Annotated in this window: 55 protein-coding genes and 1 pseudogene (1 of these 56 cut by a window edge); 40 read left to right on the top strand and 16 right to left on the bottom strand. The window is 64.9% G+C overall.

Translation table 11 applies throughout. From position 1 onward, the window contains the following. Positions 1 to 28 precede the first annotated feature (28 nt). From ACP15H_RS11055 to ACP15H_RS11025, 7 genes are all read left to right on the top strand, one after another. Positions 29 to 1,090, top strand: a complete 1,062-nt coding sequence (locus ACP15H_RS11055) for a LysM peptidoglycan-binding domain-containing protein (protein WP_425066233.1) — start codon at positions 29 to 31, stop codon at positions 1,088 to 1,090. Then, positions 1,053 to 1,811, top strand: a complete 759-nt coding sequence (locus ACP15H_RS11050) for a phosphatidylserine decarboxylase (RefSeq protein ID WP_425069887.1) — start codon at positions 1,053 to 1,055, stop codon at positions 1,809 to 1,811. Before ACP15H_RS11055 ends, ACP15H_RS11050 begins: the two co-directional genes overlap by 38 nt. A gap of 10 nt (positions 1,812 to 1,821) precedes the next feature. Then, positions 1,822 to 2,658 carry a CDP-diacylglycerol--serine O-phosphatidyltransferase gene (gene pssA / locus ACP15H_RS11045; RefSeq protein ID WP_425066232.1) on the top strand — a complete coding sequence of 279 codons (837 nt, stop codon included), beginning with the start codon at positions 1,822 to 1,824 and terminating at the stop codon, positions 2,656 to 2,658. Positions 2,659 to 2,664: 6 nt separating this feature from the next. After that, positions 2,665 to 3,276: a CDP-alcohol phosphatidyltransferase family protein gene (locus ACP15H_RS11040; RefSeq protein ID WP_425066231.1), complete on the top strand. Its 612-nt coding sequence runs from the start codon at positions 2,665 to 2,667 to the stop codon at positions 3,274 to 3,276. A gap of 194 nt (positions 3,277 to 3,470) precedes the next feature. Continuing rightward, complete coding sequence (locus tag ACP15H_RS11035; RefSeq protein WP_425066230.1) at positions 3,471 to 3,629, top strand: Flp family type IVb pilin; 159 nt, start codon at positions 3,471 to 3,473, stop codon at positions 3,627 to 3,629. 16 nt (positions 3,630 to 3,645) lie between these two features. After that, complete coding sequence (locus ACP15H_RS11030) at positions 3,646 to 4,155, top strand: A24 family peptidase (RefSeq protein ID WP_425066229.1); 510 nt, start codon at positions 3,646 to 3,648, stop codon at positions 4,153 to 4,155. 25 nt (positions 4,156 to 4,180) lie between these two features. Beyond that, on the top strand, positions 4,181 to 4,765 hold the full coding sequence (locus tag ACP15H_RS11025) for a hypothetical protein (RefSeq protein ID WP_425066228.1): 585 nt from the start codon (positions 4,181 to 4,183) through the stop codon (positions 4,763 to 4,765). A gap of 4 nt (positions 4,766 to 4,769) precedes the next feature. On the opposite strand, the gene ACP15H_RS11020 is transcribed toward ACP15H_RS11025, so the two are convergent. The 4 genes from ACP15H_RS11020 to ACP15H_RS11005 form a co-directional block, all read right to left on the bottom strand. Continuing rightward, positions 4,770 to 5,534, bottom strand: coding sequence for a glucose 1-dehydrogenase (locus tag ACP15H_RS11020; RefSeq protein ID WP_425066227.1), 765 nt, complete (start codon positions 5,532 to 5,534; stop codon positions 4,770 to 4,772). A gap of 281 nt (positions 5,535 to 5,815) precedes the next feature. After that, on the bottom strand, positions 5,816 to 6,040 hold the full coding sequence (locus ACP15H_RS11015) for a NepR family anti-sigma factor (protein ID WP_425066226.1): 225 nt from the start codon (positions 6,038 to 6,040) through the stop codon (positions 5,816 to 5,818). A 70-nt stretch (positions 6,041 to 6,110) separates the two neighbouring features. Further along, a complete protein-coding gene (locus ACP15H_RS11010; protein ID WP_425066225.1) occupies positions 6,111 to 6,737 on the bottom strand; it encodes a sigma-70 family RNA polymerase sigma factor in 627 nt (208 codons plus the stop codon). A gap of 115 nt (positions 6,738 to 6,852) precedes the next feature. Continuing rightward, the gene (locus tag ACP15H_RS11005) at positions 6,853 to 7,317 is read right to left on the bottom strand and encodes a sigma-70 family RNA polymerase sigma factor (RefSeq protein WP_425066224.1); all 465 of its coding nucleotides are present in this window, start codon (positions 7,315 to 7,317) and stop codon (positions 6,853 to 6,855) included. 425 nt (positions 7,318 to 7,742) lie between these two features. Between ACP15H_RS11005 and ACP15H_RS11000 the strand changes: the two genes are divergently transcribed. The 8 genes from ACP15H_RS11000 (at position 7,743) to ACP15H_RS10965 (ending at position 16,141) form a co-directional block, all read left to right on the top strand. Continuing rightward, positions 7,743 to 8,543 carry a response regulator gene (locus ACP15H_RS11000; RefSeq protein ID WP_425066223.1) on the top strand — a complete coding sequence of 267 codons (801 nt, stop codon included), beginning with the start codon at positions 7,743 to 7,745 and terminating at the stop codon, positions 8,541 to 8,543. Positions 8,544 to 8,557: 14 nt separating this feature from the next. Continuing rightward, on the top strand, positions 8,558 to 10,285 hold the full coding sequence (locus ACP15H_RS10995) for a sensor histidine kinase (RefSeq protein WP_425066222.1): 1,728 nt from the start codon (positions 8,558 to 8,560) through the stop codon (positions 10,283 to 10,285). Then, positions 10,278 to 12,833 (top strand): response regulator, encoded by a 2,556-nt coding sequence (locus ACP15H_RS10990; protein WP_425066221.1) that lies wholly within the window; start codon positions 10,278 to 10,280, stop codon positions 12,831 to 12,833. Before ACP15H_RS10995 ends, ACP15H_RS10990 begins: the two co-directional genes overlap by 8 nt. Positions 12,834 to 12,934: 101 nt before the next feature. Continuing rightward, the gene (locus ACP15H_RS10985) at positions 12,935 to 13,084 is read left to right on the top strand and encodes a hypothetical protein (protein ID WP_425066220.1); all 150 of its coding nucleotides are present in this window, start codon (positions 12,935 to 12,937) and stop codon (positions 13,082 to 13,084) included. A gap of 82 nt (positions 13,085 to 13,166) precedes the next feature. Then, a complete protein-coding gene (locus tag ACP15H_RS10980; RefSeq protein WP_425066219.1) occupies positions 13,167 to 13,487 on the top strand; it encodes a CsbD family protein in 321 nt (106 codons plus the stop codon). A 9-nt stretch (positions 13,488 to 13,496) separates the two neighbouring features. Next, complete coding sequence (locus ACP15H_RS10975) at positions 13,497 to 14,102, top strand: hypothetical protein (protein WP_425066218.1); 606 nt, start codon at positions 13,497 to 13,499, stop codon at positions 14,100 to 14,102. Positions 14,103 to 14,219: 117 nt separating this feature from the next. Further along, positions 14,220 to 15,791 (top strand): ABC transporter substrate-binding protein, encoded by a 1,572-nt coding sequence (locus ACP15H_RS10970; protein ID WP_425066217.1) that lies wholly within the window; start codon positions 14,220 to 14,222, stop codon positions 15,789 to 15,791. Positions 15,792 to 15,871: 80 nt separating this feature from the next. After that, a complete protein-coding gene (locus ACP15H_RS10965; protein ID WP_425066216.1) occupies positions 15,872 to 16,141 on the top strand; it encodes a GNAT family N-acetyltransferase in 270 nt (89 codons plus the stop codon). Here ACP15H_RS10965 and ACP15H_RS10960 read toward each other — a convergent pair whose 3' ends face one another. Then, the gene (locus ACP15H_RS10960; RefSeq protein WP_425066215.1) at positions 16,142 to 16,525 is read right to left on the bottom strand and encodes a DUF2177 family protein; all 384 of its coding nucleotides are present in this window, start codon (positions 16,523 to 16,525) and stop codon (positions 16,142 to 16,144) included. It lies immediately after the preceding gene. A gap of 24 nt (positions 16,526 to 16,549) precedes the next feature. Continuing rightward, complete coding sequence (locus ACP15H_RS10955; protein ID WP_425069991.1) at positions 16,550 to 16,855, bottom strand: hypothetical protein; 306 nt, start codon at positions 16,853 to 16,855, stop codon at positions 16,550 to 16,552. Between ACP15H_RS10955 and ACP15H_RS10950 the strand changes: the two genes are divergently transcribed. After that, positions 16,806 to 16,973, top strand: a complete 168-nt coding sequence (locus ACP15H_RS10950) for a DUF1328 domain-containing protein (protein ID WP_425066214.1) — start codon at positions 16,806 to 16,808, stop codon at positions 16,971 to 16,973. The two genes, ACP15H_RS10955 and ACP15H_RS10950, sit on opposite strands and share 50 nt — an antisense overlap. Here ACP15H_RS10950 and ACP15H_RS10945 read toward each other — a convergent pair. Then, entirely contained in the window at positions 16,970 to 17,872 is a 903-nt protein-coding gene (locus ACP15H_RS10945; RefSeq protein WP_425066213.1) for a hypothetical protein, read from the bottom strand. The two genes, ACP15H_RS10950 and ACP15H_RS10945, sit on opposite strands and share 4 nt — an antisense overlap. A 100-nt stretch (positions 17,873 to 17,972) precedes the next feature. On the opposite strand from ACP15H_RS10945, the gene egtB reads away from it, so the two are divergent. Both egtB and egtD read left to right on the top strand, forming a co-directional pair. Then, positions 17,973 to 19,169, top strand: a complete 1,197-nt coding sequence (egtB, locus tag ACP15H_RS10940; protein ID WP_425066212.1) for an ergothioneine biosynthesis protein EgtB — start codon at positions 17,973 to 17,975, stop codon at positions 19,167 to 19,169. Further along, the gene (gene egtD / locus ACP15H_RS10935; protein ID WP_425066211.1) at positions 19,166 to 20,152 is read left to right on the top strand and encodes an L-histidine N(alpha)-methyltransferase; all 987 of its coding nucleotides are present in this window, start codon (positions 19,166 to 19,168) and stop codon (positions 20,150 to 20,152) included. The genes egtB and egtD overlap by 4 nt, the downstream gene beginning before the upstream one ends. Positions 20,153 to 20,298: 146 nt before the next feature. Here the strand turns inward: egtD and ACP15H_RS10930 are convergent, their stop codons facing one another. From ACP15H_RS10930 to ACP15H_RS10920, 3 genes are read right to left on the bottom strand one after another with little or no spacing between them, the layout of a single operon-like run. Then, entirely contained in the window at positions 20,299 to 20,535 is a 237-nt protein-coding gene (locus ACP15H_RS10930; RefSeq protein ID WP_425066210.1) for a hypothetical protein, read from the bottom strand. 9 nt (positions 20,536 to 20,544) lie between these two features. After that, on the bottom strand, positions 20,545 to 21,672 hold the full coding sequence (locus tag ACP15H_RS10925) for an amidohydrolase/deacetylase family metallohydrolase (RefSeq protein WP_425066209.1): 1,128 nt from the start codon (positions 21,670 to 21,672) through the stop codon (positions 20,545 to 20,547). 25 nt (positions 21,673 to 21,697) lie between these two features. Continuing rightward, a complete protein-coding gene (locus ACP15H_RS10920; protein WP_425066208.1) occupies positions 21,698 to 22,912 on the bottom strand; it encodes a winged helix-turn-helix domain-containing protein in 1,215 nt (404 codons plus the stop codon). A 90-nt stretch (positions 22,913 to 23,002) separates the two neighbouring features. On the opposite strand from ACP15H_RS10920, the pseudogene ACP15H_RS10915 reads away from it, so the two are divergent. Beyond that, positions 23,003 to 23,397, top strand: a pseudogene (locus ACP15H_RS10915) (VOC family protein). 18 nt (positions 23,398 to 23,415) lie between these two features. On the opposite strand, the gene ACP15H_RS10910 reads toward ACP15H_RS10915, so the two are convergent. After that, on the bottom strand, positions 23,416 to 23,676 hold the full coding sequence (locus ACP15H_RS10910) for a hypothetical protein (protein WP_425066207.1): 261 nt from the start codon (positions 23,674 to 23,676) through the stop codon (positions 23,416 to 23,418). Positions 23,677 to 23,701: 25 nt separating this feature from the next. Then, positions 23,702 to 25,075, bottom strand: a complete 1,374-nt coding sequence (locus ACP15H_RS10905; protein ID WP_425066206.1) for an amidase — start codon at positions 25,073 to 25,075, stop codon at positions 23,702 to 23,704. A gap of 48 nt (positions 25,076 to 25,123) precedes the next feature. Here ACP15H_RS10905 and ACP15H_RS10900 point away from each other — a divergent pair, with 48 nt between their 5' ends. Further along, positions 25,124 to 25,774 (top strand): DUF2161 domain-containing phosphodiesterase, encoded by a 651-nt coding sequence (locus ACP15H_RS10900; RefSeq protein ID WP_425066205.1) that lies wholly within the window; start codon positions 25,124 to 25,126, stop codon positions 25,772 to 25,774. Continuing rightward, on the top strand, positions 25,775 to 26,572 hold the full coding sequence (locus tag ACP15H_RS10895) for a phosphodiesterase (RefSeq protein WP_425066204.1): 798 nt from the start codon (positions 25,775 to 25,777) through the stop codon (positions 26,570 to 26,572). It abuts the gene before it with no gap. Positions 26,573 to 26,625: 53 nt separating this feature from the next. Here ACP15H_RS10895 and ACP15H_RS10890 read toward each other — a convergent pair whose 3' ends face one another. After that, positions 26,626 to 28,248, bottom strand: a complete 1,623-nt coding sequence (locus ACP15H_RS10890; RefSeq protein ID WP_425066203.1) for an inorganic phosphate transporter — start codon at positions 28,246 to 28,248, stop codon at positions 26,626 to 26,628. Positions 28,249 to 28,387: 139 nt separating this feature from the next. Between ACP15H_RS10890 and ACP15H_RS10885 the strand changes: the two genes are divergently transcribed. The 19 genes from ACP15H_RS10885 (at position 28,388) to ACP15H_RS10795 (ending at position 52,931) form a co-directional block, all read left to right on the top strand. Continuing rightward, complete coding sequence (locus ACP15H_RS10885) at positions 28,388 to 29,392, top strand: transglutaminase family protein (RefSeq protein ID WP_425066202.1); 1,005 nt, start codon at positions 28,388 to 28,390, stop codon at positions 29,390 to 29,392. Positions 29,393 to 29,483: 91 nt separating this feature from the next. After that, complete coding sequence (locus ACP15H_RS10880) at positions 29,484 to 30,170, top strand: hypothetical protein (RefSeq protein ID WP_425066201.1); 687 nt, start codon at positions 29,484 to 29,486, stop codon at positions 30,168 to 30,170. Continuing rightward, a complete protein-coding gene (locus tag ACP15H_RS10875) occupies positions 30,167 to 31,666 on the top strand; it encodes an O-antigen ligase family protein (RefSeq protein ID WP_425066200.1) in 1,500 nt (499 codons plus the stop codon). The genes ACP15H_RS10880 and ACP15H_RS10875 overlap by 4 nt, the downstream gene beginning before the upstream one ends. 187 nt (positions 31,667 to 31,853) lie before the next feature. Next, positions 31,854 to 33,098, top strand: coding sequence for a sugar transferase (locus ACP15H_RS10870; protein WP_425066199.1), 1,245 nt, complete (start codon positions 31,854 to 31,856; stop codon positions 33,096 to 33,098). Positions 33,099 to 33,113: 15 nt separating this feature from the next. Further along, complete coding sequence (gene asnB, locus ACP15H_RS10865; RefSeq protein ID WP_425066198.1) at positions 33,114 to 34,949, top strand: asparagine synthase (glutamine-hydrolyzing); 1,836 nt, start codon at positions 33,114 to 33,116, stop codon at positions 34,947 to 34,949. Positions 34,950 to 34,957: 8 nt separating this feature from the next. Next, positions 34,958 to 36,058: a glycosyltransferase family 4 protein gene (locus ACP15H_RS10860; protein WP_425066197.1), complete on the top strand. Its 1,101-nt coding sequence runs from the start codon at positions 34,958 to 34,960 to the stop codon at positions 36,056 to 36,058. Further along, complete coding sequence (locus tag ACP15H_RS10855) at positions 36,055 to 36,897, top strand: ABC transporter permease (RefSeq protein WP_425066196.1); 843 nt, start codon at positions 36,055 to 36,057, stop codon at positions 36,895 to 36,897. Before ACP15H_RS10860 ends, ACP15H_RS10855 begins: the two co-directional genes overlap by 4 nt. A gap of 2 nt (positions 36,898 to 36,899) precedes the next feature. Continuing rightward, the gene (locus ACP15H_RS10850; RefSeq protein ID WP_425066195.1) at positions 36,900 to 38,186 is read left to right on the top strand and encodes an ABC transporter ATP-binding protein; all 1,287 of its coding nucleotides are present in this window, start codon (positions 36,900 to 36,902) and stop codon (positions 38,184 to 38,186) included. Positions 38,187 to 38,197: 11 nt separating this feature from the next. Beyond that, positions 38,198 to 39,448, top strand: a complete 1,251-nt coding sequence (locus ACP15H_RS10845; RefSeq protein ID WP_425066194.1) for a glycosyltransferase family protein — start codon at positions 38,198 to 38,200, stop codon at positions 39,446 to 39,448. Next, positions 39,448 to 40,497: a glycosyltransferase gene (locus ACP15H_RS10840; protein ID WP_425066193.1), complete on the top strand. Its 1,050-nt coding sequence runs from the start codon at positions 39,448 to 39,450 to the stop codon at positions 40,495 to 40,497. The genes ACP15H_RS10845 and ACP15H_RS10840 overlap by 1 nt, the downstream gene beginning before the upstream one ends. Then, a complete protein-coding gene (locus ACP15H_RS10835) occupies positions 40,494 to 41,786 on the top strand; it encodes a hypothetical protein (protein ID WP_425066192.1) in 1,293 nt (430 codons plus the stop codon). The genes ACP15H_RS10840 and ACP15H_RS10835 overlap by 4 nt, the downstream gene beginning before the upstream one ends. Continuing rightward, on the top strand, positions 41,783 to 42,952 hold the full coding sequence (locus tag ACP15H_RS10830; RefSeq protein WP_425066191.1) for a glycosyltransferase family 4 protein: 1,170 nt from the start codon (positions 41,783 to 41,785) through the stop codon (positions 42,950 to 42,952). The genes ACP15H_RS10835 and ACP15H_RS10830 overlap by 4 nt, the downstream gene beginning before the upstream one ends. Positions 42,953 to 42,956: 4 nt before the next feature. Then, positions 42,957 to 43,400, top strand: a complete 444-nt coding sequence (locus ACP15H_RS10825; protein ID WP_425066190.1) for a glycosyltransferase — start codon at positions 42,957 to 42,959, stop codon at positions 43,398 to 43,400. A 34-nt stretch (positions 43,401 to 43,434) separates the two neighbouring features. After that, positions 43,435 to 44,844: a glycosyltransferase gene (locus ACP15H_RS10820; protein WP_425066189.1), complete on the top strand. Its 1,410-nt coding sequence runs from the start codon at positions 43,435 to 43,437 to the stop codon at positions 44,842 to 44,844. A 101-nt stretch (positions 44,845 to 44,945) separates the two neighbouring features. Further along, positions 44,946 to 46,130, top strand: coding sequence for a glycosyltransferase (locus ACP15H_RS10815; protein WP_425066188.1), 1,185 nt, complete (start codon positions 44,946 to 44,948; stop codon positions 46,128 to 46,130). After that, complete coding sequence (locus ACP15H_RS10810; protein WP_425066187.1) at positions 46,130 to 47,272, top strand: glycosyltransferase; 1,143 nt, start codon at positions 46,130 to 46,132, stop codon at positions 47,270 to 47,272. The genes ACP15H_RS10815 and ACP15H_RS10810 overlap by 1 nt, the downstream gene beginning before the upstream one ends. Before the next feature lie 1,153 nt (positions 47,273 to 48,425). Then, on the top strand, positions 48,426 to 49,769 hold the full coding sequence (locus ACP15H_RS10805; RefSeq protein ID WP_425066186.1) for an outer membrane beta-barrel protein: 1,344 nt from the start codon (positions 48,426 to 48,428) through the stop codon (positions 49,767 to 49,769). Then, entirely contained in the window at positions 49,756 to 50,379 is a 624-nt protein-coding gene (locus ACP15H_RS10800) for a polysaccharide biosynthesis/export family protein (RefSeq protein WP_425066185.1), read from the top strand. Before ACP15H_RS10805 ends, ACP15H_RS10800 begins: the two co-directional genes overlap by 14 nt. Positions 50,380 to 50,543: 164 nt before the next feature. Continuing rightward, the gene (locus ACP15H_RS10795) at positions 50,544 to 52,931 is read left to right on the top strand and encodes a GumC family protein (protein ID WP_425066184.1); all 2,388 of its coding nucleotides are present in this window, start codon (positions 50,544 to 50,546) and stop codon (positions 52,929 to 52,931) included. 40 nt (positions 52,932 to 52,971) lie between these two features. Here the strand turns inward: ACP15H_RS10795 and ACP15H_RS10790 are convergent, their stop codons facing one another. From ACP15H_RS10790 to ACP15H_RS10780, 3 genes are all read right to left on the bottom strand, one after another. Continuing rightward, positions 52,972 to 54,255 carry a nucleotide sugar dehydrogenase gene (locus tag ACP15H_RS10790; RefSeq protein ID WP_425066183.1) on the bottom strand — a complete coding sequence of 428 codons (1,284 nt, stop codon included), beginning with the start codon at positions 54,253 to 54,255 and terminating at the stop codon, positions 52,972 to 52,974. A gap of 338 nt (positions 54,256 to 54,593) precedes the next feature. Beyond that, positions 54,594 to 55,949 carry an aminotransferase class I/II-fold pyridoxal phosphate-dependent enzyme gene (locus ACP15H_RS10785; RefSeq protein ID WP_425066182.1) on the bottom strand — a complete coding sequence of 452 codons (1,356 nt, stop codon included), beginning with the start codon at positions 55,947 to 55,949 and terminating at the stop codon, positions 54,594 to 54,596. After that, positions 55,946 to 56,188 carry the end of an SDR family NAD(P)-dependent oxidoreductase gene (locus tag ACP15H_RS10780; protein ID WP_425066181.1) on the bottom strand. Its footprint extends 7,197 nt past the window's final position, so only the last 243 of its 7,440 coding nucleotides appear in the window; its start codon lies beyond the right edge, outside the window; the stop codon is at positions 55,946 to 55,948. The genes ACP15H_RS10785 and ACP15H_RS10780 overlap by 4 nt, the downstream gene beginning before the upstream one ends.

The raw sequence follows: 56,188 nt of genomic DNA, 5'->3' as shown, positions 1-56,188 counted from the left end.
GGATGGTGGTCGCACCGTTGGGAGGGCGATGTCACGAACTGTTTTCGGGCTGGTCGCTGTGGGGGCCGTGGTCATTGCCATCGCCCTCGGGGTGGCATGGCGCGGCAAGCTGAGCGAGCAGGCCGTCATGGATCGGTCGGCGAAGGCCGCCAGCGGCGAAACCGGGCCTGCGCCGGCTGCCGCCGCCGTGGCCCCACCGGGCGCCGCAGCCGCTCCGGCAGCCGTCCCGGCGTCTGCGCCGACAACGTCGGCCGCCGCCGCGTTGCCGTCGTTCGACGTCGCACGAATCGGGCCCGACGGCCGGGCCGTGATCGCCGGTCGCGCGGCCCCGGGCGCCAAGATCGTGCTTCTCGACGGGGGCAAGGAAATCGCCAAGGCCGAGTCGGATGCGCGTGGCGAATGGGTCATCATCGTTCAGGACCCGCCCCTCACGTCCGGCCAGCACGAATTGCGCGTCGTCCAGCATATCGAGGGCAAGGCACCGGTCACGTCGGGTCAGGCCGTGATCGCCATCGTGCCGCAGCCGCCGGCGGCAGGCGCGACGGCCCAGCCGCGCGAAGAGACGCTGGTCATGATCTCGCCGCCCGCTGGCGTTCCGACCCTGGTCCAGCCGCCCTCGGCCGCCGGCGTGCCGAAGTCGGCGGACCTGTCGCTCTCGACGCTGGTTTACGACGACCGCGGCCAGGTGACCCTGTCGGGCCTGGCCTCTCCGGGAACGGCCGTGCGGGCCTACGTGAACGAGAAAATGGTGGCGGAAGGGGTGGCCGGAGCGGACGGCCACTGGCGACTGATGCCGGCGGATCCGATCGAGCAGGGCAAGCACCGGCTACGTCTCGACCGGATCTCCAAGGACGGCAAGCCGGTCGCTCGGCTCGAGCTTCCGTTCGAGCGCGTGGTCGTGGCGCCGGTTTCGAGCACAGACGGGCGCCGCCTCTACATCGTGCGGGGCGACAATCTCTGGAACATCGCGCGGGCGCATTACGGGGCCGGCTGGCGGCACACCGTCATTTTCGACGCAAACAAGGAACAGATTGTCGATCCCAATCTGATATATCCGGGACAAGTCATCACTCTGCCCAAGGTCAACTGACCTTCGGTCAACCAAGAGCGCGCAAATCATGCTGGCAAATTTCCTGGTGCCCATCCTCTCCGACGGATGGCGCTTCATCGCCCTTTTTGCCGGCGCGACCTTTCTGGCTGCCTTGACCGGTCTGGCGTGGCTGTTCTGGCCCCTGTTCGTCCTGACCCTGTGGTCGATCTATTTCTTCCGAGATCCTTCGCGCGGCGTGCCGCAGGATGACGGGTTGTTGATCGCGCCGGCCGACGGGCTCGTGCAGATGGTGGTGCCGGCCGTGCCGCCGGCCGAATTGGGGCTGGGCGACAAGCCGCTGACGCGGGTGTCGATCTTCCTCAGCGTCTTCGACGTCCATATCAACCGCAGCCCCTGCGCTGCGACCGTCGATGTCGTTGCCTATCGTCCCGGCAAGTTCCTCAGCGCCAATGCCGACAAGGCGAGCGAGGACAACGAGCGTACGGCGCTGGCGCTGCGCCGCGCCGACGGCCGCGTCATCGGTTGCGTTCAGATCGCCGGGTATGTGGCGCGCCGCATCGTCTGCTACGTGAAACCCGGGCAGACGGTCGCGGCAGGGGAACGTTTTGGCCATATCCGCTTTGGTAGTCGTACTGACCTCTACCTGCCGGAAGGGGCGCGTCTGCTGGTTTCTCCGGGCCAGCGCATGATCGGTGGCGAAACGGTGATGGCCGAACTCGATCCCGTCGTCACTGAGCCGCGCATCGCCGTCGAATTCTAGGGAGTCCGACATGGACAGCGACCTGCGTTCGCAACGCAGTGGATTACGCGGGTTCTCGATTCATCGCCTGATCCCGAACGTTCTGACGCTGGCGGCCCTCTGCTCGGGCCTGACCGGCATCCGCTTCGCCCTCCAGGGAGAGATGCGGCTGGCGGTGATCGCCATCATCGTCGCGGCGATCTTCGACGCCCTCGATGGTCGCGTCGCGCGGCGACTGGGCGTCACCAGCCGTTTCGGCGCCGAACTCGATTCGCTGTCCGACTTCCTGTGCTTCGGCGTGGCGCCGGCGCTCGTGCTCTACCTCGCCTCGTTGACGCATGCCGGCGCCCTTGGCTGGGTCGTCACCCTCATGTTTCCCATCTGCTCGGCGCTTCGGCTGGCGCGCTTCAATACCGCGCTGGTCTCCGATACGCCGCCACCCGTCTGGACGGGTTCCTTCTTCACCGGCGTGCCGGCTCCGGCGGGCGCGCTGCTCGCGCTGATGCCCCTCATGGTGAGCTTCGAGATCGAGGCGGCCTGGCCGCGGCACGCCGTCCTCGTCGGCCTTGGACTGGTCGTCGTCGGCGGCCTGATGGTGAGCCGCCTGCCAACCTTCTCGTTCAAGAAGGGGCGGGTGCCCCGCCACCTCGTGCTGCCGATGCTGCTGGGCGCGGGCCTGTTCATGGGCGTGCTGGCCAGCGCACCGTGGATTGCCCTGTCCCTGCTCGGACTGGCCTATATCTGCCTCATTCCCTTCAGCGTCCTGGCCTATCGGCGTCAGGCGGCACAGGATCGACAGGCTGCGGAGATCGCGGGCGTCGTTCCACTGCGCTCCGTCGATACGGGGTCTTCGCCGCCGCGCGACTGACGCGCGATGCTCGACCCCGTCCTGCGCCGCTGGATCGATCCGCCGCTCGATCGGGCAGGGGCCTGGCTTGCGGCGTGGGGCATTTCCGCAAACGCCATCACCCTGACCGGGCTGGGAGTCGGACTGCTTGCCGTACCGTTGCTGGCCTTCGGGCAGTACGGCATGGCGTTGCTGGTCATCCTTCTCAATCGCCTTCTCGATGGTCTGGATGGCGCGGTTGCGCGCCACACCCGGCCCTCCGCCTTCGGGGGCTACCTCGACATTGTCTGCGACATGATCTTCTACGCCGCGGTCCCCCTGGGATTTGCCCTCGCGCAGTCCGACAATGCCGTCTGGGCCGCTCTTCTCCTGGCATCGTTCGTCGGCACCTGCGCGTCCTTTCTGGGGCGGGCCATCCTCGCCGCCGGCCGCCGCGAACGAGATCCAGGAAAGAGGGGGCGGAAATCCTTCTTCCATGCCGCCGGCATCATCGAGGGAACCGAGACGATCCTTGCCTTCGTCTTCTTCTGTCTGCTGCCGCAGCTCTTCCCCTGGCTGGCCGCGGGGGTGGCGACACTATGCTTCTGGACTGCCGCGGCGCGGGTGCTCGAAGCTCATTCGGCAGAGTCAGAATCCTGATTTTCGCGCCGGAAGGGGCATGAACTCCCCGCTCGCGTGGCCGTGGAGGGCCGCAAATATTCCCTTTAAAAATCATAGTCTTAGAAATGATGACACAGAAATGTCGACTTTCCATTGACCTGAGATATTGCGTTAAGTAACGTTCCTAAGTTGATTCGGCGTGGGGCCGGCAGGTGTAGGCTGGAGATCAGGGAATGCTTACGATTTTCCGTCGCTTGATGAAGAACAATCAGGGCGCCACAGCGGTCGAGTACACGCTGATCACCTCGTTGATCGCGGTCGCCGCCATTGCCTCCATCCGCTCTGTGACCGACAAGGTCAGCCACGTGCTCGGAACGGCGGCTCTCAACTGACCGAGAGCCACTGGCCTTGCCGGACCTGGCAACGTTTCTCCAGGCGGGCTGCCTGATCGCCCTGGCCGGGTTGCTCATCACAGCAGCCTGGCAGGATTTTCGTACCCTCCACATTGCCAACGGGCTGTCGATCGCCATCGCAGCCCTTTTCGGCGTGTGGGCGGCGGCGGGGCTTGTCGAAGAGGCTTATTCCTTCACGACTCTCGGCCTTTCGATCGCTTGTGCAGGGGCTTTGTTTCTTGTGGGCGCGGCGGCCTTTGCAGCTGGAATCCTGGGCGGCGGCGATGTCAAACTTCTGGCGGCCGTCGGCCTGTTTGCGGGACCGGCGCAGGTCGTGGACCTGCTTCTCGTAACGTCGATCACAGGCGGCTTGCTGGGCGTGGCGGCTCTCGCAGGTGCGCCACTGGGGCCTGTTTCGGGTCGGGGAGCGGCCACGTTGCGCGGACGCTTGCGGGGGAGGCTGCCTTATGGCCCGGCGATCGCCGTGGGCGGTCTTTGGGTTGCAACGAGGCTGGCCATCGGCTGAGATCGCCATCCCGAAAGGAGATCAGATGTTCCGGCCGCCCTCCAAGATGGTTCTCACTGCGCTGACTGCCGCGATGGTGGCTTCTGTCGCCGGTGCCCAGACTCCGGCACCGGTGCAGCGTAGCAGCGTCGACATACCGACGACGTCCGGCTTGCCGGAATTCCGTGACCCCAAGACGGGCCAGATCTGGACTCCGGAGAATGTCGGGCAGGGGCCGATCGGCAAGCCATCACCGGCCGATCTCGCCTTCGATCCGCTGGCCCAGGCGGAGCGGATCAAAGGGGTCGTGATACAGCGGCCCAAGTTCGCCCCGTTGAGCTGGTCGGCGCCCACGGCTGGCCCGGGCGTGCCATTGCTCACGATGGGCGATGCCAACCTCAGCGCGGTTCCCGCCAGGCGCTGGCAGGTCGTCATGTATGTCAGCAACAACAGTGCGGGCACCCTCGCCCCGATGATCGACTGTCGGTTTTCCAACGCCGGCAAGCTCGTCGAGGAGACTCGCGCCCTTCTGCCCGGTATCGGGGCCGGCGTGCGAGGCGGGCTGACGGTCTACGGGCCCAAGACCGACCTGTTCGTCGATCGGGCGGCCTGCCGGGTCGTTTCGCCCTGATCCTCTAGCCCTGGACCGAGTAGCCGCCGTCAACCGTGATGGCGGCGCCGGTGACGTAGTTCGACGCGGAGGAAGCCAGGAAGACTGCGATTCCTGCGAAGTCGTCCGGCGTGCCCCATCGTCCGGCCGGTGTACGCTTCAACACCGAGTCATGCAGAGTCGGCACGTCGCTGCGTGCGCGCTGAGTCAGGGCGGTATCGATCCAGCCCGGCAGGATCGCATTCACCTGGATATTGTCCTTGGCCCACGCGGTCGCCATCGCCTTCGTCATCTGGACGATTCCACCCTTGCTGGCGGCATAGGCCGTGGTGAAGGAGGCGCCGAAGATCGACATCATCGAGCCGATATTGATCATCTTGCCGGCGCCGGTCTTCATCATCTCGGGGTAGGCGGCGTGGCTGCAGAGGAAGGCGCTCGTCAGGTTGCTGTCGAGGACCTGATGCCACTCGGCGAGCGTGTATTCCTGGGGCTGCTTTCGGATGTTGATGCCGGCGTTGTTCACGAGGATGTCGAGCCTGCCATAGGCCTTCACCGTATCGGCAATGAGCGCGCGACAGGAATCCTCTTCGAGGACGTCGACGGTTGCGGCGCTGGCTTGCGCGCCGGTTGACTGAAGTTCCCGAACGGCCGCCTCGTTCTTGATTGTATCCCGTCCGCCCACGACCACGGTGGCGCCGGCGCGCGCCATACCGAGCGCCATGCCCAGTCCGATACCCCCATTGCCACCTGTGACGATGGCCACACGGCCGGAAAGATCGAACAGGTCCATCGCTACCCCTCCCGTTGCATGCCGTCCTCTATAGCGAAGAGGTGGAACCCCAAACAGGGGGGCCCGTTGATCAGACATCAGGCGAGAAGCGCGTGGAATTTGGGAAAAGTTAGCGGGTTCGCAGCGGGTCGGCCGGGCTGACCGACTGGTTGCGAAAAGGGTGGCGGCGGTCGCAAGGCCGCCGCCATTTCTCTCTCAAGGATTCGTTCCCTGATTTATTCCGCTTTAGGACGGTCCACTCTCTGGACGGTCCGCAAGTGGCAGGCGACCCGAAGATCGCGCTATTTTTCTGAAGGCTCGTCTGAGCTGCCGTTCTTCTGCTCGGCTGCGTCCTTCTCGATCAGGTTCAAGAGATCGTCAGGCAAAGGCTCGCTTGCGATCTCATCGTACATGGCATGCAGCTGCTTGTGCAGCCACATATCGAATGGCCGTTCATTGCCACGCGGCCTGGCGCGCGCCGCTGATGCAGCGCGTCCACCCTCAGGCTTGTCGTTGTTATTGGCCATCACACGCTCCCCGGAGGCGGAAGTCCACTCCGCGGGATCCCGTCCGACCCATTCACTTCTCCCCGTGGGACTACTCATGACCTTGTCGCACCCAGACAGCGGACTTTAAAGGGGCTTCAGCGGGCTTCGAGTACATGCTCGGTTTCGCGGGAGTCGCTCGACGACCGGGCGCCCCCGGCGGGACGGCGGGCTTCACCCTCCATGAGGAGGCGCTCGAGCGTGTCGCGAGCTCGTGAGATACGGCTCTTGACCGTCCCCACCGACACTCCGGTATGTTCGGCGATGGTTTCGTAGGGCAGGCCCTCGAGAACCGCCAGCGCAGCGCCTCACGCTGGGCCGCCGCCAGCTTGCCAAACGCCGACATGAATTCACGCATCACCAACCCGCTGTCCTGATGCGGCGGATGCGAAAGAGATTCCGCGATCGCGGTATCGACCGGAACGGTCGGACGACGACGGCGGAGGCCGGAGATGAACTCGTTGCGCTGAATTCGGAAAAGCCAGGCGGCGAGGTTGGTGCCCGGCTGAAAGCTGTTGCGACCCGTCAGTGCCTTGATGACCGTGTCATGGACGAGATCGTCCGCGGCATCGCGGTCCCGAGTGAGGGAGAGGGCATAGATGCGCAGGCGGGGCAGGATCGTCTTGAGCTGCTCGTGAAAGTCGCGAGTACCGTTGTCCTGCAGGGGCTGCGTAGCCATTAGCGATCTCCTAGGTTGCGTCGTCTGCATTACGAATGCTGTAGACGCGGATTGGTTACACAGGCCCGGGAGAATTTCGTAAACCATTGGAAACGCTTGTAGATTCGCTTTGAATTCACTGCAGTTTGTCGGAAAGATACTTGCGGGCTCTCGAAACGCGGGCTTTCAGAGTGCCCACCGAGCATCCGCACAGGCTGGCCGCTTCTTCGTACGAAAATCCTCCTGCGCCGACCAGGACCAACGCTTCACGCGATTGCGGATTGAGCTTCCACAATTCTGAGGAGAGCTCCTTGAGAGCAAGAGTCGCCTCGGGATTGTCGATTGCCGGCAACGGCGCCGCCGCCTCGTTGTCGATGGTCAACGGTCGCCGCCGCTGGGTTCGAAGATCCGAATAGAAGCGGTTCCGCATGATCGTAAACAGCCAGCCCTTGAGATTCGTGCCGGGTGTGAACTGCGTGTGCTTGTCGAGCGCGGCCAGGATAGTGTTCTGCACCAGATCATCGGCCGCTTCTCTCTCGCGACACATGAAGCGCGCAAACGCACGCAGATCCGGAAGGAGCGCGACAATCTCATCTTTCATGGATTGTCTATCTGGGGACGGTCCGGCCCTCACGAAAGGGCAAATCTTGATGTTGACGACATATAGGTTGAGATCTTGGCGGGAACCAACGGGGCCGACGCGCGTTTGTGCCGATACTCATTCAATGGCGAGGATTTTATGGGACGCGCGGCAATTCTTTGGCTTGTGGGAGTACCGATTCCCGTGCTGTTGCTGATGTGGGTGCTGGGCTGGCTGCACTAGAAGCTGACGAGAGCAAGCGTAGCTGGGCGATGCGTTTGCGTTGCCTGGCCCTCTCGCATGTCGGGTCTGACGCGGGGCAGCGTGCAGTGACCGATCCGAGGCCTACGCAGTTCGGGAGTTGTCTGCGGGCTCACACAGCGTACTGTAGATGACGGCTTCGGCGAACGGCGAGAGATGGATTTTGAGTGACGAGGGAGAAGGACGTGGCTGAAGAGGTAGCTTCCAAGAAGGTGTCCGAGGCGATCAGCAGGACGCTGCCATTTCTGCGTCGGTACGCTCGGGCCGTGACCGGTTCCCAGCAGCAGGGCGATGAGTGGGTGCGGCTTTGTGCCGAAGTGGCGGTCCAGCAGCCTGAGCTGATCGCGGAAGCCGAAGACACCAAGCTCGGCGTGTTTGCGCTGTTTCATCGCTTGCGCCAGCCTTTCGGCGACATGGAAGCCGCCGCCAGCGGCGGGGAAGGCGTACGGGGCCGCCTTAAGGAATCGTTGACGGACATGGCGCCGATGCAACGACAAGTTCTGCTGCTGACGGTGCTGGAAGGGTTCACCGTGGGCGACGCGGCTCATGTTCTTGGCATTGGCATCGACGCTGCCGAGCGCAGTCTCGAGGAAGCACGCCGCGAGCTGCAGCGCGTCGCCTCCGTACGCATCCTGGTCATTGAAGACGAGGCGGTTATCGCGCTCGATGTGGCCGATATCGTGCGCAACGCCGGCCATGAGGTCGTCGGCATCGCTGCGACCGAGAAGGCCGCCATCGAGCTGGCCAAGAAGCACTCGCCTCATCTGGTGCTCGCTGACATCCAGCTTCGCGGTTCCGACAGCGGCATCTCCGCCGTCAATCAGATCATGAAGTCTATGTCCGTCCCCGTGATCTTCGTGACCGGCTTTCCCGAGCGACTTCTGACCGGCAAGCAGGTCGAGCCGGCCTTCGTCATTTCCAAGCCTTTCGATCCCGATCTTCTTCGTGCGGCGATCGCGCAGGCGCTCGACACCGTATCGATCTGACGCCGGGACGGAACGTGGCGCGATGGTCGCTTCGTACCAAGCTCGTCACACTCGTAGCGCTGGCCCTGCTGCCGGTGCTCGGGCTGGCGATCTGGCAGGCGGAGCTCCAGGAACGGTCGGAGGCTTCACAGCGAGCCGCAGCTCTTGCGTCGGTGTCCGATCTGGCCGTGGCGCGTTATGCTGGCCTGTTCGACGCCTCCCGGCGCATGCTGACCGCTGCATGCGCCGACGAATCGGTTGAGCAAAGTGCCGATCCGGAAGCATCGGGCGAGACGGTCGGCCGGTGCGAAGCCTATCTATCCAAGTTGTTGGACACTTATCCCGGTCAGTACTCGACGGCGCTGGTGACAGACGAGCGGGGCATTGCCCGCTGCGCCTCTGCCCACAGGGCGATCGGCATGAATTTCTCGGACCGCGACGTCTTCCAGAAGACGCAGCGGGGGGGCCAAGGGCTTGTCGTCGGTGACGCCATCGCCAGCCGTGTTTCGACCAGCGCGATCATTCCCATCGCCATTCCCATCACACGCGATGGGGCGTACCGGGGCATGTGCGCGGTCGGGATCACGCTGAAGGCGCTGGCGCAGGCGGCGGCCCAGGCCGAAGATACAGCCAGTACGGCCGTTGCGGTGATCGACCGCTCCGGGGCCGCCCTCGGCGGCGATGCAACGGCCATGCGCCGGTTGCCGGTGCCCGCGCGGCTGGCCGAGGCCCTCGCGGGCAACCAGCTCCGAATCGCCGACTTCGGTCAGGACGGCGCCTACTATCACTTCTGGATCCGGCCGGTCGGCGCGAACACGTTGTTTGCCGTCGTGTCGGCCCCGGTCCCGGAAAACCCCCTGGCCTTTGCAGGTGCATGGGTAGGCGTGTTCTTCGTGGCGCTTTCGTCTGCCGTCGTCCTGCTGGTGATCTGGTTCGGGGCAGACCGCTGGTGCGTGCGGCCTCTCCGCTATATCCAGGACTTTGCCGACAAGGTGGCACGCGGCGAAACCATCACGCTGGCGCCGCCGCGGCCCTGGAGCCCGGAAATGGCCTCGGTCGGCGCCGGCGTCACCGCCATGGCCGAGGCCATCGCCAGCCGTGAGGCGGCGCTGCGAGCGAACCTGGAGCAACGCGATCATATGTTGCGTGAGATACATCACCGGGTGAAGAACAACCTGCAGATGATTTCCAGCCTGCTCAATCTCCAGGCCGGCGAGATCAGGTCGCCCCGTATCCGCCGTTTCTTCGGCGATGCCCAGAATCGGGTTCTGACTCTGTCGATTCTGCATCGCCATCTCTATGAACGGTCGAGCTGGTCACTGGTCGATTTCCAGCAGTTCATCAGTGATCTCGTGCGACAGATTTCGGTCGGCCGGGCGCCCTCCGGCAAACAGGCGCCGCGCTACCATATTCGAGCCCCGATCATGGCGGTCGGCCCCGATACCGCCATCCCGATCGGCCTGATCGTCACCGAGGCTGTCAGCATCGCGCTCACTCATGATTTCAGCCGGACGCCCTCGCCGCAGATCCGAATCGAGACCAGCGAGCGGGGCGAGGAAGTCGAACTCGTCATAGAGGATAACGGCGCCGCCCGCGCCGCTCAGCCGGCGCCCGATGGCCGGGGCGGTTTCGGGCTCACCCTGATCCGCGGTCTGGCCATGCAGCTCGGCGGCGAAGTCACGATCGACCGGAAGCCGGAGGGGGGCAATCGTGTCGTGGTCGTTTTCCCGACGCCCAGCGCGGACGAGCCGGCAAATGCCTAAGGCCCTGCGATCGGCGCGGTCGACGGGCGTCATCGCTGGCATCACGCTCGCCGTGCTGATTGCAGCCGGCCTCATGCTGGCCTTCTCCCAATCGAAATCCGCGGCGCGCCAGCAGCGCCTGGTGGTGGCTAACTACGAAACGATGGCCCTGATGCGCGAGATGGTGATCGCGGTGCAGGATGCCGAGATCGGGCTTCGCGGCTATTTGCTGACCGGCGACGTTACCAGTCTGGAGCCATACGAGCGCGCGCGCCTCAGGATCGAATCGAGCATGCGCCAGCTCGAGGCCGCGGTTGCAAGTGACCCCGACACGACGCGCCAGTTCCAGGAGTTCCGCAGCATCACGGCGCAGAAGTTCGACCAGCTCAATTCCACCGTCGGTGCCTACCGGACGCAGGGCCGGGACGCGGCCTTGTCGCTGGATCGGACGGGTGCGGGCCGGGCGATGCTCGGCCAGGTTCGGCTGCTGGGCGACACCCTCGTCGAGGGGCAGAGGCTCCTGCTGGCACGGCGGCTGACGGCCCTGCGGTCTGAGCAGGAGCAGGCGGAAGTTGCGGGACTGCTGGTCATGGGCGGGGCCTTTCTCTGCCTGATCGCGGGCATCTACATCGTCGTGCAGGGCGCCGGTCGTCTCGAGCGCAGCCAGCACGCGCTGGCTGGACGCTCCCGGCTCCTCCAGGCGACGCTCGAAAGCCTGCGCGACCCGATATTCGTGATCGACGGCGAGCGCACGGTGGTTGCCTGGAACGAGGCGTTCGCCAGGCTGGCGCAATGGGAGCCCGGGAAACAGGCCCCGCCGACCCTGGACCAGCTCCTGTCGGAACGGTCTCCCGCGACCCGTGCTCTTCTCCTCCCGCTCGATCTCGCCAAGACGCCTGCAGCGGGCCCGGCGGTTCTGCGCGTGACGCATGAAGGGCGGGACTACGAGATTTATCGCGGCGAGATGTCGGGTGGCGGCGCGGTGGTTCGGTGCGTCGACATAACGGAGAAGCTCCATAACGAAGCTGCCCTGCGGCAGGGGCAGAAAATGGAGGCCACGGGTCAGCTCACCGGCGGCATGGCCCATGACTTCAACAATATCCTGCAGGTCATCCGGGCCAATCTCGACCTGCTGCGGGGCGAGGTGGGCGACAACGCCGCGATGCTCTCGCGGGTACAGAGCGCTACTGCGGCGGCCGATCGCGGCGCACGCCTCACGCAGCAGCTGCTGGCCTTCGCCCGTCGTCAGCCGCTAACGCCGCAGCCCACCAACATCGCCCGGCTGGTGGGGGATCTCGCCGACCTGATGCGTCATTCGCTGGGCGAGCGAATCGCGATCGAAATCAAGATGGCGGACGATCCGTGGAACGCCAGGATTGACGCGGGTCAGCTCGAGAACGCGATTTTGAACCTTGCGATCAATGCGCGCGATGCGATGCCGGACGGCGGCACAGTACGGGTCGAGATCTCCAATGCCACGCTTGATCGTCGCTATGCGGCGCTTCATCCCGATGTGACGCCGGGTCCCTATGTCCTGGTCGACGTCAGCGACACCGGCACCGGCATGCCGCCCGAGGTCGCGGCGCAGGCGTTCGACCCATTCTTCACCACGAAGGGAGACGGCAAGGGAACGGGGCTCGGTCTCAGCATGGTCTACGGTTTCGTGCGGCAGTCCAACGGCCATATCCGGATCGACAGCGCCATAGGGCAGGGGACCAGCATCAAGCTCTATCTGCCGCGTACCGAAGACCCGGTGGTCGAGGAGCCGTCCCTTGCCGGCGGCGCGGTGAGCGGCAGCGAGCGGATACTGGTCGTGGAAGACAGCGAAGACGTGCGGCGGGCGGTCGTCGATATGCTGCAGGGCTGGGGCTATCGCGTTGTAGCCGCCGAGGATCCCGACGTCGCCGCGAATGTGCTGGAGAAGGATCACGCCTTCGATCTTCTGTTCACGGACATCGTGATGCCGGGCTCGATCACGGCCGTCGAACTGGCGCAGCGCGCGCAACGCCTTCAGCCGGGAATTGCCGTGCTGCTGACCTCGGGCTTCGCGCGTGGCCTCATTCCAGATCACACCCGGTCGGGCTATCCCATGATCGCCAAGCCCTACAGCAGCGAGGCACTTTCGGCCAAGCTGCGCAGTGTGCTGGCCACCCGGCGACCCGTCCTCGCGCCGACACTGGCGGTGGCGTCTGCCGAGCGACCTGAGGCACCATCCGAGACCAGGGCGAGGCGCATCCTGCTCGTCGAGGATGAGGTCCTGCTCCGGATGTCGACGACCGACATGCTGGAGCGGCTCGGATGTTCCGTTTCCGCAGTCGGCAGCGGCGAGGCCGCCCTGGAAGCCCTTGCACGCGGGGACGAGTACGACCTCCTTGTGACCGATGTCGGATTACCAGGAATGAGCGGCGAGGAGCTCGCAGTGAAAGTGCGGGAACTGTTTCCGGCGCTGCCCGTCGTGATCGCCAGCGGCTATGGACGCCCGGGCCTGCAGGCTGAAGGCATGCAGTTCATTTCGAAGCCCTATTCATCGATCGACCTCCAGCAGGCTCTCGATCACGGCATTCGGTAGGCCGTCGGACATTTCCTCTCACGATTCGCGCGTAGACGCTGCAACCCTCGTCGATTTTGCGGCGTTCATCTATTCAGGATGGGGCAATCGTGGAGGGGATCATGAAGTCGAAGCCAGTACCCGAAACGTCGAACATCGTGGTGCAGGATCATTCTGACCAAAGTCCATTGGCGGGCGAACTGCTGGACCTCTATGTCGCAATGCTCATCGTCATCCCGATCGCCTTCTTCCTGAAGTCGATCTGGGTCTGACGGGCGCACAGCGCCGGCGCGTCGGGAGGCAACCTCGCGGTTGGTGGGGCCGTTAACGGGGCCCAATCGAGGAGGTATCCCAATGCGTTCAATTGCCAGCCTGGCGGCGTTTGTCGTCATTTCCGCGGTCTCGGTGCCGCTCGTCGCGACTGCTCAGACGAGCGCGCAGACCACGACCCAGAACGATGCCCAGACAATGTGGGAGAAGTTCAAGGGAAGCTGGAGCCAGACCAAGGGCGCCGTGAAGGAGGAGTGGGGCAAGCTCACCGATGACGATCTCCTTGCCATCGAAGGGCGCCGCGATCAGCTCGTAGGCAAGATCCAGACGCGGTACGGCATCTCCCGCGAAGCCGCCGAGGCACAGGTCGGCACCTGGGAGAAGAACCGTCTGAAGAACATGTAGGGGATCGCTATGAAATACCCGATTTTGAGTGCTGTGGCCGCGACGCTCACGGCGGCCGCGGCTAGTGCGGCTTTCGCCCAGGCGCCTTCGGCCCAAACGCCCGGTCCTGTCGGCGCCGGTGTTTCGGCGAACGGCATGACGCAGTTCAAGGATGAAAAAACCGGCAAGGTCTGGACGCCCGAGAATGTGAGTAAGGACAACCAGACGCCGCAACAGCAGGCGGCGGTCCCGAGCACCTCTGCCGACAAGGCATTCGATCCGAACAGCCAAACGGTTGGCACGCAGATGGTCGTCCAGCGACCGCGCGGCAACCTCATGGGCACGGTGCCCATCACCGCCGGCCCTTCTGTTCCCACCGTCGTGATCGACAGCCCGTGGCTGCAGGCTGTTCCACAGCAGAACTGGTTGTCGGTTCTTTACGTCACCAACAACTCGGCGAACGTCGTCGATCCGGTGGTCGGCTGCGTGTTCACGAATGGCGGTCGTCCGGTTCAGGACACTCGGGTGGTCCTGTCGCCTGCGGGCCCCGGCGAACGATGGGGCGTGCCCGTCTATGGGCCTCCGGTTTCAACCTTCGTCGACCGCGTGACCTGTCGACTCCTGTCGCCGGCCTGACAGCTTCTTCCGACCAGCGGCTTGCGGGCCGGCCGTCTCTGATGAGAGAGGGCCGGCCCGTTTCGTTTTGCCCGAAAGGTCGCTACGGTGACGCTCTGGGGAAGAAGGGAAATTTTCATGCGTAAGAGTATTCTGGGGCGTCGGACGGCGATGGCGGGTGGTGCGGCGCTGGCGGGTGCGTCGCTGATCAGGCCGCGGGAGGCCCGCGCCGCAAAGGGCCTCACGGTCGTACTCGAGTCGGAAGTCACCATCCTCGATCCACATGCGACGACGGCGGCGATCACACGAACGTTCGGCCTGCACGTTTTCGATACGCTCTTTGCCATGAACGACAAGGGCGAGATCAAGCCGCAGATGGTCGAGGGCTACGACAGCAGCCCGGACAAGCTTACATGGTCGTTCGTCCTGCGCGACGGGCTGAAGTGGCATGACGGCACGCCGGTGACGGCGGAAGATTGCGTCGCTTCGCTCAAGCGGTGGTCGGTCCGCGATCCGCTTGGAAAGATGTTGATGGCGGACACGGAGACGCTCGAAGCCAGCAATCCGAAGACCATAAAAATGGTCCTGAAGCAGCCCTTCCCGCTGCTGCTCGAGGTCCTGGGCAAGCCCAATGCGCCGCTTCCGGTGATTATGCCTGCGCGCCTTGCCGCAACGCCTGCGGACCAGCGCATTCCCGAGCCGATCGGCTCCGGCCCGTTCCGTTTCGTCAAGGATCAGTGGCGGCCGGGCAACGCCATGATTCTGGAGCGCAACGCCGCCTATGTCCCTCGCAAGGAGGCGCCGGACTTCCTGACGGGCGGCAAGAACGTGAAGATCGACCAGCTGACCCTGCGGGTCATGCCGGACCAGTCGACAGGCGCCAACGCCCTTATCGCCGGCGAAATCGACTACATGCAGTACCTCCCGTTCGACATGCTGCCGGTGCTCGAGAAGGAGAAGTCGATCAAGCTTCTGGGGCTCGGCGGGATCCACCAGTTCCAGGGCAACTTCCGGCTCAACCACGCCTTCCCGCCGTTCGACAATCCGGCGGTACGCAAGGTGATGTGGAAGCTGGTCGACCAGAATGCGACACTGACGGCCATCGGCGTGCCCGACAAGTATCAGACCAAGGACTGTTCCTCGTTCTGGATGTGCGGTGCCCCACTGTCGACGGATGCCGGCGGGGGTGTGGCCAAGTTCGACCTTGCGGCCGCCCGCGCCGAGCTGAAGGCTTCGGGTTACAAGGGCGAGCCGGTGATCGTTCTGGAAGTTGCCGGCTCGATCAGCCAGACCGCGTCCCGCGTGCTCGCGCAGAACATGAAGGACGTCGGCTTCAACGTCGAACAGCAGCCGCGCGACTGGCCGACCGTCCTGGCGCGCCGGGCCAAAAAGGATGGCTGGTCGATGTTTCCGGTCTATTCCAACGGCACGGACATGTACTCGCCGCTGACGCACTTCTACGTGGCGGCGACCTGCAACGACTTCCCCGGCTGGTCCTGCGACAATCGCATCCCCGACCTTCTGAAGGCTTTCACGCGCGCCAACACACTGGAAGAGCGCAAGAAGATCGCGGCAGAAATCCAGGTGATCGCCTATGAACTCGTGCCCGCCCTGATGTGGGGGCAGTTCACGATTCCCGCCGGTTACCGGAGCGATCTCAAGGGCTTGATCCAGTCGTCCTATCCGATGTTCTGGGAGGTCGACCGCTAGGGCAACCGGCCCTGCAGACCGGCGTTTCCGATGCGCGCGGTGCTGGCTGAGGCACCGCGCCGGCGAGAGGAGAGTGATCGATGAATGTGACACACAATGCCGCGCAACGAAGGTATGAACTCTCCGTGGAGCATGGCCTGGCAATCGCCGCCTATCGAGAGCAGGGGCAAAGTCGAATCTTCACCCACACCGAGGTGCCTCCAGAGGACGAGGGCAAGGGCATCGGCGCGCGTGTGGTCAAGGCAGCGTTGGAAGACACGCGGCGGCAGGGCTTTAAGATCGTCCCTGCCTGCAGTTTCGTCGTCGCCTATGTGCGCCGTCACCCGGAGTTCGACGACAGCGCGAGCTGATCAAGGCTTTACGATCAAGTAGGCCGCAACCGTCGCGACCGCTGTCGCCGCCGCACCCCATGCAAGATCGACCACGCTGACGGCCAGGGGCCAACCCCGCAGGGTCGCCAGATTCGTCAGATCGTAGGCGGCGTAGACGCAGAAACCAAAAAGCCCACCGTAGAGCAAGGCACTCCACCAAGTGCCTGCGGCCAGCGCTGGCGGTACCGCGAACACCGCAATACCAACCGCGTGTACGAGATAGAACAGGATTGCGGCGCTCCAGACAGGCTTGTCCTGGAGCATGTCTCCCAAGCGAGATTTGTAGAATTCACGGGCAACGACGCCGAGCCATAGAGCATCAACTATGGCGAGTACGGTGAGGGCGACGGCGTAGCTGACCACCAAAGTCTTCATAGAGAAGACTTACTAGCTGAGCATGTACCACGCCAGTCCCATGCCGCCGACGGCACCGATAAACGAGATGATCAGGACCATGAGCACGCGACCGGTGACGACGCCACTGCGAGCTTCCGTTGGGGTGACTTCGGGCTGCATTTCTTCTCCAGCATTGAGGGTGTGAAGATCCAACGCCGCCTCGACGCGAAGGGTTGCCCTACGGAACCGTCTCTCTCGCTCCGACGTTGCCTGCACAACCCCTGCCAATGCTCGGAAGGAGCGAGAAATGTTGTACTGGGCTTTGATGTTTTTGGTGATCGCGCTGCTGGCCGGCATTTTCGGCTTCGGCGGAATCGCTTCGACCGCAACGGGTATGGCGCAGATACTGTTCGTGATCGCGCTCGTCCTCTTCGTCGTCAGCCTGTTCGCGGGCTTTGTCCGACGCAATCTCTAGGCGGTGAAGTGATCGCGGAGGAGGAGGCGAGCCCTCCTGCCTGCGGCGAGATCCCAGCAATTGACGATCGCCACCCGGAAACCGCCGGGTGGCATGGCGTGACGTTCCGGTTCGACAGTTTCATGGAACGTGACTTGAACGCTCGAGACGCCGGCGATGGCGCAGGCCTGTTCCACCAGATTGCGCGGCGGATGCCTGTAGCGCTCTCCGTGCGGCATGAAGAGAACGACGCTGTAGCCTGTACGCGGTGAGTTTTCCGCGAAGGTCCAAACGCCAAACTCGTACAATCGCACCAGCGCGTCGACCCAACCGTCGCCGTAGAGATCGGGCCACTGATCGGCGAACCTCAGATGCACCTCGATGATGCGCCCGCCGATCGTCTCCAGATTTGCCATACCGGTGTAGCCGGCAAGATGGCTGCGGCACCAGGCACCGGCCGAGGTTTCGATGTCGGGGGCGGCGCCGGCGCGAACTTCCCAATAGTCGAAGGTGCCGTCATCGCCAGCAATGCCGTTTGCATGAACCCACCAGTTCGGCACGCCGTCCACCAGAGCCACGTCGCTGCTGACATGTTCACCTTCGAGGAGCGGCATCCACATATGGCCGGGCCGGTAAGCCGCCTCATAGTCGGCTGCGGTATGTAATGCGCGGCTGCCTACGCCCATGCCTTTCAGGTTGTAGATGGGCTTGGAGAAGACCGGATAACTGGTCGGCGGGACTCCGTGCGGCGCCGCTTCCAGTCCCTGGCGTGTCGCGACGGCTAGTTTGTCGTAAACCCAGCGATGCTTGGGATTCCAGAGCCAGGCGTCCGAGTCTTCAGTCGGTATGAACACGTGCGCCGGGCAGTTCGCCTTCGCGAAATATTGAATGCGCCACGGGTCGATCTCGCAAATCGGCACTTGCTTCCCTCTTCGGTACGAGTGGACGCTGCAGGGTGATCGCGGGGCAACGCCCTTGCAACCGACCCGCGCGGCACCACGTTGGGAAGTCGGAGGTCCCGTGCCGAAATCTATGACGCTTCCCGTGCAATTTTGCGGCCTCCAGGCCTTCAAGACTGTCCGCTCGCGTACCGAAGAACTCGCCGCACCACTGTCCGCCGAGGACCAGACGGTTCAGTCGATGCCCGATGCGAGCCCGACCAAATGGCATCTCGCCCATACGACGTGGTTTTTCGAGACTTTCGTGCTGAGGCCTCGCGCTCCTGGCTACCGCGTCTTCGATCCGGCCTACGAATACCTTTTCAATTCCTACTACGAGGCCGTCGGTCCCCGCCATCCGCGACCGCAGCGCGGGCTGATCACGCGGCCCGGTGTGAACGAAGTGCTGGCATATCGGCACCATGTTACGGCCGCGATGCTGGATTTTCTCCAGGGCCAGCGCGACGGTGGTGACGGCGTGCGCGCCCTCGTCGATCTCGGACTGCACCACGAGCAACAGCATCAGGAGCTGATCCTGATGGATATAAAGCATGCCCTTTCCCTTAATCCCCTGCGGCCTGCCTACCGTGCCGCGCAGCGCGGTGAGGGACGGGCGCCCCGTCCGCTCGAATGGCGCGAGTTCGAAGGCGGCCTCGTCGAAACGGGACATGACGGACAGGGCTTCTCCTTCGACAATGAGGGGCCTCGCCACCGTTCCTGGCTCGACGCGTTTGCGCTGGCGATGCGTCCCGTCAATTGCGGCGAGTATCTCGAGTTCATCGAGGATGGCGGCTACCGCCGGCCCGAGTTCTGGCTGTCGGCCGGTTGGGACTGCGTGAACCAGCGCGGCTGGAATGCACCGCTCTACTGGGAAAAGAAGGACGGAGCCTGGTACGTTTTCACGCTGTCCGGTTTGGAACGGCTCGATGCGGCACGGCCGGTCTGCCATGTCAGCGCCTTCGAAGCGGCGGCATTCGCCAAATGGGCGGGCAAGCGCCTGCCGCGCGAAGCGGAATGGGAAGTCGCTGCCGGAGCGGTGCAGGGCACCGGAGAAGTCTGGGAATGGACGGCCAGCCCCTACGTCGCCTATCCGGGCTATCGCGAACCCGCCGGGGCCGTGGGCGAGTACAACGGCAAGTTCATGGCGAACCAGATGGTGCTGCGCGGCGGCTGTGCAGCGACGCCCGACGGTCATCTTCGTCCGACCTATCGCAACTTCTTTCCGCCCGACGCGCGTTGGATGTTCGGTGGAATCCGTCTTTCGGAGGACCTTCGATGAACGTGCCGCTTCTGGCGACCGATGATGGCGAGCTGGCCGATCGCGATGCCTTTCGTCGTGAAGTTCTTGCCGGTCTGGGGGGCTCGCCGCGCGCGATCCCGGCCAAGTATCTCTACGATGCGCGGGGCTCGGCGCTGTTCGATGCGATCTGCGAGCAGCCCGAATACTATCCGACCAGAACTGAGGCGGCGATCCTGCGCCGACATGCGGGCGAAATTTCTGACCTTGCAGGTGCGGGATCTGCGCTCGTGGAATTCGGCAGCGGATCGAGCGTCAAGACCCGATTGCTGCTCGATGCGATGCAGGATCTCCACGCCTACGTGCCGATCGATATTTCCCGTCGGCATCTCGACGCGACAGCTCAGCGCTTGCGCGAGGACTACCCGGGCCTGCGCGTTGATCCGGTAACCGGGGATTACATGGCGCTGGACGCGCTGCCGCCGACCATAGACGGCGCACGCAGGATCGGTTTCTTTCCCGGTTCCACGATCGGCAACCTGAGGCCGGAGGAGGCAGTGGCGTTCCTCCGTCGCGCGCGCCGGCTTCTCCGAGCCGACGGCGCTCTGGTCCTGGGTGTCGACCTGAAGAAAGACACGCAGCGGCTGCACGCGGCCTACAACGACGCCGCGGGCATCACGGCGCAGTTCACGCTGAACCTCCTGCGTCGCATGAACCGTGAGCTCGAAGCCAACTTCGATCTCTCTGCCTTCGCGCACGAGGCGTTCTACGATGAGCCCGCAGGGCGCATCGAAATCTACTTCCGCAGCCTGCGCAACCAGACGGTCATGGTGGCCGGTCGGCGCTACACGTTCATCGAAGGCGAGCGGGTGCACACCGAGTATTCCTACAAGTATGCCGAGGCCGACATTGCCGAGTTGGCAAGGCTGGGTGGTTTCTCGATCGCCCATATCTGGACGGACCCGGCCCGGCTGTTTGCGGTGGCTTTTCTGACACAGGCCCAGAACGAGAAAGCCCGCCCCTGAGCTGAGTCAGGAGCGGGCTCGGAGGCCGGACGGGGAGAGAGGCGCTGCTGAGCGGGGGCAGAGGCAACGCCAATTATCCAGCCATGCAAAACCAACGTCGCTCCCCGTATGAAGTTGCGGGACCGATCAAAAAAGCCGCGATTCAGCTAAGTGTTTGATTCGTTGAGCTCAATCGCTGCCAGCTGGGCCTTGAGTTCGGTATGCACCACGTCGTCGCGAATTTTTGGCAGCATGGTGCGGAGCATGTCTGCCTTCGCTGCTGCTGGCGCCCCGTCGAGTTCCTTCAGAAACCGCACGATCTCCTCGCGCGTCGCGAAGCCCATGTAGCCGTCGTCGGCTTCATGGGCCTGGCAGGCGGGCGAGGCGGGATCGTCGGCATGCATCGCACGGCCTTACAGCGGATGCCACCAGCGGCCGGCGAGAACGACGCCTGCCGACAGGAGCCTCTTGTCGCCGATCAGCGCCTCGCCGATTGAGTCGGCGTAGTCGAACGTGCCGCTCGCCTGGTCGATCACTGTTGCTTCGCCTACGCTGCCGACCTTGAGCGTGCCGAGGTCGGGTCGCTTGATGGCAGCGGCCGCATTGACGGTCGCGAGCTTGATGACGGTGGGGAGGTCGAGGCCGAGGCACAGGAACTTCGACATGGTCGTGAGGAGATCGAAGGCCGGGCCCTCGATCGAGATCGCGTGCACGTCGGACGAGATCACGTCGGGCAGGAAGCCCGCGGCCAGCATCTTGCGCGTCGTGCCGAAGCCGAACGAGCCGCCGCCATGGCCGATATCGAAGATTACGCCGCGCTCGCGGGCGGCCAGAATCTCGTCCCGTACCTTGCCGTCGGGCTGGACCGGCGCATTGGGGAAAGGACGGAAGCAGTGGGTGAGGATGTCGCCGGGGCGCAGGCGGCTCACCACCTCGTGGCGGGAGGGCGGCGGCGAATCGAGATGCGCCATCATCGGCAGGCCGGTCTCCTCGGCGACGTCGAGCGCGATGTCGAGCGGCATGATGCCCGAGTCGCCGCTCGCCGACTTGCCGACGCGAACCTTGACGCCCAGCACCAGTTCCTTGTGTTCGCGGGCCACGCGCACCGCCTCACGCGGATCGAGCAGCCGCATGTCGGCACTCTCGCCCACCATTACGGTCTTGGAGAAGGCGAAGATGCCGGGGAAGGAGACGTTGAGGAACGGCAGGATCCGGACCGGCGAGGTCTCGATCACGTGCTTGCGGAAGCCAGGGAAATTGCCGGGTCCGGCGCTGCCGGCATCGACGAAGGTGGTGACGCCGCCCGATCGCGCGAGCAGCTCGGCCTCGACACCGAGCGAGGTTCCGCCCCAGTAGACATGCGTATGCAGGTCGATGAGCCCGGGGGAGACGATCCTGCCCGAGACGTCGCGCGTGTCCTTGCCCGACAGGCCATCGCCGATGGCCGCGACCTTGCCGCCGGCGAAGGCGATGTCGGTTACCTTGTCGATGCCCTGTGAAGGGTCGATCACGCGGCCGCCCTTGAGAACCAGATCGTTCATGCCCGTTGCTTCCTTCCAACTCGTCTCATCTGCCCATTCTACGCCACTCTCGTCCCAAATCCCCATCGCGGGGCAGCGCCAGGGCCTCGAGGCCCAGCCAGTCGGCCATCAGGCGAAGCTCCTCACGCATCGGCTCGGCCACGTCGCGCGCCTCGATGCCGGGTTCGAGATGGGCGGCCGGCACCAGCAGCTTTGAGTTCGGCCGGTCGGATTTCAGGTCGATCCGGCCGACCAGGCGGTCCCCCAGCAGGAACGGCAGGACATAATAGCCGTGCTTGCGTTTGGCCACGGGCGTGTAGATCTCGATGCGATAGAAGAAATCGAAGATCCGCTCCGTGCGATCGCGTTCCCAGATCAGCGGATCGAAGGGCGCGAGCAGGGCGCGCGCCTCGATCCGGCGCGGCTGGCGTGCCGCCGGGTCGAGGAACGCCGGGCGGTTCCAGCCCTCGACCTCGACCGGCAGCAGATCGCCGGCCTCGACGAGTTCGGCGAGCCGCGCCTTGGTATCTGCAACCGGCAGGCGGAAGTAATCGCGCAGGTCGAATTCGGTCGCGACGCCCAGCGCTCGGGCCGAGAGGCGCAGCAGCTCGCGCTGGGCTTCCTCGGCCGAGGGAGTGGGCAGCGCCTGGATGTCTGCCGGCAGGACGCGCTCGGAAAGATCGTAGACACGCTCGAAGGCGCCGCGTCGCGTGGCGGTGGTGACGATGCCCGCGAAGAACAGCCATTCGAGTGCCAGCTTGCCGTCGTTCCAGCCCCACCACGGTCCGCGCTTGGGGCCGCCATCGGCCAGTTCCGAGGCGGCGAGGGCGCCGCGCGCCTCGATCTGCCGGCGGACGTCCTCGATATAGGCGGTCTTCTCGAGTCGGAATTGCTGAAGCGTGCCCTTGCTGGTGCCCGCCGCGGCCCGCTTCATGCGCCAGCGCAACAACGGCTGGGATGCCAGCGGCAGCAGCGACGCCTCATGTGCCCAGAACTCGAAGAGACCGCGCTGGCTCGTGCGGCCCCAGGCCAGCCCGTCGAGATGGGCGCTGTCGTAGTTGCCGAGTCGAGAGAACAGCGGCAGGTAGTGCGCACGTGCGAGGACGTTGACCGAATCGATCTGCAGCAGGCCCAACCGCTCGATCGCGCGCTTCACGTGGCCGCGATTGATGGCGCCGTCAGGTCGCCCCGTGCCGAACCCCTGGGCGGCCAGCGCGATTCGCCGGGCCAAAGCGGCGCTTATCTTCATCTTCGGGGACATCGCCCCACACTAGTCCAGGCGGCGCGGCAACGGCCATTGGATAACGGCGTTCTGCTCGAACTCGTGCGGATGTTGCAAAAGGGGATTTCCATGGAGACCCACCGCGGACGTCTGATCGATCACCTGCATCTCAAGGTCAAGGACCTCGAGGCCTCCAAGCGCTTCTACAAGGCGGCAATGACTGCGCTTGGCATCCCGCTGATCGGGGGAAGGATCACTTGTTCGCCGACGAGCTATGGGTCGATGTCGGTCCTTCCATCGCGCACGTGCATTTTGCCTTCCAGGCCGAGGATCGAGCGGCCGTCGACCGCTTCCATGCGGCGGTGCTTGCGGCGGGCGGCCGCGACAATGGCGGGCCAGGAGAGCGCGCCTACCACCCCGGCTACTACGCGGCCTTCGCCTTCGATCCCGACGGCAACAATGTCGAAGCCGTACATCATGGGCCTCACGAGCGATCGGCGGATAGCGTGCACATCACCTGGTGAGCGGCCGCCCGGGCGAGATCAACGGCCCTCGAGCCGCTTCAGGGCCTTCTCAACGGCGTCGGCCTGGCGGTTCGAGACGTGGCCGTTTGCCCTGAACTCCCTCACGACCTTCCTCAGGAACGGGCTGCGCTCTGCCTGAAGTTCGGCGCGTTTCATCAATGCCTCGTGAATATGGGCGGGTCCGCGACGGCGCGCGGCCTGACGCGCGCGGATGAGGCGGACGGCGATTGCCACGACGAACGCAACGCCGACGACGATCAGGATTTCGGTCAGTTGCATGGGGCTGGAGGCGATGCTTGCACGGCTAGGCGGCGAGCGCCGTTTCCGCGCGCTGGGCCATCGCCAGCAGCGGCCGGTCATGCAGGCGCGGCGCGACGATCTGTAGGCCAACGGGAAGCCCCTCGCGGCCGCGCCCGCACGGCACGGAAATCGCCGGTACGAGGGCGAGATTGAACAGGGGCGTGAAGGCGGCGTGGCCGCGCGGCCCGACTTCCTTGCCCTCGATCAGCCCGGGATAGACCTGTTCGACCGGCCACGACACGCACGCCGTCGTCGGCGTCAGGAGATAGTCGTATTCGGTGAAGAACTGCGCGACGGCCCGCGCGCACGCATCGGCGAACCGAAACGCCGCGACGACATCGGTGCCGGGCACCGAGCGGCCCCGCTCGATCAGGCCGGAGATATTGTCCCCGAACAGATCCTTGTCGGCGGCTTGTCGCGCGCCATAGAGCAGGGCTGAGGCCGAGCTGTTCACGGCGGCAAATGCTGTTTCGCTCGTGTCTTCGGGCCAGGTGACATCCGCCTCCTCGATGCGCCAGCCAGAACCGCGCAGCTTCGCGACGGCCGTTTCGAACGCCGCCATGACGTCGGGGTCGACGGGCACGCCGAGGCCAAGCCGCGGGCTCACGGCGATGCGCGGGCTGCTGGGCGGCGGCACGTCGAGCAGCGCCACCGAATGCGGATCGCGCCGGTCGGGGCCGGCCATCACCTCGAACGCGACCTTGGCATCGGCGACGGAGCGGCCCATGGGCGCCGTCACGCCATAAAGTGGACCGTAAGCACCGCCGAAGCCGAACGGGGCAGGGATGGCGCCGGCCGACGTCTTGAGACCGACCACGCCGCAATGTGAGGCCGGCCGTCTGCCCGAGCCTCCGCCATCGGTGCCGAGCGCGATCGGAGAGAAGCCCGCCGCAAGGGCTGCAGCGGCGCCGCCGGAGGAACCGCCCGGCGTCAAGGCCGGATTTAGCGGATGGCGTGACGGGCCATAGACCTTGTTTTCGGTGTGACCCTTGGCGGCCATCTCCGGCGTGTTGGTCATGCCGAGGAAGATGCCGCCGGCGGCCTTCAATCGCTCGACGGCGACGGCGTCGCGCGGCGGCTTGAAGTCCTTGTAGAGCAGGGAGCCGTTGGTGACGGTGCGGTCCTTCACCCAGGTCGTGTCCTTTACCGTGTAGGGGACGCCCAGAATCGCGCCATCGAACCCCTGCTTGCGTCTCGCATCGACGGCGTCTGCCGAGGTCCGGGCCTCGGCGGGATCGAAATCGACGATGGCGGTGAGTTGCCCGTTCCGCGCCTCGACGCGGGCGATGGCCATCTCGGCCACGTCGCGCGCCTTGGTCTTCCCCGTACGCACGGCGGCAGCGATGGCGGCGGCGCCCTGATCCAGCAACTCGGTCATGTGTTTTTCCTCATTTGCCCACTTCTTAGCATGATAGCGTGCGCCGCCATGACGTTGGAGAGCGACCTCTATGCGCCGGTGAAGGCGCTGCTCGAAGGACAGGATTATGTCGTCAAGGGCGAGGTGCGCGGCTGCGACGTGGTGGCGGTCCGCGGCAAGGAGCCGCCCGTGGTCGTCGAACTGAAGCGGACCTTCGGGCTCGGCCTGGTGCTGCAGGGCGTCGACCGGCTGGCGCTCACCGATCTGGTCTATCTCGCCGTCGGCCAGTGGCCGAAGCAGATGAAGAACGTGAAGAAGCTGTGCCGCCGCCTGGGGCTGGGCTTCATCGTGGTGGCCAAGGGCAAGGCCGACGTGGTGCTCGATCCCGCGCCCTACGTCCCGCGCCAGAACAAGCGCAAGGCCGGCCGAATGCTGGGCGAGCATGCGCGTCGTGTCGGTGATCCCAATCTCGGCGGTCAGGCGATGCGGGCGCCTTTGATGACGGCGTACCGGCAGGAAGCCCTGCGCTGCGCCGAACTCCTCGCGGCGAACGGGCCGATGAAGGTGGCGGCTCTGCGCACGGCCGGGGACGCGCCGAAAGCGGCCCAGATCCTGCAACAGGATGTCTATGGCTGGTTCGAGCGGGTGGAGCGTGGTGTCTATGCGATTACGCCGAAAGGGCGCGAAGGTCTGGAGCGGTTCGATCGGAAGCCTGGCTAGATGCTGATCGTCCAACTTTCCGATCCGCATGTCCGGCCCGAGGGTGCGCTTTACCAGGGCGTGGTCGATTCCAACGCTCAGTTCGCGGGGGCCATTGCGCATGTGAACGCGCTCGATCCGCGGCCGGACCTCGTGCTGCTGAGCGGCGATCTGGTCGATCATGGTCAGGACGATGAGTATGCCATGCTGGCAAGGATGCTGGAGCCGCTCGAAGTTCCGGTGCTGGCGATCCCTGGCAATCACGACGAACGCGAGGCCTTTCGACGGGCGTTCGCCGGCAAGCCGTGGCTGCCGGCCGAAGGCCCGATCGACTATGCGGTCGGCGACCACGGCGTCGTGCGCATCGTGGCCCTCGACGTCACGCTACCCGGGCTGCATCACGGCGTCGTCAGTGAAGAGGCGGCGGCCTGGTTGGACGAGGTTCTGACCGCGGAGCCGGCACGTCCCACGATGGTCATGATGCACCAGCCGCCCTTCGCTACGGGCATTCCCTACATGGACCCCTATTCCTGCCGGGAGGGACAAAGGCTCGCCGAGGTCGTTGCACGTCATCCGCAGGTCGAGCGCATCCTGTGCGGCCATGTCCACCGCTTCATGCAGCTCCGCTTCGGCGGCACGATCCTGTGCACCGCGCCGTCGACGACGACGGCCATAGCCCTGCAGCTGCGTGGCGACGCCAGGCCTGCATCGTACATCGAGCCCCCGGCGATGCTGCTCCATCATTGGCGGGAGGGGAGAGGTCTCGTCTCGCATTTCGTTCCGGTCGGAACGTTTCCCGGGCCTTACCCCTTCGCATAGCAAAGAGGCGCGCCATAAAGCGCAGCGCGCCTCTCCTCGGTTCGGAGGGTCCGTCAGAAGATCTCGAGGAAGATCATGTAGAGGCTCGCCGACAGCGCGATGGCGCACGGCAGGGTGAGGACCCAGGCCATCAGCAGGTTGCGGACCGTGGCCCATTGAAGGCCCGAGCCATTGGCCGCCATGGTGCCCGCGACACCCGAAGACAGGACATGAGTCGTCGACACCGGCAGACCGTAGATGTCGGCGGCGGCGATGGTGCCGGCAGCGACCAGCTCCGCCGACGCGCCTTGCGCGTAGGTTAGATGGCTCTTGCCGATCTTCTCGCCGACGGTGACGACGATGCGCTTCCAGCCGATCATCGTGCCAAGACCGAGGGCGATGGCCACCGCGACCTTGACCCAGACGGGAATGAAGCGCGTCGCCATGTCGAGCTCCATTTTGTAGGTATTGAGAACTGCCACCTCCGGCTTGGTGAGCGAGTTTTCCTTGTCCTTCATCAGGAAGCGCAGGGCTTCCGACGCGAGGTACATGTCGTTACGCGTGTTGCTGACGGCTTCGGCCGGGATCTTGTCGACCGAGCCGTACCGATCGACCTGCGCGGCGATCTCCTTGACCAGCGCCGCGAGAGAGACGTAGGTGCCCTCGTTCATCTTGCGCTGCGAGATGAAACTCGTGACGGCGGGGCGCGGATTGCCGAGCACGTTGTGGCCCGTGGCCTGCTTCTCGATCACGACCACCGCGGCGGCCGAGGCCGCCTGAAAGGACTCCATCTGGCTCGGTGCTGGCGTACGGTTCAGCGCGTAGGCAGTGGGCACCGTGCCGATCAGGATCAGCATGATGAGACCCATGCCTTTCTGGCCGTCGTTCGAGCCGTGCGCGAAGCTGACGCCCGTACAGGTCAGGATGAGGATGCCGCGGATCCACCACGGCGGCGGCTCCTTGCCCTTCGGCTCTGCGTAGAGCGCGGGATTGCGGATCAACACCTTCAACGACAGCAGAACGAGGCCCGCCGCGCAGAAGCCGAACAGCGGCGAGAGCAGCAGCGCGTAGCCGATCTCGGTCGCCTTGCTCCAGTCGACGCCCGAGGTGCCGTCCAGGCCGTGCGCCAGGGCGTTGGCGATGCCGACGCCGATGATCGAGCCGATCAGCGTGTGCGAACTCGAGGCTGGGAGACCGAGCCACCAGGTGCCGAGGTTCCAAATGATGGCGGCGATCAGCAGCGCGAAGACCATGGCGAAGCCGGCGCTGCTGCCGACCTGCAGGATAAGCTCGACCGGCAGGAGCGAAACGATGCCGAAGGCGACGGCGCCGGTGGAGGTCAATACGCCGAGGAAGTTGAAGACGCCCGACCATACGACGGCCAGCTCTGCCGGCAGCGAGTGGGTATAGATCACCGTGGCGACGGCATTGGCCGTGTCGTGGAAGCCGTTCACGAACTCGAAGCCCAGGGCGATCAGCAGCGCAACGAAAAGCATAAGGAACGGCAGAAGGGTCGTGAACTTGGTGCCCGATGAGTTGACGTCGGCGTAGACGCTGTAAATGACGTAGAGAAACCCGCCCGCCAGCAGGCCGACGAACAGGATCAGCGAAATCGGATTGAAGCCCTTGTCGAGATTCGGGCGTGAACCGGGCGCGGCCGGCTCGATCGGCGGCGCCTGCATGGCGACGTTTGTCATGATGCTCCCCTTGAGAAGTTGTTGGGATAATCGCCGGAGCTCTTGAAGTGTTCGTGACGGTGCGATTGCAGGGGCTCTGCGCGCTGAAGAATTCAGCGCAGGTGCAACCGCGCGCCGCTTCGGGCATTATCCCGCTCAGATGCGCACTCTCGAGATCGTCCACCGCACTCGTTACGAGTATTCCGAGCCGGTGACGCTCGGTGACCACCGGCTCATGTTCAGGCCGCGTGACAGCCACGACCTGCGACTTCTTCACACCGGTTTGGTGATCGAACCGGCAGCCCACGTCCGTTGGATCCATGATCCTTTCGGCAATTCGATTGCGATCGCCTCTTTCGACGGCCCGACTCAGGTGCTCGAGCTGGTCAGCACGATCGAGCTTGAGCATTTCGGCGTACCGCCGGAGCTGCCGCCGATCGAAGAATTCGCGCGGACCTTGCCGTTCAGCTATGCCTCCGAGGAGGCGCCCGATCTCGCACGCTACGTCGAACGCTCTTATCCCGATCCGAATTCGACGGTGGGCACCTGGACCAAGCAGTTCATGGAAGGCGAGGGCGGCAACGATACGTTCGGCCTGCTGAAGCGGCTCTGCATGGGCATTCAGGAAAAGCTGACATACGCCATGCGTTTCGAGATCGGGACCCAGGTCCCGGCGGTGACGCTGGAGAGCGGCGGTGGCACCTGTCGCGACTATGCCCTGCTGATGATCGAATGCTGCCGCTCGCTCGGGCTCGCCGCGCGTTTCATCACGGGCTACCTGTATGATCCCGCGCTCGACACGGCACCGGGAGAGGCGACGACCCATGCCTACCCGCATGCCTGGATGGAAGTCTATTTGCCGGGTGCCGGCTGGGTCGAATTCGACCCGACCAACGGCATCATCGGCAGCGAGCGGCTGATCCGGGTAGCGGTCGCGCGTGACCCCGAGCAGGCGATGCCGATCAAAGGGACTTTCACGGGCTCGGCCGACGTCACCGTCAATGCCGACGTCGACGTACAGGTGCGTACCCTGACTCCTGCACCGGTTGACGATGGCGTCGTACCGCTGGAGCCCGCATCCGCGCAGGTTCCCCAGCCGACGTCTGAGCCGGCCTCGGCCGGGCGGCCCTCTGTTCCGCCGACGAGTCCCCCGCAAGCCCTTTGACATGCTGGCGCGGCAGCGCTTGAGTGCGCTCGGGGCGTGATGCGACCCTATCGTGCTGGGGGCATTTCTGGGCATTTCAATCGATGGGCTGATGCGAGTCATTCTCGGCATTGGCGGCGCTCTGCTCGTCTGGCTTGCCTGGCCGGTCATGAAGAGTGCCTGGCAGGCCCAGCAGGCCGACACCGCCACGACGGCGCTTCGTCTCAATTACAAGATCTCGCTCAACGCAGTGCTTGATGCCATCGATGCGCTCGACCGCGCGGTCGCGTCCGATCCGACGGCCAGCCGTCACCTGCAGAGGTCCGAACTCCTGGCCGGTGTCGCCCTTTCACCCAATTTCGCACCGACGGACCAGCAGCGCGCGGAATGGCTGATGCGCGCGGAGAACGACCTCGGCCAGGGTCTAGGTGACGATCCCGCCCGCGGCATCGCCTGGCTCAGGCTCTCGTCGGTTCGTATGGCCCTCGAGGGACCCTCGCAGAGATCCGTCGCGCCGCTGCTCATGTCGATCGACACGGCACCGATGCTTCTGCCGCTGTGGCAGCCGCGATTGAGACTGATCCTCGACCATTGGCAGGTCCTCACGGTGGCTCAGCGTGAGCAGGTCGGCGTCTATGTCGCCAGGACCTGGCAGCTTTCTGCCAGTCACGGATGGTTCGCGGACGCCGTACTCACCCCGATCGACGAGCTTTTCGTCCGTTACTACGTGCGCAACGAAGCTGGCGCTCAGGAGGATCTTTCGCGACTGCTCGGGGAGCGGCGGAGCAAAAGCCCATGAGCCGGCGGAAGGGCCATGAACCGGGCATGGCTGTCGATCAAGTCTGGCGGGGGCTCGCCCGGCGTGCGATCGACAAGAGCACGGTCTTCGTTTTCTTCGCTCTCGTGGGGATGGCCGCCCTGCCGATGGGCGCGAACCGCGATTGGGCGTGGGCGCCGCTCTGCGTGCTGTTCGGCTTGATGGCGGTCCCGGTTGCCCTGGGCGTCGGCGCGCGCGAGCCACATCGGGTAGGGGCGGCCGAACGTCTGCCCTTGCTGGGACTGGTCGGATGCTGGCTTTCCTTCGTCGCCTTTGCGCTGTGGCAAACCACGACGTGGACGCCGCTGACGGCCGACGCGTGGCTGTTTGCCCGCGCCGCCGAGATTCTGGGCAAGGCCCATGCGCCAATACCCGCGATTGCCGTCGACGCCGCCCGGAATTCGCTGCTGAAATGCCTTGCCTGCGCATTGATCTTCCTGACCGCGCGCGCTCTGTGCCGGGACCGCGACAATGCGCGGTGGTCGCTCGTTGCGCTCGTCGCCAGCGGCATGCTGGTCGTGAGCTACGGCATTGCGATGCAGGTCTCGACGAACTCCTGCTATCTCGGCGGCTACCTGCGCAAGCAGTTCGCGTACACCGCCGGTGATCACTGTCTGATGGGCGGCACCTTCGTGAACAGCAACTCCTTCGCCTGTTACATGGGCATGTGTGTGGTGGCCGCCCTCGCGCTGCTCTTCGGCGGCCCGCGGAAAAAGGAGCACACGTCCTACGGCTACGTCGAAGAGGAGGTGGTTGGCCTCATCGATTGGCTCACGCCCTCTCGCGTCGTCCTCCTGTCCGTCTTGCTGCTGATGTTGGGTGGCCTGCTGATTTCTGCCTCGCGCGCTGGGGTCGGCGCATCCGCGGCGGGAATGCTCCTGCTCGGGCTGCTGATGATGAGAGGTCGCTGGAGGGCGCGCCCCGGTCTCGGGGTGGCCTTCGTTTTGGGACTAGGGGCGCTTGCCGTCGTCGGGCTCATTGCCGGCAGTGCTCTGCTTACCAAATTCGTGGTGGCGTCCGACGATGCGTCCCGCCTGCGCATCTGGTCCGCGGCGATCGAGGCTATCGGAATGTCACCCGGGCTGGGCTGGGGGTTGGGTGGCTTCGGTGACGTCTTTACCCTGCTGCAGCCTTCGGACAGCCTGCAGCCCAACGATATTGCGCATTCGACGCCGCTGGAGACGGTTGTCGAGCTGGGCGTGATCGCGGCGGTCCCCGCGATCTTGGTGGTTCTCCTGCCCTGGGCGATCTGTCTGCGCGGCGCGTTGAAGCGCCGGCTTTCGCGGCGTTATCTGCCAGCGGCGGCATTCTCGGTTGCCGCCGTCGCCATCCTGCATTCTCTTGTTGATTTCAGCCTGCAAATACCCGCTATCGGCTTTGTCACGGCCGCCCTTCTCGGCATGGGCTGGGCTCAGTCGTTCGGTCGCCGGGACGCGACGGAGGCGGAATTAGGCCGCAGGAACCCATTGACCAAATGAGCATCTAAAGTGCAATTAAGGCGCGGGTCGCGAAAATCCGAATGGGAGGGTTTCGCGTATTCTGTTGGTGGGTCTGCCGATTCGGGGGAGTCGGCCAGATAATAATGTGGGAGTCGGCGTGCAAAGAGAAGCCACGGCCGGGGGAGGTGTGTCTTCCGCGGAACAACGGACAACTGCGACTCCGCGCATGCGTTCGGCGCCTCAGCGCTTCATCGAGACCTGGGTCGATGCAGTCCTGGGATTCCTGTTCTGCGTCGTGCTGCCCATACCGCTGTACGCCAACGACGAGCCTTTCATCGGCCCGTTCGATGCTTCGGAATTCACGATCTTGGTGACCGCCGCCGCCTACGCGACCGTCTGGTACTGTGGGCGCAGGCTCGAGGCCTTTCCCGGCGCCGGCCTCAATGTCGCCCATGTCGCGCCCGTGGCCGTCATCACATATGCCCTGATCGCCGCCGTGCTTCTGCTGCTACGTGTCGAGTATTCGCGTGTCCAGCTGTTCGGCAGCGGCATTCTCACGGTGCTCTGGATGGCGGTGATCGCCGAGCTCCGCGCACGCTACCTCGTGCGCAACTATGCCGTGACCCCGTATTCGGCGATTGCCGCGATGCCGCGACTTCCGACCTGCCGCTGGCTCGACTTTGACGCCGTCCGTCGGCGCGGCCTGAGGGTCGATGCGATCGTGGCGGATCTGAGCGGCGACTTGGAAGAGGGAACGCTTTCGGCACTGGCCGATGCCGCCATTGCCGGCGTGCCGGTCCTGGATCGTCGCTATGTCGTGGAGACCATGACGGGTCGCACGCCGCTCAGCGGCCTTTCACCGAACGAATTCGGCTCGCTGCTGCCGTCGCGCCAGTATCTGGTCGTTCGCCGAGCCCTCGAACTCGGCCTGACCGTCCTTCTGCTCCCGGTGTTCCTGCCGGTGCTCGCGGTGGTGGCCCTGGTGGTGCGGCTGGACAGCCCCGGACCGGTCTTCTTTCTCCAGACCCGCGTCGGCCGACGCGGACGGTCATTCCGTATGATCAAGTTCCGCACCATGTTCGTCGGCATGTCTGGACCCAGTTTCACGACATCGGCCGATCCGCGCATTACGCGCAGCGGGCGTTTCTTGCGGCTCTGCCGGCTCGATGAACTGCCGCAGCTGTTCAACATCCTGAAAGGAGACATGAGCTGGGTCGGTCCTCGGCCCGAGGCCGCCTCGCTCGAAGAGGGCTACGTCCGTGATATCGAGTACTTCGCGCTGCGCGGCATCGTGCGGCCCGGTATCACCGGGTGGGCCCAGGTCAATCAGGGCTATGCCTACGAGGCCGACGCGATGCGTTCCAAACTCGAATACGACCTCTACTACCTGAAACATTGTTCGCTGTGGCTCGATCTCGTCATCGTGCTCAGGACCTTTGCGGTGGTGCTCCATGGCACCGGCGCCCGCTAGACCACGGCGACATTTATGTGCGGCATAGCAGGGATCCACGCCTATCTCGATGTGGCGCCGCCGGTCGACCGGCGCGAACTCCTTCGCATGAACGAGCGTATGGTCGCGCGGGGGCCGGACGGCAGCGGACTCTGGCTGAGCGAAGAGGGCCGCACCGGGTTCAGCCATCGCCGGCTTGCCATCATCGATCTGTCCGAAGGCGGCGCGCAGCCGATGCGGACGGCCGACGGAAGCCTCACGATCACGTTCAACGGCGAGATCTACAATTACCGTGAACTGCGTGCCGAGCTGCTGGCGAGAGGACGCGCGTTCCGCAGCGAATCGGACACCGAAGTTCTCTTGCAGCTCTACGCGGAGTACGGCGCGGCCATGGTCAGCCGGCTGCGCGGGATGTTTGCCTTCGGCCTGTGGGACGCCGACAAGAGGACGCTGCTGCTGGCGCGCGATCCCCTCGGCATCAAGCCGCTCTATTGGGCCGACGACGGCTGGACCTTTCGCTTTGCCTCCCAGGCCAAGGCGCTGCTGGCGGGGGGCGCGGTGTCGCGCGACCCGGACCCGGCGGGCATCGTGGGATTCCATCTGTTCGGCAACGTGCCCGAGCCCTTCACCGTGTGGCGCAGCATCCAGTCGCTACCGGCCGGAACGATGCTCACCGTCGATGCCACAGGTCCCGGCATTCCGCAGCGCTACTACGACGTGGCAACCGCGCTCGCCGGGCGAGCGCGATCCGGGGCGGCAGCAGGCGACCCGCGTGCAAGCATTGGCGATACCGTGCGCGATTCCGTTCGTCATCATCTCGTGGCCGATGTGCCGGTCGCGGTGTTCCTGTCCGCTGGCATCGATTCGGGCGCGCTGCTGGGGACGATGAGCGGGCTTGGCGTGCGCGACATCACCGCTGTGACACTGGGCTTCGAGGAGTTCGAAGGGCTGGCGCTCGACGAGGCGCCCCTGGCGGCAGACGTTGCGGCACGGTACGGCGCGCGTCATATCGTGCGGACCGTCGACCGGGCGGAGTTCGAACGTGATCTGCCGGCGTTGCTGGACGCGATGGACCTGCCGACCGTCGACGGCATCAACACCTGGTTCGTCGCCAAGGCTGCGCGCGAGGCCGGAATCAAGGTCGCGTTGAGCGGCCTGGGCGCCGACGAGTGCTTCGGCGGTTACCCGTCCTTTACCGACGTGCCGCGGAGCGTGCACTGGCTAAGCCCGGTCTCCTGGGTGCCTGGTCTCGGGGCGCTGGTGCGGCGCGGCCTGTCGGGCGCGATGGCTATGGGACTTCGTCTCCATCCCAAGGCCGCGGGTGTGCTCCAGTATGGCGGGAACTGGGCGGGTGCCTATCTGCTGCGGCGGAGCGTCTACATGCCGTGGGAACTCGACCAGGTGCTCGATCCGGCGCTGGTCGAGGAGGGGATCCGCCGCCTGGCGCCTCTCAGTCGGATCGCTAGCGCGATCGAGGCCGGGCATGCACTCGGCGACTTCGACCGTGTGGCCGCGCTGGAGACATCTCTCTACATGCGCAACCAGCTTCTGCGCGATGCCGATTGGGCCGGCATGGCCCATGGCGTCGAGATCCGCGTGCCGTTCGTGGACGCCTTCTTCCTGGCTGCGCTTCCGCCGGGTCCGGTCCTTGCAGCCCTGAACGCCAAGGACGCCATCGCTGAAGTACCCGAACCGCCGTTGCCGGACAGCGTTCGTCACCGGCGCAAGACGGGTTTCTCCACGCCGGTCGGCCGATGGCTGCGGGAGGCAAGCGGTACGTCGCAGGCCCCTGGGATCGATCTTTCGGCGGCGTCGCGGGCCTGGGCGCTCAAGGTCTGGCGCGCCGGCTGGGCCGGACCGGCAGCGGCCTGAGCGATACGATGGGATCCCGTATCCTCGCTCTCGTCGGTGACTGCTACGGAGCACGTGGCGGCATCGCACGTTACAATCAGGACCTGTTTGACGCGCTGGCCGACGGCAGCACGGAGATTCTGATCCTGCCGCGCCACGGCGACGCGAGCGGGCAGGTGCTGCCACCCGGTGTGCGCCAAAATCCGCCGCTTTTCGGCCGACTGAAATTCTCGCTGGCGGCAATCGTCGCCGCGTGGCGCTTCCGCCCCATCGACACTGTCTTCTGCGGTCACGTCTTCATGGCCCCGTTGGGCTTTCTGCTCGCCCGCGCGTTCGGTGCGCATTACTGGGTGCAGGCGCATGGCACGGACATCTGGAAGGATCGTCGCGGACTTGTGCGGCGCGTGATCTGTTACGCCGATCTGGTGAGTACGGTCAGTCGCGAGACGCGGCGCATCCTGCTGGCCTGGGTCGACCTGCCGCCCGAGCGCGTGCGCGTCCTCCCCGACACGGTGCAGGATGTTTTCACGCCGGGACCGCCGTCGCCGGTGCTGCGCGACAGGTTGAAGCTCGGCGCCGGGCCAGTCCTCCTGACGGTTGGAAGGCTTGCCTCGAGTGAACGCTACAAGGGTCATGAGGCGATCTTCACCGTCCTGGCGGGGCTTCGGGAGAAATTCCCCGACCTCGTCCACGCCGTGGCGGGAGACGGCGATGACAGGGCGCGGCTCGAAGCGGTCGCTGACGCGGTGGCACCGGGGGCCGTGAGGTTCCTCGGCTTCGTCCCCGACACCGACCTGCCGGATCTTTACCGGCTGGCCGACCTCTACGTGATGCCGAGCACCGAGGAAGGCTTCGGGATCGTCTATCTCGAGGCGGCCGCCTGCGGCCTGCGGGTCGTTGGCGGCAAAGGCGGTGGGACCGCCGACGCCATTCCCGACGAGCGTGTCGGCGTCATCGTCGACCCGGCCGACCGGCCTGCGCTCGCGGCTGCAATCGAGCAGCAACTGCAGCGCGGCGGGGCCGATCCGGCAGCCGTAAAGCCATATCGAAGGTCGCACTTTGTGACCGCGGCACGTGCACTCTATGCTCGCCTAGCCGCCCAACCGCGTCGTATGACTGCCGGCCTATGATTTCCCGTGATCGCCCCTCCCAGCGGCTCATCCTCGAAGCCGGACGTGCCGACCGCCAGTATTGGGGCGATCTGTGGCGGTACCGCGAACTGTTCCTGATCCTGGCTTGGCGTGACGTTTCAGTGCGCTACAAGCAGACGGTCATCGGACTGGCCTGGGCCTTCGTCCGGCCGTTCATGACGATGGTCGTCTTCACGGTGGTGTTCGGCAGGCTCGCCAAGCTGCCGACCGAAGGCGACGCCCCCTATGCGGTGCTGGTCTTCGCGGGCCTTCTGCCGTGGACGCTTGCCACGTCGATCCTCACCGATGCTTCGAACAGCGTGCTGACCAACTCGCAACTCGTGAGCAAGGTCTATTTCCCGCGGATCATCATTCCCCTTTCCACGGTCATGGTGGCGCTGGTCGACTTCGGCGTCAGTCTCGTCATCCTCGCGGGCGTCATGGCTTGGTATGGGGTGATCCCAGACTGGCACATTCTGCTGCTGCCGTTCTTCGTCCTGCTGGCCTTGCTGGTCGCCCTGGGCCCCGCTTTGTGGGCCGCCGCGACGATCGTGAAGTATCGCGACTTCCGCTTCGTCATCCCGTTCGTCGTCCAGATCGGGGTCTATGTTTCACCGGTCGGCTTTTCCGCCAAGGTGGTGCCGCCGGAATGGCAGCTCCTCTACAGCATGAACCCGATGGTGGGCGTGATCGACGGCTTTCGCTGGGCCATCCTGGGCGGCGACAGCCCGCTCTATCTGCCGGGGTTCGCGGTCAGCATGCTGGTAGCCGCCGGTATGCTCTGGCTGGGGATCCACACGTTCCGCCGCACCGAGCGCGGCTTCGCCGATCTGATCTGAGCATGTCCGACGTCGTCATCCGCGCCGAGAAACTCGGCAAGAAGTTCATCATCGGCCACAAGGTCGAATACTCCGCGATCCTGGGTGAAGCGCTCGTGCGCACCGCCCGCGGCCTCCTGCGCCGCGGCGCGGACATGCTGCGCGGTCGGGCCGTCATCGAAGGCGACGAAGTCGAAGAGTTCTGGGCGCTGCGCGATGTCGATTTCGAGATCAAGCGCGGGGAAGTGGTCAGCATCATCGGCCACAACGGGGCGGGTAAGACCACCCTGCTCAAGATTCTGTCGCGCATCCTCGAGCCGACATTGGGCCGTGTCGAAATCAGTGGACGGGTTGCAAGTCTCCTCGAGGTCGGTACCGGTTTCCACCAGGAGCTGACCGGACGCGAGAACATCTTCCTGAATGGTGCGATCCTCGGCATGACGCGCCAGGAGGTTCTCGCGCGGTTCGACGAAATCGTCGACTTCTCCGGCGTCGAGAAGTTCATCGACACGCCGGTCAAACGCTATTCCGTCGGCATGTACATGCGTCTGGCCTTCTCCGTGGCGGCCCATCTGGAGACGGAAATCCTGTTCGTCGACGAGGTGCTCGCGGTGGGCGACGCGGAGTTCCAGAAACGTTGCCTTGACCGCATGTCGGCGGTCGCAAGCGCGGGCCGCACCGTGTTGTTCGTCAGTCACAACCTCGCGGCCGTGGCGGCGCTCACGCGGCGCGGTATCGTCATGAAGGGCGGGCAGGTCATTTTCGATGGCCCGATCGAAAGGGCCATTTCCCAGTATTCGGCGTCCCTCAGCAAGGGCAAGGTCGAGAGGGACTGGGGAAGAGGGCATCATTCGGCGATTCTCTCCGCCGACTTGCTCGACGCGCAGGGGGCACCGACGGAAATCTATGAGCCGGGAACGCCGTTCAATCTCCAGGTCGAAGTCGAGACGACCGAGATGCCGGGCCTGGGCCTCGAACTTCAGCTTCGCGACGCCAACAACCTGCCAGTCGGCTTCTATTCGTCGACCATCTTCTCTCAGACTCCTCTGCCAAGCCGCGGACGCCATGTCTGCACGCTCAGTCTCCAGCCGCTTTTCCTGGCGTCCGGCGAGTACAGTTTCGACATCTCGACCAATTCGCTCACCATCGTCGTCGACCATGCCGTGGCGAACGCAATTCCCTTCCGTGTTGCGGCTTCGAGCCCGGGGGGCATCGCCTACGACTTCAACCAGAACCTTGGGCAGGGTGTCGTCGCCATGCAGCTTGCCAGCCCGCTTCGCATCGAGCCCGTATCGCCGCAGCGCAGCTGACCGCCGAATCAATGCGCCGCGCGGTTTGCATCGTCAGTCCCGGAAATCTCGCCTCCAACCCACGGGTATTGAAGGAAGCGGACGCACTCCACAGCGCCGGCTACGACGTCACCGCGATCGTGTGCAACTATAACGAAGTGCTGCGCCAGGCCGACGACGAGATCGAGGCCGTCGTCCCCTGGAAAGTGATCCGGGTTTCGCGCTCGCGAGGTGAAGGCGTCAGGGCGCGTGCGGTCGCCCAGCTTGCTCAGATGCTCTCGACCCTGGGTCTCCCGATACCCGTGAATGTGGCGGCGCTCAGTGCCCGCACGCCCGTCGGAGCGCTGATGCGGCGCGCGCCCGAGGTGCCGGCCGATCTCTACATCGCGCACTATGTGGCGGCTCTGCCGGCCGCGGCTGCGGCCGCGCGGCGCCATGGTGCGCTTATCGGCTTCGACGCCGAGGATTTCCATTCGGGTGAGGGCACGGGGGCGCCGGGTGATGCGTTCCGAATGAGGATGATCGAGATCGTCGAGCGGTCCGTGCTGCCATCGTGCGCGCACATGACCGCGGCCGCACCGCTGATCGGCAAGGCCTATGCGGCGCGCTATGGCGTGGCCTGCCCGGCGACGGTGTTGAACGTCTTCCCGCTGTCGATGGCGCCGCTCGACCAGAGGCCCCTTCGGACCGAGGAGGGCGCGCCTGGTCTGCGAGCATACTGGTTCTCGCAGACGATCGGACCCGATCGCGGTCTGCAGGCCTTCATCCAGGCGATGGCGCGCGCGACCACGCGGGTGACGCTCGACATCAGAGGGAGCAACCGCTGGGGCCATGGTGACGCGCTTCTGGCGCTGGCCGCATCCCTCGGAGTCGGGGATCGGGTGAAGCTCCTGCCGATGGCCGCGCCGGCCGAGATGGTGCGGCTTGCTGCCGACTACGATGTCGGCCTGTCGCTGGAGACCGACGTTAGCGAGAACCGCCGGATCTGCCTCACCAACAAGATCTTCACCTACCTGCTGGCGGGCGTGCCCGTCATCATGAGCGACACGCCCGCGCAGAAGCTTCTCGCACCCGATCTCGGTCTGGCCGCGCGGCTCTGCACGCTGGCGGATCCGGCCGGGCTGGCCGCGATCCTTGACTCGCTTGCCTCCGCTTCCTCGCGGGCAGAGGCTTCGCAGGCCGCCTGGCGCCTGGGTCGCGATCGTTACAACTGGGACCGTGAGCAGGGCGTGCTGCTGCGGTCGGTGGCCGCCGCGTTTGCTCGGCGGAAAAGAGGGTGCTGATGCGTCTCTTGCTGACGGCCGATCCCGAGATCGAAGTCCCGCCGCGGCTCTACGGCGGGATCGAGCGCATCGTCGACGTGCTGGTCCGCCGGCTGCGGGCCGCTGGCCATACGGTGGGGCTGGTGGCGCGACCGGGCTCGCAATGCCCTAACGATGCGTTCTTGCCGTGGCCGGGATCGAGTTCGTTGTCTCGGCGTGACACCGTGCTGAACACGATCGCCCTTTCCCGTGCGGTCAGGGCCTTTCGGCCCGATGTCGTCCACAGCTTCTCACGCATCGCCTATCTGCTGCCGCTCCTGCGCGGCCGCATCCCGTTGGTCATGTCGTTCCAGCGCGAACCGACTCCGCGCACCGTAGGCCTCGCGGTTCGGCTGGCCGCTCCCGGGCGGATCACTTTCACCGGATGCAGCGAGTACATTGCACGCCGCGGGCGGGTGGCCGGCGGCGAATGGCATGGCATTCCAAACTTCGCCGATACCGAAGGACTGACGCTTGGTGCCGCCGTGGCGGACGACGCGCCGCTGGTCTTCCTGAGCCGCGTCGAAGAGATCAAGGGCGCGCACTGGGCGATCGAGATTGCGCGGCGCACCGGCCGCCGGCTGATCATCGCCGGCAATCATTCCGACCGGGACGATCCGGAAGGCCGCTTCTGGCGCGAGAGGATCGCGCCGGAAATCGGAAAGGGCGGTATCGAGTATGTCGGACCGGTCGACGATGTGCAGAAGAACGCCTTGCTGGGCAGCGCCCGGGCCATGGTGGTGCCGATCCAGTGGGACGAGCCGTTCGGCATCGTGTTTGCCGAATCGCTGGCCTGTGGCGCACCGGTCGTTTCCTGTCCGCGCGGCGCCCTGCCGGAGATCGTCCGACCGGGCGTCGACGGATTCTTGATCAGTTCTATCGAGGAAGGTTGCGATGCCGTCGAGCGCGTCGGTGCCCTGGACCGTGCGGAGTGCCGGCGCCGCGCCGTCGAGCATTTTTCGGCCGACGCCGTCGTGACTCGCTACGCCGATCTCTACTCTAAGGTGCGCGCGCGTCTGGCGCGATCATGACCCGGCGCCTGGCCCTGGTCAGCGGACATTTCCCACCCAGCAATCTGGTGGGCGCCCAACGGGCACGCCTGTGGTCGCGCTACCTGCCGGAGTTCGGCTGGGAACCGATCGTCGTCACCGGCGACCCGGCGGAGTACGAAGAGCGGCCGGATCCCGATCTCGAGCGGCTGGTGGCGCCCGGCCTCAGGGTGGTGCATGCGAAGACTCTGTCGACGCGTCCCGTGCGCCTGGCCGGCGACATCGGCATCCGGTCTTTCTGGGGCTGCTATCGGGCTTTGGCGAAGCTGGCGAAGGCGCGCGAAATCGACTTCGTGATGGTGACGATCCCGTCCAATTTCCTGGCGCCGGTCGGTCGGCTGGTGCACCTGCGCACCGGCTTGCCGTTCGGCATCGACTACCAGGATCCCTGGGTCAATCCTTGGACGGGCAAGGAGAAGCGCTTCAGCCGCGCCTGGGCCTCGAACCGTCTGGCCGAAATCCTCGAACCCTGGTCGGTGCGCGATGCCGCGCTGATCACCGCGATGGCACCGGGCTATGCCGCCGGCATGCTCGAGCGAAACCCGAGGGTCGCGGCGACGTCGGAACTCGCCTACATGCCGATGGGCGCAGCGCCCGAGGACTATGCGTTGGTACGGCGTCTGCGACGGGCTCCCTTCCTGTTCGATCCGGCGGACGGCCGGTTTCACATGATCTATGCCGGGGCGATGCTGCCAGCCGGGCTGGTCGTGCTCGACGCGTTCATGGCTGGATTGCGCCTCTTGCGTGAGCGTGCGCCGCAGGTCGCCGCCAAACTCCGCGTGCATTTCGTCGGCACCGGCAGCTCGCCCGACGATCCCCACGGTCATCGCGTCCTGCCGCGAGCGCGTGCGGCGGGCGTTGAGGAGATGGTGGACGAGCATCCGCATCGCATCGGTTATGTCGATACGTTGAACCACCTGATGAACGCCAGCGCCGTGCTGGTGTTGGGCTCGACCGAGCCACATTACACACCGTCGAAGGTCTTCCAGGCGATGCTGTCGGAGCGGCCCGTCTTTGCGCTGCTTCACCGGGACAGCACGGCGGTGGCGATGATTCTTGAGTCCCGGGTCGGCGAGGTCCTGACCCTGACGGAGGCCGAACTGCCGGCGCCGGAGACCGTGGCGGCGGCGCTCCAGAACTTCGTCGATCGTCCGACCTACCGGGCAGATTCGGCCGATCGCAGCGTCTTCGAGGACTATTCGGCGCGCAATTCGACGCGCCAGTTCGCGGAGGCGCTGGATCGCGCCTGTTTGCGGGCGGCCCGCACATGAGGCGGCGTATCGGCTTTCTGGTCAGTCACCCGATCCAGTACTACGCGCCGATCTTCAGGGAACTCGCGCGACGCTGCGACCTCACCGTGTTCTTCGCCCATCGCCAGGACGCGAGCGGACAAGGCCGCGCTGGTTACGGCGTCGCCTTCGACTGGGATGTCGACCTCTTGTCCGGCTACGAGAGCCATTTCCTTCGGAATGTGGCGCGCACACCGTCGACCCAGACCTTCTTCGGCTGCAACACGCCGGAGATTGCCGACCGGATTGCGGCCGGGCGTTTCGACGCCTTCGTCGTTCCAGGTTGGTCGCTGCACTCCTATTGGCAGGCGGTGCGGGCGTGCAGCCGCGCGCATGTTCCTGTGATGGTGCGAGGCGATTCGCAACTCGGCGGGCAGCGCAGGGGAGTCGTCGGGTACGTCAAAGGCACGGTCTTTCCGCACGTGCTGAAGCAGTTCGATGCCTGCCTCTACGTCGGCCAGCGCAACCGCGAATACCTCGAACATTATGGCGTCCCGCCGGCCCGGCTGTTTTTCTCACCGCACTGTGTCGACAACGACGCCTTCTCGGAAGGCAGCGCTGCGGCGCGCGCAGCCAGGAGTCAGGACGACCTTGGCAGCCGCAGACGCGTGCTTTTCGTGGGGCGACTGGTGGAGAGCAAGCGGCCGATGGACCTGGTCCTGGCCGCCGCGCGACTGGCTGCGAGCGGGGAGTCTGTCGAACTCGTGATTGCGGGGGCGGGCGAACTCCAGGCGCCAATGGAGGAGGCCGCTCGCGCTGGTGGCGTTGCGGCCCAGTTCCTGGGCTTCGTCAATCAGAGTGGGCTGCCAGCCGTCTATGCTTCGGCCGACGCCCTCGTCCTGCCGTCGACCGCCGTCGAGACCTGGGGCCTCGTGGTCAACGAGGCGATGGCCTGTGGCGTGCCGGCCGTGGTGTCCGACGCGGTCGGGTGTGGGCCCGATCTCGTCGAGCCCGGAGTCACCGGAGCGGTCGCCCCGATGGGCGACGTATCGGCGCTGGCGGCGGCCATTGCCTCGGTTCTCGCTCTGGATCCGGGCGCGACGCGCCGCGTATTGGCTGAGCGGATGGCGATCTACTCGCCGGCACGGGCCGCCGATGGGATCCTCGGCGCCGCGGATACTCTCGCCGCCGCGGTTCGTTTAAGATGACGATATGACCGATGATTCCGTCATCATTCCAGCCTGCACCCGCCTTTGGGCACTGCCGGAGGCTGTCGACTCATGCCGGTGCGCCGCGGCCAAGGTCGAGATCGTTGTGGTGGATGACGGCAGTACCAACGGGATAGGGGCGTTTCTGCAGACGCAGCGGGACATCGTTGCGATCCGAGCCGATAACTGGCGCTCGCGCCGAAGACCGCTGCCGCTCTCGTCCTCGCATTACTCAGCCTTCCTGTTTCGCTGCGACCTCATCGAGAGGAGTCCGCACCGGCAGCGCTTTCGCATTACGCGACGACCGGCTGTTCGGTGCGGACGTTTGCGCAAGCCTATCCGAAAGAAGCGGCAGCGTTCGTCGATTGGATCACCGATCTCGATGTGGGAATCCACCAAGTCCGTCCGAGGCTCGCATTCGCCTGCAAGTTTCCGGGCTTGGGCATGACGGAGAGGCTGCAGACGCGCCGGGTCTGGAAGCAATGACCTCTCAGGCTACTGTCACGTCGGGAACCAAGATCGTGCCACTGCGCGTATTGCAGTGTGCCGGTTTCTATTTTCCTGAATCGACTGGCGGCACAGAAGTCTATGTGCGCGATCTCGCATCGGCGCTGACGCAGGAGTCCATTGAGAGCACGATCGTCGCCGCGACGGACGGCGAGTATGACGCGTACTCCTGGGATGGTTCGGAGGTGGTTCGTTATCCGGTCGATGCGACCAGGATCGCGGTTGGCAGTGATACGAGCGTGCGTACGCGAACCATGTTCCAGAGGATCGTTGAGGCGGCCAAACCGGACCTCTTTCACCTCCACTCATGGACCAGTGGTGCGGGCCTGGAACACCTTCGGCAGGTCGCAGAGATGGGCATTCCCTGCGTCGTTACCGTACACGTGCCGTCTCCGATTTGCATGCGCGGGACGATGCTCCTCTACGACCAGCGGCCATGCGATGGATATATCGACGATCGCCGCTGCGCGCGGTGTTGGGCGCTTGAAAGGGGCCTGCCAGCCCCGGCTGCCTACCTGCTGTCGTATATGCCGCGATGGGACCTGACAGGAACCGGCGTCGCACGCTTCTCGCGGCGCGCCGCGACCTTGTTGTCGGCGCGTGCGGCCGCGGCGGGGAAGGCGCGCGAGCTTCACTCGATGGCCGCGCTCAGCGAACGTATCGTGGCACCCAGCGAATGGGTTCGGTCAGCCCTTGTCGAGAATGGAATTTCACCGACCAAAGTCGTGGTATCGCAGCAGTCTGCCAGCGCCGCCTTTTTCGACCGCAAGGCGAGGCCGCTGCAGGGCGCTCGCCCCACCGAGATCGTGATCGGCTTTCTGGGGCGGCTCGAGCGATACAAAGGCGCCTATCTGTTGGTGCGTGCCCTTCAGCTACTTCCCCTGGATCTGCCCGTGCAACTCCGCATTGCGGGCGTTGGTGGGGATCCTCACCTAAGCAGCCAGCTGGAAGCTGCCTCGCGCAAGGATTCGCGCATTCAGCTGATCGGCCATGTCGAACATGAGCGAGTTCCAGAGTTTCTGGCGACCATCGACGTGCTGGCGGTACCGTCCCGCTACATGGAGACCGGTCCCATCGTGATTCAGGAGGCGCGCGCACTGGGCATACCGGTAATGGGCGCCGACCTGGGAGGCATCAGCGAGCGTGTCCATCATGGGGTGGACGGATGGTTGCTTCCGTTTGACGATCCCAAGCCGTGGGCAGAGGCGATAAGGGTCGCGGCCACTGACCCCGCCGAAGTGGCGCGGCTTTCGAGCAACATGCACCGGACCAGATCTGTCGAGGATGTGGGAGCGGAGATGGCGAAGCTTTATCGCGAGACAGTGAACGGCCGGGCGGGGGTGAACCAGACGCGCGCACCCTCCATCAGGAATGGTGCTGCCTGACAGGTCTCGTCCGGCGTTTAAATCGATCGCGTCGGCTATTTCTGCAATATCTGTGCTATGAGTTGGACGCACATAAACCCTTGCAATTCAGTGGACGAGCCGTGCGCCTTCTTCACGTGGTTCCGACGTATCTGCCGGCGGTGAGATATGGGGGGCCGATCCGGTCGGTTCACGCGCTTTGCAGGGAGCTTGCCGCGGCCGGCCACGACGTACAGGTCTTCACCACCAGTGTGGATGGCCCATCCGACAGTGATGTGCCGCTCATGACGCCAGTCGACGTTGAAGGTGTGAAGGTCACCTATTTCCCGAGCCGCACGTTGCGGCGTCTCTACTGGTCGCCGCCGATGGGGCAGTCGCTCGAGGCGTCGACTTCATCCTTCGATGCCGTGCATCTCCATTCGGTTTTCCTGTGGCCGATTCTTGCTGGCGCCCGCGCCGCCCGCAAACATGCCGTTCCCTACGTGATCTCGCCGCGCGGGATGCTCGTCCCCGAGTTGATCCGCCGGAAAAGCCGCTGGGTGAAGGAAGCCTGGATTCGACTGGTGGATCGCCGCAATCTCGAGGCGGCCGCCGCAATTCACGCCACTTCGGCCATCGAGGCGAAGCACATTGCGAGCTTCGGGTGGCGCCTGCCGCCGATTGCGACGATCCCGCACGGAGTGGACGATCCGCCGCCACCCTCGGAAGCCGTTCTGTCGCCTGATATCGTTGCGGCGATTTCGGGGGGGCCCATGGTCCTGTCGTTCGGGCGGTTGAGCTGGGAGAAAGGGCTCGACCGCCTCATTGCAGCGCTGGCCGAGGTGCCTTCGGTAAGGGCCGTCATGGCCGGCGACGATGCGGGGGGGCATGCGGATTTTCTGGCCTCCGAGGCGGTCCGGCTCGGCGTCGCCGACCGTGTGACGATCATCGCGCGTCATGTCTCGGGCGCCGACAAGGAGGCTTTGTTTGCCGCGGCGCGTCTCTTTGCGATGACGTCATTGTCTGAGAATTTCGGCATTGCCGCCTTCGAGGCGATGCGCCGTGGGCTACCGGTCGTGGCCACCCCGGACGTCGGCATGTCGGAAATCGTACGCGATACGCAGGCAGGGCTGGTGGTCGATCCGACACCTTCCGCCATTGCCGCTGGCGTGCGAGCGCTCTTTGCAGACCCGGAACTCTGCCGCCGGCAGGGGCAGGCGGGGCGCAGGCATGTCATCGATCACTATGGCTGGCCGGCCGTCGCTCGCAGGATGGCCGAGCTTTATCGCTCGATCGCCAGCGTGCCGGCACCGCGAGGCGCCCCGTGATGGCCCTGCTGGAGCAGAGCCCGTTCGATCTGGCGAAGGAACGCCGGATCGTCGTCATCGCCGATTGGCTGCCGCCGGATTTCGGCGCCGTCGGGCAATACATGCAGATGCGCGCGCAGGCGCTTGCGGAGCAGGGGCACGCCGTCACCCTGGTAGGCCTGACGACCGGTACCGGGACGAGGGGCTATCGGGAAAGAGGCCGCGGCGCGTTGACGGAAATCCGTCTGTCCGCGCGACCGGTACCGCGGGGGTCATTGCTGGGCCGCATGCTGTGGACGATCGTCACGAACCTTCGTCTGCTGTTCGCGGCCTTCGGTCCGCTTCGGGCGGCTGACGGAATCCTGTTCACCGGCTCACCGCCGTTCCTCATTCATCTACTGGTGCCGCTGAAACCATTGTGGAAAGGGCGCCTCGTCTACCGGATCACCGATTTTCACCCGGAATGTCTGATCGCGGCGCGCGACAGGCCCTCTCGTGCGCTGAACCTGTTGCTGCGCCTGACGAACTTCTGGCGTCGTCGCGTCGACAGTTTCGAGGTCCTGGGTCAGGACCAGCGGCGGCGGCTTCAGGCGACCGGGGTGCCTGGCGAACGGATCACCCTGGTGAGGGACGGGTCGCCGGTCGCCTTCGCTGCGGACGGCCGCACCGAACCGCTGCCGGCCGATCTCGCTGGGAAGTGCGTGCTGCTCTACTCCGGGAACTATGGTGTCGCCCACGAGATCGAAACCGTGCTGCGGGGCTATGAACTGCACCATCGCGAGGGAAGCGGCCGGGTCCATCTATGGCTCAGTGCCACAGGGGCGGGTGCCGATGAGATTGCCGAAGTGCTGAAGAGCGCCGGCTTGCCGTTTCATCGCTCCTCTCCTGTGCCACTGGATAAGCTGGCCGGTTTGCTCCGGGCGCCTGCAGCACATCTCGTGACATTACGAGATTCGTTCGTCGGCTACGTGATGCCGTCGAAAATCTACGCGTGCGTGGACTCAGGGAAGCCCGTGCTCTTCGTCGGAAGTGCGGACTCCGATGTTCATCTGCTCGCGCAGGCCGCTCCGGCGGGCTACTGGCGGGTATCGTGCGGTGATTTTCGGGGCTTCGCTGAGGCTCTGGAAGATTTGGCAGGGCGCCCGGAACACCAAAATCCCTAGTGTCCCTGGTCAGCGCATTGGGACCGCTGAGGATTGGAGCCGAGCGGGTTGTCTATCTGCCCTTGAACTGCGATTTTCCGATGGGCGAATCGTGCGGGCGGTTAAGAGCTGCCGTCGCGCTGGTACCTCCAGAATGCGGGGGGAGGAAGTAAGCCTTCGCCACGTATTGACTGAAGTTGATTGAAGAGAGGTGCCTTCGGGGCTTGGCATTTTGCACTTGGTTAGCTAATAAGAGGGTTAGGCCGTGTGGGAGCGGCCGGAACTTTTCGACGTTTGTGGGTAGGGTCTCCAAAGAATGGCCGCGACGGGCTGAATCCTCGCGGCTGGGTGGACGATATGTCAAAGATTGCACTGGGAACGCAGGGTATTGGCGCGCTATCGGCGCTCCTTTGGGCTGCGGTTGCGACTGCGCAGGTGGCCCCTGGTGTAGGACAGGCTTGGCAGGGACCGCCGGGAGCAGGACCTGTGCAAGGTGTTGGGCCGGCACTGGGCGCGGGGCCTATGCGCGGCGCTGGTCCTGCAGGCGGCGACGCTGAGGCTGAGGGCGATTTCAATCAAGCGCGGCAAGGGCCGCTGCAGGGTGGTCCTCTTCAGAACGGGGGCCCCTTGCAGGGAGCCGGTCCGATCCAGACGCCGGGACCACTTCAGAGCGCAGGGCCACTGCAAAGTGCTGGTCCGATGCAAACAAACGGCTCGCTGCAGAACGCCGGTCCGCTCCAGTCCGCCGCGCCCCTCCAGAACACGGCACCCGTAGGTGGCCTGCCTGGGGGCTTGGAGAGCTTGAGCGCAAATGGCGACCCCCTGATTCCGCCTCCCAACGGTCAGTACTATGCGGGCCCGAACGGACCGCTGGGCGGTCAGACGATGCAGCAGCTGATTGCGGAGAAGCTGGGCGTGCCAGGAGGCGTCTCGGGACCGGAGTTGGCGAGTCTGGTGAATTCAATAACGCCGCCCGATCCGGCTCCGCCGCCCGTGACGCCTGTTGTAAATCCACCTCTGCCTCCAACCCCCATACCACCTGGTCCGCTACCGCCTGTGATCTATGACCCGCCTCCGCCCCAGCAGCAGAGCCCGCGGTAGCCTTCGAGAGTGCGCGCGGGGAAGTTTCTTCCAACCGCCACTCGGACCGGTACCAGGATGGCCAAGAGCACCCATGTCAATTAGTGCGAATAGATCGCAGCTGATTTGGTCGCCTGTTGTGGGCTGGGCCTTGCTGACGTGCGGAGGTTCGGTCGCTCAGGCGCAGATCGAGACTTCCGCGCCGGCCGTCCAGACATTGCTCGAGCAGACGCCGGTGGTCGACGTTCCAGACCTGCCGGTCACTGACCCGGGTACTGTCGTGGGCGGAAACGAAATCGGAATCGCGGCCGGTGCGTTCACCGTCTACCCGTACCTGGAAATCCAGGAGGGATACGACAGCAACGTCTATGCGACGACTGCGCCGACGGTGGGTTCGCCATTCACGGTCATCAAGCCGGTGGTCGAACTGAAGTCCGAGTGGTTGAACCATTCGTTTCGAGTGGTCGCGGGGGGCGCCGTCGGTTTCTACTCGAATGCGAGCAGCCAGAATTACTGGAATGGCTATGTCGTGGCAGACGGCCGATTGGAAATTCAGGAAGATTTCTACCTGACCGGCCTCGCTGGGGTCCGCCGCCAGACTGAAGCCCTCGGTACGCCAAACACCCTGATCGCGAGTGCGCCGACCGTCGTTGACTCGATCCCGGTCGAGTTGGGCCTCTATCAGCGCTTCAACCGCTTCTTCTATGAGTTGAGAGCCGCTGCGACCCGCTACCAGTACCTCGACAACAGTATTATTTCGCTGGGCGGCTTGCCGTCCGCCAGCCGCAATCGCATGGAATACGAAGAGCGCGTTCGACTGGGCTATGAGATCATGGAGGATGTCGACGTCTGGGTCTCGCCAGGCCTTAACCAGCGCATCTACGATCAGTTCATCAATGCGTATGGCCAGCAGCGCGATTCCAACGGCTGGTTCGTCAACTTCGGGGGAACCGTCAAATTCACGGCGAAAACCAGCCTCGAAGGTTATGTAGGATATGCAACCCAGACCTTCCTCGCCGATGGAAGCGCGACCCCGGCTTTTACGTTCGGTCTCACCGGTATCTGGAACGGCTATGCGCCTCTGACGATCCGACCGGCCTTCATCCGGTCGATCAACGAGTCGGCTTATAGCAATTATCAGAACTACATTTCGACGTCGCTTGGCGTCGACTTCACCTACGACATTCACGACGCTTGGCAGCTGGTGGGCGGGACGGGCTTCAGCACGGCTCAATATTCGCCGACGCCCGGCGCAGGTGTAGGGCCCCGAACAGATTACTTCTGGCGGGCCTCTCTGGGTTTGCTGTATTCCCTGCGTCCACAGATCCAGATCGGACCGCTGTACGAACATTACACAGGTTCGTCGACGGACGTCGCCAGCGGTGGTCCTTCCTACACGCGGGACGTCATCTCTATTCGTTTGGTTGCAAAGCGGTGATCCCGTGAAATCTCGCAGTTTCCTCTCCCGCTGCCTCGGTCCGCTCTTCGTAGCGATCGCGCTGACCGTTGGCGCCTGCGGTCCACAGCCTCCTATGTCGACGGCAACAATTCAGCAGCCTTCGCTGGGAACGCAGAATCTCAGGCTCGGGGAATATCGTGTCGCGCCGGGCGACCGGTTGCGCGTAACGGTCCTTTCGGACACCGAGTTGTCCGGCGAATATGAGGTCGATTCGACCGGCGTGATCTCTCCGCGCATGGCGGGGAGGGTGATCGTTCTGGGCATGTCGACTCCCGAGATCGAGGCCATGCTGGCCGACCGCTATCGCGCGGGGGGCTACCTCCGCAATCCGCGCCTGAGCGTCGACCTGGTGTCGCGGCGCCCGTTCTACATCGTCGGTGAGATCAACCGCCCCGGCTCGTTCCCCTATGTGTCGGGGATCAACGTGGTGCAGGCGATCGCTATCGCCGGCGGATACACCCGGCGCGCCTCCAAGACGCGCATCACGATTCAGCGCTTCAATGCGCAGCAGGGTCAGGAAGAGACGGTTACGGAGGATTCACCGGTGGGGCCGGGCGACATCATCCGGGTGCCGGAGCGTTGGTTCTAGAAGCGTTTATGTGAGGTCGTAGGCGAGCGTAGGACTTGGGGATGGGCGGTGTGGGGCCGTCCGTCGGATTGAGTGTCGTTTGGGTGAACTCTCGGGTTGGGGCGGTTGGCTCCCCGCTCGATTGGGTGTGGTCGCGAGTTGACTTTTTCGCGGAGTAGAGTGGGATGGGATCGTTGTCGAGGGCGGACCACATTGTGGATGAGCCCAATCAGAACCGAATCTTGCCGGCCTCGGAAGCGCCGTTGCCTGCTCTGCGTCCCGTCGAATCGTCGGACGAATTGTGGGACTGGCTGCGTCTGCTGAACCGCCGCAAGGCGTTGATCATCGGCTGCGGTCTCATCGCGACGGCGTTGATGGCGCTGATCATCGCGCAGGCCACACCGCTCTACAAGGCCTCGTCGCGCATCATGCTGGATACGCGTACCTCGAAGCTGGTGGGAACAGAGGCCGCCCTGTCTGGGTTCGACACGCTCAACATGGGCGCGATCCAGACCGAACTCGAGGTCATTCAGTCGGAGTATCTGATCGGCCGCGTCGTCGACAAGCTCGGGCTTGCGAACAATCCTGAGTTCAACGGCACCAAACCACCGGGATTTATCGACAATGCCCTGCAGCCGCTTCGCGATCTGTGGAGCATCGGCATCTCGACTCTCCTGGCTCCGCCGCCGAAGCCGCAGGAGGCGACTGTAGCAACCGTTGCGCCGCGCACGGGCCGCCCCGCCGAAGACAGCGATCCGCGCCGGCGCGCCGCGATCGGCGCCGTAGCCAGTCGCCTGACGGTTACTCTGCTCGGGCGCACCTTCGTTATCCTGATCACGGTCGAAAGCCCCGACGACTCCATGTCGGCACGCATTGCCAATGCCATTGCCGATGCGTATCTCGCCGACCAGGTCGAGACCAAGAACGAGGCCAATCGACGGGCTACCGAATGGCTCGAGCAACGCCTCGCGGAGCTGCGCCGAAATCTGCAGATCGCGGAGGAGGCGGTGGCCGCCTATCGCCGCGACAAGGGCTTGGCCGGCAGCCCCGAGGGCGCGGTCTCGACCCAAACGCTCTCAGATCTCAACAGCCGCTACACGGCAGCCAAGGGACGGCGTATCGAGCGCGAGGGCCGGTTGATCGCGCTCAGCAAGGCAAGTCTCAACCCAGGCGAACTCGCCAATATCCCGGAGGTGGCGGGGAATACCACTCTGGCGGCGCTGCGCATCCAAGATGTGGAGCTGACCCGAAAGAGCGCCGAGCTTTCTTCGCAGCTTGGGGAGGCCCATCCGAAGATCCAGCAGGTCCGCAACGAGCTGGCCTCGATCCGCTCGCGTTTCATCACGGAGACGCAACGCATTACGCTCGCGGTCCGCGCGGAACTCGATGCTGCGACGTCCGAGGAAGAAGAGCTCAAGGAGCTTGTCGACAAGGCGGCCGTGATTTCTGGTACGGCCAGCCAGTATGAGGCGGAACTCAAGCAGCTGGAGCGCGAGGCGCAGTCCAATCGCACGCTGTACGAGACGTTTCTGACGCGCTTCAAGGAACTGCGCGAACAGCAGGACATCCAGCGTGCCGACGCCCGCATCCTCGCCTACGCGCACCCGGCGGGCGCGCCGTCCTCGCCGAACTACAAGACCGGCCTGATGATGGCGTTCATGGTCGGCTCGTTTCTGGGCGTTGCGCTCTCCGTGGCCGCAGAGAAGCTCGATCGCGTCTTCCGGTCTGCTGCCCAGGTCGAAGAGGCAACCGGCGTGGGCGTTCTCGGCATGATCCCCGAGGTCAAGGGGGCCGCGGCCGCCAGATCCAACGTCGTGTCCCACATGCTCGAGAACATGACGTCGCCGGCGGCGGAGTCTGTCAGGGCCGTGTTCACCGCGATCAGTCTTGGCAGCTTGGACCGGCAACCGCGGATCATCGCGATCACCTCGTCCACGCCGAGCGAAGGCAAGACGACCTTTGTGGCGGCCCTTGGCGGCTTGCTGACCAAGATGAATGCGTCGCGGCGCGTGCTGATCGTCGACCTCGATCTCCGGCAGGCCCGTCTGTCGGCGGCGCTTGGCCTTGCCGACCGTGGCGGCACGATCGACGAATATCTCATGGGTATCAAGACCCTGGAGGAATGCACCCGTCGCCACGACCTGTCGGGGGTGGATTACATCTGCGCCCGGCCGAATACGCCGAACGCTCCTGAAATCCTCGAATCGATGGCGATGAAGTCCGCTCTCGGCGTCTTCGCGGAGCGCTACGATCTCGTTATCCTGGACGGTCCGCCGCTATTGGCCGTGTCCGATGCCCGCATCATCGCGCGCCTTGCCGATTATACGGTGTTCATCGTGCAATGGGCGAAGACCCGGCGGGAGGTCGTCAAGACTGCGATCGGCGCGCTGCTGAACGTCACCAACCATGTCGGCATCGTCATCAATCGCGTGAATCTGGCCAAGCATGCGCGCTACGGCTATGGCGATCATGGCGACTACTATTCGCGATACCGCGGCTACTATGGCGCGGGCGCCGATGTCGCGGCCAACGCCGCTCACCGTTCGCCTCTCAAGCTGGCGTCGAAGGGCTAAGTCGGACGGCGTCTCCGGGGGCGCGCGCGCCGATCGTGCCCTATAGGCGCCAGAGCGTCACGCCGACGGGAGTTGCCGCTCTGTCGAGCAGCCCGGTTACGTCGGCTACGAAGCCGCCGCCGGCGGGTTTGAGTAGGGGCTTCACCAGGGACCAGCCGCGCTCGCGGTAGAGCTTGTGAGCGACGGCCAGAACCACCGCGTCGGCAGGCTTCAGCTGGTCGAGAGGCGTGAGCGCGAGGTCGTATTCCTCGCGTAGAAGGCCACCGTCGGCCATCGGATCGTGAAGCTGGACCGTGATGCCGAAATCCTCGAGTTCGCGGACGATGTCGACGACGCGCGTATTGCGGATGTCGGGGACGTTTTCCTTGAAGGTCACGCCCAGAACCGTGACCACAGGCCGGCCATTGCCGGCATGCCGCATGACGCTCCGGACCACCCGGCTTGCCACGTGTACGCCCATACTGTCGTTCACCCGGCGCCCGGAGTGGATGACGTGGGGGTGGTAGCCCACTTCCTCGGCCTTGTGGGCGATGTAGAAGGGGTCGACCCCTATACAGTGGCCTCCCACCAGACCCGGCTTGAAGGGCAGGAAATTCCACTTTGTGCCGGCGGCGTCGAGCACGTCCCGGGTGTCTATTCCCAAGCGATCGGATATCAGCGCCACCTCGTTGATCAGCGCGATGTTGATGTCCCGCTGGGTGTTCTCCAGGACCTTCGCGAACTCGGCCACCTTGATCGATCCGGCCCGGTGGGTGCCGGCCGTCACGACATCGCGGTAGGTCGCATCGACGATGTCGAGCGTCTCGGGCGTGTCGGCGGACACGATCTTCAGAATGTTGTCGAAGCGCCGGTCCTTGTCGCCCGGATTGATGCGTTCCGGCGAGTAGCCGACGTTGAAGTCCGTCTTCCACTTGAGCCCCGACGCCTTCTCCAGCACGGGGATGCAGATATCCTCGGTCACGCCGGGATACACGGTGGATTCATAGACCACGATGTCGCCGCGCTTGAGCGCACGGCCGATGGTCTCGGAGGCCCCTTTCAAGGGAGCGAGGTCGGGTTGCTTGCTGGCGTCGATTGGGGTCGGGACCGTCACGATATGGAAGTCGGCGGCCTTGAGAGCCCGCGGGTCACTGGAGTAGCGGAGCCCGGGCGCCTCGAGCATTGCCGGCTCGACCTCTCCCGTGCGGTCGCGGCCACCGGATAGCTCGGCGATGCGTCGGGCATCGATGTCGAAACCCAGCACCTGGTAGCCGGCGCGGCCGAAGCCGACGGCGACGGGCAGACCCACATAGCCGAGCCCGATGACGGAGATAAACCGCTTCATTCCGTCAATTTCTGACAGGTCACGTCGCCGCTGGCATCCCCTTTTTGGCGCCCTTTCCCTGCCGACGGCTCGTCGCAGGCCAGCCCCAGGGAGTTCCCTGATCATGCCCTCCACGACGGCGGCGAAATTCACGGCAATCCACACGATGCCCAACATGTCCCGTAGCCGAGACTAAAGCCCAGGCATCGAATTGCTCCCGGCCTTGGGAAGACCGTTGGTCTACAAGGTGGTCTACGATTGGCGAGCGTTCGTCAGGGCAGGGCGAGAGTGCGCGGGAGCGCCGCGCCAGTTCCGCTGGATGCGCCTGTGATGCCAATCGTCTTGATGTCCGTGCCGCGTCAGCGACCGGCGATCGTGCTTACGAACGAGGTGCCGCTGAGGATCTTCGGCAGTTCCTCGGCGACGGCGTCGACCACCGAGTCGATCTGCTCCGGCGTATGCTCTGACGTGATGAAGAAACGAAGCCGCGCCTGGTTTTCGGCAACGCCGGGGAAGACGGCCGGCACGACGTTGAAGCCTCGTTCCAGCAGGCGTTCCGACAGCATCACGGTCTGCGGCGAATTGCCAACAATGACGGGAACAACCGAGGCACCAATGCTGAGGCCCGTATTCAGCCCGCGCGCCTGGGCTCTTTCGAGCAGGGCCCGGCCGTTCTGGCGGAGTGCCGTCGCACGCCAGGGCTCGCGCATCATGACGTCGACTGCTGCCGTCGCGGCTGCCGCCAAGGGAGGCGAGAGGCCGACGCTGTAGACGAATCCCGGTGACGTATACCTGATCAATTCGATCAACGCGCGGCTGCCCGCAATGTAGCCGCCGGCGGCAGCCAGCGTTTTGCTGAGCGTGCCCATCCAGATCTCGACCTCCGCCGGATCGATTCCCTGCTCCTCGGCGACGCCGCGTCCGGTACGACCGAGCGCGCCGGTCGCATGCGCCTCGTCGACCATCAGCCACGCGTTGTAGCGGCGCTTGAGCTTGATCAACCCGGCGAGGTCGGGCACGTCGCCGTCCATGCCATAGAGGCCCTCGACGACGATCAAGGCACGGCGATATCGAGCGCGGTTGAGCCGCAAGGCACGCTCGAAGGCGTCGAGGTCGTTGTGCGGGCAGAGTATTCTCTTGGCGCCCGATAGCTTGGCGCCCTCGACGATGCTGTTGTGGATGACCGCGTCGGCGATGATCAGATCTTCCGGACCCAGCATCTGGCCGATCACCGACACGTTGGTGGCGTGGCCGCTCACGAAAGCGATGGCGTCTTCGGTGCCGCTGAGGCGCGCCAACGCAGACTCGAGGTCTCGATGGACCTGGCGCTCGCCTGCCGACAGCCGGCTCGCCGATACCGACGTGCCGAACCGATCGATCGCCATCTTGGCTGCCGCAGCCACATCGGGGTGTCCGTTCAGGCCGAGATAGTCGTAGGAGGAGAAATTCGTGATCGTTCGCCCGTCGATCGAGGTCGTATTGCCGGCGCGACCGTCATGCAGGCGATAGAATGGATTCCCGATTCGGGTGATGTCCCCGACGGCCTTCCAGATCTTCAGAATTTCGTACTCGGGCAACGTGGTGAAGTCGAAATCGCGTCGTTCGCCGGAGGCGGGGCTGGCCGATGGCTTGGCCTGGGAAGGGGCGGAGTGGCCGAGCAACTGCCGCACCCGATCGACCGTTTCCTGGGCCGTAGCGGAGCGCGCCGGGCTCATAGCGGTCCGTCGATCTGCTTGACCCGCTGCATCACGGCTGTGATCGCCGCGCGCTGCTCGGAGGCGTCTGCGGTGGTGGCCTGCTCGGCAAAGTGGCTCGAAGACAGGGTTGCCAGCGCGCTTGGCACGGATTCGCTCGGCGTCTCCCCGGTCACGAGCGGCGTGACGCGCCGTGCGACATCGGCGGGCGTTATACCACTGGCCAGAGACATCATCGGCAACTCGATCTGCAGTGACGC

The organism is Reyranella sp. (assembly GCF_965249915.1).
Lineage (GTDB): Bacteria > Pseudomonadota > Alphaproteobacteria > Reyranellales > Reyranellaceae > Reyranella.
This window is presented reverse-complemented; position numbering and strand designations above follow the sequence as displayed.

Bases quoted from the DNA above. Each gene is read 5' to 3' on its own strand.
- ACP15H_RS10880 (WP_425066201.1), top strand. From the start codon at position 29,484: ATGCGAGTCATTCTCGGCATTGGCGGCGCTCTGCTCGTCTGGCTTGCC.
- ACP15H_RS10970 (WP_425066217.1), top strand. From the start codon at position 14,220: ATGCGTAAGAGTATTCTGGGGCGTCGGACGGCGATGGCGGGTGGTGCG.
- ACP15H_RS10840 (WP_425066193.1), top strand. From the start codon at position 39,448: ATGCGTCTCTTGCTGACGGCCGATCCCGAGATCGAAGTCCCGCCGCGG.
- ACP15H_RS11040 (WP_425066231.1), top strand. From the start codon at position 2,665: ATGCTCGACCCCGTCCTGCGCCGCTGGATCGATCCGCCGCTCGATCGG.
- ACP15H_RS11010 (WP_425066225.1), bottom strand. From the start codon at position 6,737: ATGGCTACGCAGCCCCTGCAGGACAACGGTACTCGCGACTTTCACGAG.
- ACP15H_RS10820 (WP_425066189.1), top strand. From the start codon at position 43,435: ATGACCTCTCAGGCTACTGTCACGTCGGGAACCAAGATCGTGCCACTG.
- egtD (WP_425066211.1), top strand. From the start codon at position 19,166: ATGAACGTGCCGCTTCTGGCGACCGATGATGGCGAGCTGGCCGATCGC.
- ACP15H_RS10890 (WP_425066203.1), bottom strand. From the start codon at position 28,248: ATGACAAACGTCGCCATGCAGGCGCCGCCGATCGAGCCGGCCGCGCCC.
- ACP15H_RS11020 (WP_425066227.1), bottom strand. From the start codon at position 5,534: ATGGACCTGTTCGATCTTTCCGGCCGTGTGGCCATCGTCACAGGTGGC.
- ACP15H_RS11015 (WP_425066226.1), bottom strand. From the start codon at position 6,040: ATGGCCAATAACAACGACAAGCCTGAGGGTGGACGCGCTGCATCAGCG.
- ACP15H_RS10900 (WP_425066205.1), top strand. From the start codon at position 25,124: ATGACGTTGGAGAGCGACCTCTATGCGCCGGTGAAGGCGCTGCTCGAA.
- ACP15H_RS11055 (WP_425066233.1), top strand. From the start codon at position 29: ATGTCACGAACTGTTTTCGGGCTGGTCGCTGTGGGGGCCGTGGTCATT.
- ACP15H_RS10920 (WP_425066208.1), bottom strand. From the start codon at position 22,912: ATGTCCCCGAAGATGAAGATAAGCGCCGCTTTGGCCCGGCGAATCGCG.
- ACP15H_RS10875 (WP_425066200.1), top strand. From the start codon at position 30,167: ATGAGCCGGCGGAAGGGCCATGAACCGGGCATGGCTGTCGATCAAGTC.
- ACP15H_RS10845 (WP_425066194.1), top strand. From the start codon at position 38,198: ATGCGCCGCGCGGTTTGCATCGTCAGTCCCGGAAATCTCGCCTCCAAC.
- ACP15H_RS10790 (WP_425066183.1), bottom strand. From the start codon at position 54,255: ATGAAGCGGTTTATCTCCGTCATCGGGCTCGGCTATGTGGGTCTGCCC.
- ACP15H_RS10990 (WP_425066221.1), top strand. From the start codon at position 10,278: ATGCCTAAGGCCCTGCGATCGGCGCGGTCGACGGGCGTCATCGCTGGC.
- ACP15H_RS10830 (WP_425066191.1), top strand. From the start codon at position 41,783: ATGAGGCGGCGTATCGGCTTTCTGGTCAGTCACCCGATCCAGTACTAC.
- ACP15H_RS10810 (WP_425066187.1), top strand. From the start codon at position 46,130: ATGGCCCTGCTGGAGCAGAGCCCGTTCGATCTGGCGAAGGAACGCCGG.
- pssA (WP_425066232.1), top strand. From the start codon at position 1,822: ATGGACAGCGACCTGCGTTCGCAACGCAGTGGATTACGCGGGTTCTCG.
- ACP15H_RS10980 (WP_425066219.1), top strand. From the start codon at position 13,167: ATGCGTTCAATTGCCAGCCTGGCGGCGTTTGTCGTCATTTCCGCGGTC.
- ACP15H_RS10950 (WP_425066214.1), top strand. From the start codon at position 16,806: ATGTTGTACTGGGCTTTGATGTTTTTGGTGATCGCGCTGCTGGCCGGC.
- ACP15H_RS10930 (WP_425066210.1), bottom strand. From the start codon at position 20,535: ATGCATGCCGACGATCCCGCCTCGCCCGCCTGCCAGGCCCATGAAGCC.
- ACP15H_RS10860 (WP_425066197.1), top strand. From the start codon at position 34,958: ATGGGATCCCGTATCCTCGCTCTCGTCGGTGACTGCTACGGAGCACGT.
- ACP15H_RS11025 (WP_425066228.1), top strand. From the start codon at position 4,181: ATGTTCCGGCCGCCCTCCAAGATGGTTCTCACTGCGCTGACTGCCGCG.
- ACP15H_RS10855 (WP_425066196.1), top strand. From the start codon at position 36,055: ATGATTTCCCGTGATCGCCCCTCCCAGCGGCTCATCCTCGAAGCCGGA.
- ACP15H_RS10965 (WP_425066216.1), top strand. From the start codon at position 15,872: ATGAATGTGACACACAATGCCGCGCAACGAAGGTATGAACTCTCCGTG.
- ACP15H_RS10825 (WP_425066190.1), top strand. From the start codon at position 42,957: ATGACCGATGATTCCGTCATCATTCCAGCCTGCACCCGCCTTTGGGCA.
- ACP15H_RS10805 (WP_425066186.1), top strand. From the start codon at position 48,426: ATGTCAATTAGTGCGAATAGATCGCAGCTGATTTGGTCGCCTGTTGTG.
- ACP15H_RS11035 (WP_425066230.1), top strand. From the start codon at position 3,471: ATGCTTACGATTTTCCGTCGCTTGATGAAGAACAATCAGGGCGCCACA.
- ACP15H_RS10785 (WP_425066182.1), bottom strand. From the start codon at position 55,949: ATGAGCCCGGCGCGCTCCGCTACGGCCCAGGAAACGGTCGATCGGGTG.
- ACP15H_RS10905 (WP_425066206.1), bottom strand. From the start codon at position 25,075: ATGACCGAGTTGCTGGATCAGGGCGCCGCCGCCATCGCTGCCGCCGTG.
- ACP15H_RS11005 (WP_425066224.1), bottom strand. From the start codon at position 7,317: ATGAAAGATGAGATTGTCGCGCTCCTTCCGGATCTGCGTGCGTTTGCG.
- ACP15H_RS10955 (WP_425069991.1), bottom strand. From the start codon at position 16,855: ATGCCGGCCAGCAGCGCGATCACCAAAAACATCAAAGCCCAGTACAAC.
- ACP15H_RS10835 (WP_425066192.1), top strand. From the start codon at position 40,494: ATGACCCGGCGCCTGGCCCTGGTCAGCGGACATTTCCCACCCAGCAAT.
- ACP15H_RS10910 (WP_425066207.1), bottom strand. From the start codon at position 23,676: ATGCAACTGACCGAAATCCTGATCGTCGTCGGCGTTGCGTTCGTCGTG.
- ACP15H_RS10925 (WP_425066209.1), bottom strand. From the start codon at position 21,672: ATGAACGATCTGGTTCTCAAGGGCGGCCGCGTGATCGACCCTTCACAG.
- ACP15H_RS10895 (WP_425066204.1), top strand. From the start codon at position 25,775: ATGCTGATCGTCCAACTTTCCGATCCGCATGTCCGGCCCGAGGGTGCG.
- ACP15H_RS10870 (WP_425066199.1), top strand. From the start codon at position 31,854: ATGCGTTCGGCGCCTCAGCGCTTCATCGAGACCTGGGTCGATGCAGTC.
- asnB (WP_425066198.1), top strand. From the start codon at position 33,114: ATGTGCGGCATAGCAGGGATCCACGCCTATCTCGATGTGGCGCCGCCG.
- ACP15H_RS10885 (WP_425066202.1), top strand. From the start codon at position 28,388: ATGCGCACTCTCGAGATCGTCCACCGCACTCGTTACGAGTATTCCGAG.
- ACP15H_RS10850 (WP_425066195.1), top strand. From the start codon at position 36,900: ATGTCCGACGTCGTCATCCGCGCCGAGAAACTCGGCAAGAAGTTCATC.
- ACP15H_RS10985 (WP_425066220.1), top strand. From the start codon at position 12,935: ATGAAGTCGAAGCCAGTACCCGAAACGTCGAACATCGTGGTGCAGGAT.
- ACP15H_RS10795 (WP_425066184.1), top strand. From the start codon at position 50,544: ATGGGATCGTTGTCGAGGGCGGACCACATTGTGGATGAGCCCAATCAG.
- ACP15H_RS10975 (WP_425066218.1), top strand. From the start codon at position 13,497: ATGAAATACCCGATTTTGAGTGCTGTGGCCGCGACGCTCACGGCGGCC.